This window comes from Streptomyces sp. NPDC093225 (assembly GCF_044753805.1).
Taxonomy (GTDB): Bacteria; Actinomycetota; Actinomycetes; order Streptomycetales; family Streptomycetaceae; genus Streptomyces.
In genome coordinates this window covers 57,672-114,774 of the sequence record NZ_JBIVNX010000018.1, presented here as the reverse complement: position 1 = coordinate 114,774, position 57,103 = coordinate 57,672, and the positions used below count along the sequence as shown (strand labels likewise).

Sequence of the window (57,103 nt, the reverse complement as noted above, 5' to 3'; positions counted from 1 at the left end):
CGTGGGGGAGCCTCTTGGGGCGCCAGGGCTGCAGGAGGCGAGGGACCCGCACACCGCAGGACGGCCCCCCGTCCCTCCCCCGCCCGTCGGGCCTCAGCTGCCCAGGAGGGCCCGTATCGGGTGCCAGAGCTCCTGGGCGCCGCCGTGCGGGGCCGTGGCCGGGGCGGTGCGCCACAGCAGTCCGTCGGGGTGGTGCAGGACGGCGGTGATCTCGTCCGGGGTGGGCGGTTCGGCGTTGCCCCGCAGGTAGACGGCGCGCATGCCGAGGTTGCGCAGCCTGGTCAGGGCGCGGGCCCGGTTCGCGGCGTGCACGAGCACGCGCACGCTGCCGCCGTCCCCGGGGCCGCCGGCCGCGGCCGCGTGGCCGCCGCCTGGGGGTCTGGGGAGGGTCAGCGCCACCACGACGCTGCCTCCCGGAAGCTTGACGAAACCTCCGCCGGGCATGCCTTTCATCTCCCCCGTCGAGCTGTGGTCAACCCCGGCGGTCATACCGGGGTCAACATCGCGGTCAACCGAGGTGTCAATAAGCACCTCGCGAGAGGCATCTAAACGCGAACGGCCGCCGCCCGCTAGAGGGCGACGGCCGAACGCTGTGTGACCTGCGGTTTTACCCGAGATTACTTCGCGGGAGCCACGTTCACCGTGATGTACGAGCCGTCAACCGGCTGGCTGACGATCGAGATCTTGGTGTTGGTGTCAGCGGTCTTGACGCTGCCCGTGGGGTTCGAGGCGTACCAGTAGGTGCCCGTGTGGTCGTTGAAGACCGGGACACCGGCGTGGGCGCCGATGCGGGTGGCGACGTCGTTCTTGTGCAGCGTGAACGGCGCGGTCGCGTACTTGCTGAACGCGGCGTCGAAGGGCTGGATCTTGTTGCGCATGAGGGTGCCGTCCGACCACTTCATCGGCTTGGCGTGCGCGTCGATCGGGAGGATCAGACCCTGGCCCGGGTGAACGCTGGTGTTGTTGTCCTTCTGGGAGGTGTCCCAGAGCCACATGACCAGACCGTTCTGGTACTTGTAGTGCTCGACCCAGCTCGGACGGGTGGTGCCGAAGCCGAAGTTGTACGGGCCGACCTTGAGGGTCTTGTCGTACGAGACGTACTGGCGGTTCTCGGCGAGGTAGTACTGCTTGTACGACTTCGTGAAGCTGCCGCCGATGGCGGAGAAGTTCTTCGACGTCCAGCCGTTCAGGCCGTTCTCGGCACCGTCCGAGAACAGGGTCGCGCCGTCGGCGACGACCTTGATCGAGTCAGCGGTGAAGCCCTTGCCGCCCGCGCCGCCGTCGGTGGCGTAGCGGAAGCGGATCTGGATCTTCTTGCCGGCGTAGGCGTTCAGGGAGAACTTGAGGTCCTTCCAGCCGCCGGAGACGTCGGTCAGGGCCGGCTTGTTCGCCGCGTCGCGCGGGAGGGCCTTGCCGCCGACGGTGCCGTCGATGGCGGTCCAGTTCGAGCCGTCCGTCGACACCTCGGTGTAGAGGTAGTCGTAGTCCTTCTCGATGTCGTACCAGCCCTTGAGGGACAGGTCCGCCTTCGCCTTGCCGGTCAGGTCGACCGAGCGGGTCAGGGTGTTCTGCAGGTTGTCGCCCATGCCGCTCCACCACTGCTTCGAGCCCGCGGCGGGCGCGACGACCGTGGTGGTGACCTTCTTCTTCGGCAGGTTGACGACGAGCGCCTGCTTGTTCTTGGTGTTGTACTCCGACACACCCAGCTTGTGGGTGGACTTCGTCGCGGCCTTGGCCACGTCGTAGTTCAGCCAGCCGAGCTGCAGCTTGTCCCAGGCGGTCATGTCGCCGGGCATGTTGCCTATGGAGTCCTTGCCCGTGCCCAGCCAGGAGCCGGCGGACATCAGGGACCAGAAGCCGACCGAGTTGTCGCCGCCACCGGTGGTGTCGTACAGGTCCGGCAGACCGAGGTCGTGGCCGTACTCGTGGGCGTAGACGCCGAGGCCGCCGTTCTCGGGCTGCATCGTGTAGTCGCCGACCCAGATGCCGGTCTTGCCGATCTGGGTGCCGCCGGCCTTGTTGTTGGACGGGCCGGTGGAGCCGGCGTCCGTGCCGTAGGCGTACCAGCGGTGGGCCCACAGGGCGTTCTCGCCCTGCACGCCGCCGCCGGCCGACTCGTCCTCGCCCGCGTGGACGATCTGGAAGTGGTCGATGTAGCCGTCGGGCTCGTTGAAGTTGCCGTCGCCGTCGAAGTCGTACCGGTCCCACTTGTCGTACTGGGACATGGTCGTCTTGATCTGGGCGTCGGTCTTGCCGGCGGCCTTCTGCTGCTTGTAGTACGCGGTGACGCCGTCGCGGACGGTGTCCCACACGTTGGCGCAGTTGGTCTGGCCGCAGTAGTTCGAGCCGTAGCGGGCCTCGTTGTACGGGACCTTGACCCAGTCGGCGACCGCGCCCGAGACCGAGTAACGGCCGGACGAGGTCTTCTCGTAGTAGGTCTTCAGGGAGTCCTTGCCCGAGGAAGCCGGGGCGAAGTACATGTCCTGGAAGTGCTTGCGGTCGTAGTCCGCGCGCCACTCCGTGCTGTTGTCCTGCGCACGGTCCGGCTTGGCGATCTGGTTGTGCAGCGGGCCGGGCTCGCCGCCGTACTTCTTGACGGGCGGCAGCGGGCCGTCGCCGTCGGGGTCGACCATGGTCGTGTTGTCGACCTTGTTGCCGAACTCGACGAGGATCGTGAAGATCTTGTCGGTGCGCTTGCGGTCGAGCTCGACGTACTTCTTGTCGTCGAGCTTGACGACCTTGGAGCCGTTGCGGGTCTCCACCGGCTTCTCGCCGGACAGCACGCCTTCCAGCGCAGCCTGACGGGCCTGCGCCTGCTGCTTGCTGAACGGGCCCTGGAGGTCGTGGTCCACGCGGGCGGCGGCAGCGGACTTGGCGTCCTGCTGGGCGACGGCGGCGCGAGCCTCCTTGGCGCCCTCGGTCCGGCCGTTGTCCGCCGAAGCGAACGTGTAGGCCGAGGCGGTGGCGGCACACGCGGCAACGGTCACGGCGACCGCGGCAGCGCGAATGACTCGTCCCTTGGACGAGGTGTTCATGCTCACTTGATGTGTTCCCCTCCCGCGGCCGCAGGCACGGAGCGAAAGTGAGGGGTCGTTCCGGCGCAGCACGCGTCTCAAGTGACGACATTCGACCGGAGTCGCGCCAGAAAAGACAGACCTTGACTTGCTCCGGTCAAGTGCACTATGCGGTCAGCGAGTTCCGCATTTCGGACGTACGCCTCGCTTCCGGATGAACCGGCGGAACGGATTCCGCTCCGGGGCGACGAGCGGGTGGCCATCGGGCGGCCGGCAGGCGACCTCCCGGACCCGGAGGGCGCGTCCGCTCCCGGTCGCGGCGTGCGCAGTGACCCCGTGCGCCCCCTGTGCTCCGGCACCGTGGGTAAGGTCACGCTTACCTGCGGTTCCCTCCGGGCATGCCCCGTCGTAGAGTCGCTCGACAGTGCGCCCCAGTTGAGCAGACTCCCCCTCCGATGCCTTGAGGACGGATACCGCCATGCCGCGTCCGACTGCCGCACAGCTCGCCTACGGGTCCGCCACCGTCATCGCCTCCACCCTCGCCATGCTGCTGCTGTCGCAGACGAGTACGGGCCTCGGGGTCGCCATCATCTCCGCCGCCGCGCTCCTCCTGGGGCTGCTGGTGGCGCTCACCGTACCGCTGCCCAGGCGCGCGGCGCACCGCGTCTCCCACATCGGAACACCCGAGCCGGCACCGACGCCGGCGGCCGCGAACACGCCGCCGCGATCGACCCCCGCGCCACAGGTCCCGGATACGGCCGAAACCGTCGCCCCGCACTAGCCCCCGGCGATGCGCCGACGCGGCCACCTCGAGGTGTAGGCCCGGATGGAGCCGGCAGGCATCACCGAACGCGACCTCACGCCGCACCGGAATGCCGGACGAGCAAGCCACCCACCACGGAAGTCTCTAAAGATCAAGTAAAGTCGCTTGCGCCCCACACCTCAAGTCATCCTCAAAACGCCACGGCTAGAGGCGTGGAAAATGGAGCGAACGGGGCAACCTTCTTGGGAAATCGGAATGCATAATTCCATATCTCGATCTACCAGCACCGAGCGCTTTGTGTTCTCATCGTCCGCACCAGGTCGGGAGCCCTGGTCCCGGTAATTGATGAGGACATTGCGTGGGCACCACCCGTAGATCTTTTATTCACCTGCCGACCGCGGTCGCACTCCTGGTCGGCTTCATGACCGCCCCGGCAATCGGCTCCGCCGCACCTTTCGCCGGTGTCATGTATGCGTACTAGGTGCGTGGCGGCCGGAGTTATGACGGCCATCGCCCTGCTGGCCGCCTGCTCGCCGGCGACGCCACCCGCGAACAACGTCGCAGAGGGGCATGCCCTGCGAACGGGCGATCTGGCGGGGGAGGTGTTCTACGAGCACGCGAAGGTTGGTGACTCGTTCTGGCTGGGGATCCCGTTCGTCGAGAACGGCAGCAGCGATCCGCTGGACTTGACGGGTGCGTATGTCGAGGACCTTCCTCCCGGGATGCAGTTCACCGGCAAGTCCGCGGCGTACAACGTTTACCACACGGATGCGTTCGTCTCCCTGGTTCGCGAAAAGGACGGCACGTTCGACCTGCAGGGGTTCAAGGACTACTCCAAAACTCCCGTCGCAGTGAAGCCCCATGGGCAGACGGACGTCTTTTACATGGTCCAACTCAAGGTCAAGGACGCGTCGGCCGGCATCGTCGAGGGGTGCCGGCTGACGTACCGGCAGGGTGGCAAGGACTATTGGCAGAAGGTCCCTTGCCGCTTGCGCCTCAAAGTAGGCGACTGAGCACATGGTGAAGGGCCGGGGCCGAGCGCTTGCGCGCGGCCCCGGCCCTCGGCCTTTCTGCCCGAACCGCCCTCCGCTAGGTCACGGTGACCACCACTGTCTTGCCGACCTTGTCGTGCAGGCCCTGCTTGTAGGGCTTGTCGGTGAGGATCGTGATCAGCAGCACCAGCGGCCAGATGCAGAAGCAGCAGACGAGGGTGGGGACCCACAGCAGCGCGGCGCGGGAGAGGGCCGCGTTGCTGTGGGGAACGCTGCCGTCGTTCAGCATCGCGACGCGCAGCCCCAACAGCTTCTTGCCCAGCGTCTGTCCGTTCCGCTTCGTCATGTACCAGTCGTAGAGGATGTACGCCGCCAGCTCGATCAGCAGCCACAGCAGGCCGCCGCCGCTGTACGACTTCGTGAAGATCTCGGTGGCGTCCTCGCCCTTGTCCGTCTTCACGACCCAGCGGTCGCCGAAGAACGGCCACTGGATGAGCGCCAGCGGGATGGCGATGATCAGGAAGTCGACGATCCGCGCCACGATGCGCTTGCCGGTGTCGGCGAGCGGCGGCATCCCGGCGAGCGGATCGGGCATGCCGCCCCCGTACGGGCCGCCGGGGCCTCCCCCGTACGGACCGCCCGGCCCGCCTCCCCCGTACGGGCCGCCGGGACCGCCCCCGTAGGGACCCCCGGGGCCGCCCGGAGGGGGTGGTGGATAGCCGCCCCCGCCGGGCGGCGGGGGGTAACCGCCACCGCCGCCCGGAGGGGGCGGCTGGGCGCCGCCGTCACCGCCGGCGGGCGGGGGCGTTCCGTACGGGGAGCCCTCCGAGGGGGGCTGCTTCTTGAACGGGTCGTCCTCGGGCGGCTGGCCGGACGGCGGCTGATCGGTGCTCATGGCCCGAGCACAACCCGGGCCCGGGGCCCCCGCAACGGGACGGCGGCCGTCCGGGGGATCGGCCGCCGTCAAACGCGCCGGGCGTGGGTGAGGGGCGCCGGGCGACCCCGTCAGCGGGCGACGAAGGTGCCCGCCGCCTTGTCGTGCCAGCCCTGCCGCCACGGCCGGTCCAGGAGGGCCCACAGGGTGCCCAGGGCCCCGATGCCGAGCAGGCCCAGTCCCCCGTACACCAGCCAACGGCCCAGCGCCGCCCCGAAGGACGGCTTGCGGCGGGACTCCACGCCGAGCACGCGCACGCCGAACAGCGTCTTGCCGAGGGTGCGGCCCCAGAGGGCGACGGGCAGGGCCTCGTACAGGACGCCGAAGACGAGGAAGGCGCCGAGGACGACGGCGAGGTAGCCGCCCGTGGTGCCGTCGAGCAGCCAGACGGTCACGGTCTCGCCGCTGAGCTTCGCCTCGTCGATCTTGTCCTGGATGTGGTCGGCCGCCCTCCCGGTGAACGGGACGGCGACGGCCGCCGTGACGGTGGCCATGACGAGGGAGTCGAGCAGGCGCGCGAGGAGGCGCCGGACGAACCCGGCGGGCCGGTGCGCGTCCGCGGCCATGCGGCGGAAGAGCTCGTCGGAGGGCGGCTGCCAGGGGGCGGCGGGCTGCTGCGGCAGCGCGTCGTCGGCGGCCGGGGCCCGGCCGGCCTGGTGCCGTCCGCGACCGTCGGCCCGGTCCTGGGAGGGCCGGTCGGTCCGGTCGGCCCCGTCGGTCCGGTCGGTCCGGTCGGACGGCTTGATGTGCTCGGACCCGTTGCGGCTCTGGCCGGGCACCGGGGCGGGCGTCCCGGTCCGGGCCCCGTCGGCGTCCCGCCCCGGGGCGTCGCCTCCCGCCGGCTCGTCGGTCGCGGGTGCGGTCGTCGGCCCGGCCGGGGCGGCCGTCGCCGGTGCGTCGGACCGGGTGGGCGTACGGGCGGCGGCCGCCGCGGTGGGCGACTTGACGGACAGGATCCCCTCGACCGGGCCCGACCCCTGCCCGGGCACCCGCGGGTCCTTGGCCAGGGCGGTGGCGGCGGGCGCTCCCTCGGTTCCGGTTCCGGTTCCGGCACCGGTTCCGGTTCCGCTTCGGTCCTCCGCGGCGGTGCCGGCCTGGCCCCAGGAGACCTTGCGGTCGCGGTCGCCGCCGAAGCCCGACTGCTGGGCGGCGTCGGCCTTCCACTCCGGGCGGGCGTCCGCCGGCCCGGCTCCGCCGGCCACCGGCTCCGGCCGATGTTCCGGTCGCGCTTCCGGTTCACCGCCGGACGCGGGTTCCCGGGCCGGTGCCGGGGTGGGCTCGGAGGCCGCTGCGGGAGCCGGTGCGGACGTGGTCGGCGCTGCCGGGTCCGGCTCCACCGCGGGATCCGTTCCGGCTTCCCGTTCCGGTGCCGGGGCGGTCGGGGCGTGCAGCACGTACGAGTCGTCCAGCTCGTCCAGTTCGTCGAAGAAGACCGGGCCCGTCTCGTCGGCGCGGGCCGCCGGCGGCTCCCGGCGCGGGTCCGGCACGGCCGCCGCGGCGCCCGTGCGGCCGGCCGCCGACGCACCCCTGCCCACCGCAGCGGCGGCGCCGGACCGGGCGCGGGCCACCGCCTCGCTCTCCACCCCCGGTGCGGCCGGCCGGCTCGTGCCGGGCACCCATGCGGCGCCGTTCCAGTACCGCACGTACCCCGGGATCGAGGGGTCCGGGTAGTAGCCCTCGAGGGCCGCGTGCTCGCCGTCACCAGGGGAGGCCGCCATGTCCCCAACTCCGATCGTCCGCGCATGAGGGCCGCGGGCCGTGCCCGCGCCGCCCGTGGAACCTGTGGAACCTGTGGATTCTGTGGAACTCGTGGAACCCGTGGAACCCGTGGAAGAGGACCTTAGCCAAGAAGGCGGCCCCTCCAGGAGCCGTCGTCGCAGAAAGACCGCGTTCGAGCGATGCCGACCCCTTGCGTCGACTTCCGGTCACGGGACAGATTTCAGCCATCCTCGAATTTCCTCGCCGTAGTCGCGTCATACCCGGGCACACGCGCGCTCTCTACCGGGCGCGGGGCCGCCTCCGCGGACCGCGGCACACAAGAGAGGAACGTCCCATGCAGCACACCGTCGTCGAGCGCGAACTCGAGTTGAAGCTGGTCCTGTCCCCGGAGCGCAGCATCCCCGTCCCGGCCCGCCTGGAGTACCGCGCGGACGACCCGTACGCCGTCCACGTCACGTTCCACATCGGCTCGAACTCGCCGGTCGACTGGACGTTCGCGCGCGAGCTGCTGGTGGAGGGGGTGTTCCGGCCGTGCGGGCACGGGGACGTCCGGGTGTGGCCCACCAAGGTGGACGGGCGCGCCGTGATCTGCATGGCGCTGAGCTCACCCGACGGCGACGCGCTGCTGGAGGCCCCCGCGTCCTCGGTGTCGGCGTGGCTGGAACGCACGCTGCACGCGGTTCCGCCCGGCACCGAGACCGACCGGCTGGGGCTGGACTCGGCGCTGGCGGAGCTGCTGGCGCCGACCCCGGCCGACGACCTCTGGCTGCGGGACCCCTGGCCCTCGGACGAGACGGCGGAGGACGACGTGTGAGCGGGGACGCGCCGCCGGGGGCGTCAGAAGACCTTGCCCGGGTTGAGCAGACCCAGCGGGTCGAAGGCCTGCTTCACGGACCGCTGCACCTCGATCCCCACCGGCCCCAGCTCGCGCGCCAGCCACTCCTTCTTCAGTACGCCGACCCCGTGCTCGCCCGTGATCGTCCCGCCCAGCCGCAGTCCGAGCGCCATGATCTCGTCGAAGGACTCCCGTGCCCGCCGGGCCTCGTCGGCGTCGGCCGGGTCGAAGCAGACCACGGGGTGGGTGTTGCCGTCGCCCGCGTGCGCGCACACGCCGATCGTCAGGTCGTAGGTCCGGCCGATCGCGGCCGTGCCGTCGAGCATCTCGGCCAGCCTCGACCGCGGGACGCACACGTCGTCGATCATCGTGGCCGGCCGCAGGGTCTCCAGCGCGGTCAGGGCGAGCCGGCGGGCCTGGAGGAGCAGTTCGGACTCGGCCTCGTCGGCCGCCGGCACCATCTGGGTGGCGCCCGCCTTGACGCACAGCTCCCCCACGGCGGCGAGGTCGGCGGCCGGATCGGGGGTGTCGAAGGCGGCCAGCAGCAGGGCCTCGGTGGACTCGGGCAGGCCCATCCGGCCGACCCGGTTGACGGCCCGGACGGTCGTACGGTCCATCAGCTCCAGCAGTGAGGGGGTGTGACCGCGTTCCATGACCTCGCACACGGCGGCGCAGGCGGCGGCCGCGGAGGGGAACTCGGCGGCCAGCACGAGCTGCCGGGGCGGCGCGGGCCGCAGCGCGAGGACGGCTCCGACGACGATGCCGAGGGTGCCCTCGGAGCCGACGAAGAGCCGGGTGAGGTCGTAGCCGGCCACGCCCTTGGCGGTGCGGCGGCCGGTGCGCAGCAGCCGTCCGTCGGCGAGGACGACGTCGAGGCCGAGGACGTATTCGGCGGTGACCCCGTACTTGACGCAGCACAGGCCGCCGGAGGCGGTGCCGATGTTGCCGCCGATGGTGCACTGCTCCCAGCTGGAGGGGTCGGGCGGGTAGTACAGGCCCTGGGCGGCGACGGCGCGGGAGAGAGCGGCGTTGACGACGCCGGGTTCGACGACGGCGATGCGGTCGACGGCGCTGATCTCCAGGATGCGGTCCATCTTGACGAGGGAGAGCACGATGCAGCCGTCGGTGGCGTTGGCGGCCCCGGACAGCCCGGTGCGGGCTCCCTGGGGGACCACGGGCACGCGCAGGGCGGTGGCGGTGCGCATGACGTGCTGGACCTGTTCGACCGTGCGCGGCAGGACGACGGCGGCGGGCCGGCCGGCGGGGCAGAAGCTCGCCATGTCGCCGGCGTAGGCGGCGGTGACGTCGGGGTCGGTGAGCACGGCCCCGGCGGGGAGGCCGTCGAGGAGGAGGCGCAGCAGGTCCGCGTCGGCGGGGCGCGGCGCGGCGTCGGGGTGGGCCGTCCGGCCGGGGAGGTCCGCGTGGGGGTCACCCGTGTGATCGTCCATGGGCCCAGCCTGGCACTCGCCGCCATGCGTGTGAACCCGGCGGCGAACCAGTTCGGACAGCCCCGGAAAGCTCTTCATATTGACGCACAGTGAGGCCATGCACCAGGAACCCCAGCAGGCCCGGCCGGACCGCGCAGCCCTCCGCACGGACGAGGAGTCCCCGCATCCGCCCGTGACGTTCAGCGGGCGGCGGACCGCACTGACCACGGCCGTGGCGCTCTTCCTGATCGCGGGTGCGCTCGTCCTGCGGCCGGCGCGGCCGCCCGCCGAGCCGCCGCGGCCGGCGGCCGCGCCCGAACAGCGGGCCATGGCCTCGGTGGCGATGGGCGCTCCGGCGGCGGCCGCGGACCTGGGGACACTGATCGCGGACCGCGAGGCGTGGCTGCGCACGCACCCGCGGGACGACGCGGCCTGGACGGTGCTGGCGTCGGCGTACGTGGAGAACGCGCGCCGGACCGGGGACACCGGCGAGTACCCGAAGGCCGAGCAGGCGCTGCGGCGCTCGCTGGAGGTCCGGCCGGCGGCGAAGGGCAACCTGGAGGCCGTGGTGGCCATGGGGGTGCTGGCGAACGCCCGGCACGACTACGTGGCCGCGAAGAGGTGGGGCGAGCAGGCGCGGGCGAAGGAGGCCGGGCGCTGGACGGCGTACCCGGTGCTGGTGGACGCGTACTCGGGGACGGGCGAGTACAAGCTGGCCGAGCAGGCGATGGAGAAGCTGGTCGAGCTGCGGCCGGGGCTGCCGGCGTACCTGCGGGCCGCGCAGGTGTACTGGGACCGGGGCTACCGGGAGGACTCGGCGGCGGCGATGGCGCGGGCCACGGGGGCGGCGAAGTCCCCGGCGGAGAAGGCGTTCTGCCTGGCGCGGGCGGGCGACCTGCAGTGGGAGCGGGGCGAGGTGGACGAGGCGCTGAAGTCGTACGAGGCGGCGCTCCACACCGATCCCGCGCAGGGCCGCGCGCTGGCCGGGCGCGCCCGGGCGCTGGCGGCGCTGGGGCGCTCGGACGAGGCGGTGGCGGGGTACCGGGCGGCGCTGGAGAAGGTGCCGGATCCGCGGTACGCGCTGGAGCTGGGCGAGCTGCTGGAGTCGCTGGGCCGGGCGGAGGAGGCGAAGGAGCCGTACGGGCTGCTGCGGGCGCTGGTGGCCCGCGAGGCGGAGCACGGGGTGGACGAGTCCGTGACGCTGGGCCTGTTCGAGGCGGACCACGGGGATCCGGCGGTGGCGGTGCGGGTGCTGCGGGCGCAGTGGGCGAAGGTGAAGAACGTGCAGGTGGCTGACGCCCTGGGGTGGGCGCTGCACCGGTCGGGGGACGAGGCCGCGGCACTGGAGTACGCGAAGAAGGCGACGGACCTGGGGCTGCGGAGCGCGGAGTTCTCGTACCACCGCGCGGAGATCGAGCGGGCGGTGGGTGACGAGGCGTCGGCCCGCCGGTACCTGCAAGAGGCGCTGCGGACGAACCCGTCGTTCTCGCCGGTACGGGCGCCGCGGGCACGGTCGGCGCTGGACGTGATCGGGCAGCCGGTGGGTGGCGGGCCGGAGCACATGCAGCCGGCGACGCCCTGGGAGCCGCCGGTGATGCCGACGCCGTCGCCGGCGCCGGGTGACCGGGCGTCGGGCTCGGGGGCGTCGGACGCGTCCGACTCCTCCGACGCGTCGGGCTCGTCGGGGTCCGGGGGCTCGGGGGCCGACTCCGGGTCCGCGTCGAGCCGCAGCGGCTCCTCGGGCTCCGATGGCTCGGGCTCGGGCTCGGCGGGCAGCCGGTCCTCCGACGCGGCGGACTCGGACGGCACCGGCTCCTCCGGCTCCTCCGGGTCTTCCAGGTCTTCGGGCTCCCGCCGCGCGGGCACGTCGGGGATGCGGGGGACGGGGTCGGACTCCTCGTCCGACGGTGCTGCCGCGTCGTCCCGGCGCGGGGGCGCGTCGCCCTCGCCGACCTCGGGACGTACGTCGACCGGTACGCGCACCGGGTCGGCGGACTAGCCGCTCGCCGCCGGCGCGGGGTGGGTCGCCCCGCGCCACGGGGTCGGGGCCGGGCACCCCCCTCACGTGCCCGGCCCCGTGTCCGCCGGCCCGCCGCCGCTCGGCTGCGGGCCGTTGCCCTGCGGGGCTCTCCCCCACCCCGCCCTTTCACCGTTTCCCGAGGCTCCGCCCCGGACCCCGTTGCCCTCAAACGCCGGGCGGGCTGGAAGCACGGCCCCGCCCCGACCCGTTCGCCCTCACAACGCCGGGCGGACCGGAAGCCCGGCACGCCCCGGACCCCGTTGCCCTCAAACGCCGGGCGGGCTGGAAGCACGGCCCCGCCCCGGACCCGTTCGCCTCACAACGCCCGGCGGACCGGAAGCCCGGCCCCACCCCGCACCCCGTTCGCCCACAACACCGGGCGGACCGGAAGCACGGCCCCGCCCCGGACCCTGTTGCCCTCAAACGCCGGGCGGGCTGGGATGCCCCCCGCAGCCCCCGTCAGGCCGCCCCGTGGTGTGTGGGGGAGCCTCTTGAGGCGTCATGGCAGGCTGGTCCGGAGGCAGGCCCGGGCCTGGGGTGGCCGCAGGCCAGGGCCGAAGGCCCCGAAGCCCCAGGGGTGGGCCTGCCGCAGGGCCTGCAGGCCATGGCGGGTCAAGAGGCGAGGGGACCCACACACCACGGGACGGCCCCACGAAGCCAGCCTCAGGGGTAGGCCCCCTACAGGACCCGCATGCCAACGGGGCTCCCCCGAAGCCAGCCCCCTCGAAGGCGCGCACACGGTTCCGACCCGGGGCGGGCCCAGGGAAGTGGCCCGACCCGGGTCGGAAGACAGGGAGCGGTTGCAGCGACGAACCGCATCCAGCAGTTACAGCGGCCGCAACCAGCGGTTACAGCCGCGAGCCACAACCAACGGCTACAGCAACGAACCGCAACCAGCGGCTACAGCAACGAACCGCAAACCAGCAGCTACAGCGACCGACCGCCGCTACAGGTTGCCGCGCTTCTCCTGCTCGCGCTCGATGGCCTCGAAGAGGGCCTTGAAGTTGCCCTTGCCGAAGCCCATGGAGCCGTGGCGCTCGATGAGCTCGAAGAAGACCGTCGGGCGGTCCTGCACCGGCTTGGTGAAGATCTGCAGCAGGTAGCCGTCCTCGTCGCGGTCGGCCAGGATCTTCAGCTCGCGCAGCTCGTCGATCGGCACGCGGGTGTCGCCGACCCACTCGCCGAGCGTGTCGTAGTACGTGTCCGGCACGGACAGGAACTGCACGCCCGCGGCGCGCATGGCGCGCACGGTGGCGACGATGTCGTTCGTGGCGAGGGCGATGTGCTGCACGCCCGGGCCGTTGTAGAACTCGAGGTACTCGTCGATCTGCGACTTCTTCTTCGCGATCGCCGGCTCGTTGATCGGGAACTTCACCTTCTTGGTGCCGTCCGCGACCACCTTCGACATCAGCGCCGAGTACTCGGTCGCGATGTCGTCGCCCACGAACTCCTTCATGTTCGTGAAGCCCATGACCTTGTTGTAGAACGAGACCCACTCGTCCATGCGGCCGAGCTCGACGTTGCCGACGCAGTGGTCGATCGCCTGGAAGGTGCGCTTGGCCGCGGGCTCGACCAGCGGTGCGGCGGTGGCGTAGCCGGGCAGGTACGGGCCGGTGTAGTCGACGCGCTCGACCAGGGTGTGGCGGGTCTGGCCGTACGTGGCGATGGCGGCGAGGACGACGGTGCCGTGCTCGTCCTTGAGCTCGTACGGCTCCTCGAGGCCACGGGCGCCCTGCTCGACGGCGTACGCGTACGCGGCACGCACGTCCGGAACCTCGATGGCGAGGTCGATGACGCCGTCGCCGTGCTCGGCGACGTGCTCGGCGATGAAGCGGCCGTGGTCGGTCGTCGGCTTGATGACCGAGGTCAGGACGAAGCGGGCGGAGCCGTTGGTGAGCACGTAACTCGCCGTCTCGCGGCTGCCGTTCTCCGGTCCGGAGTACGCGACCAGCTTCATGCCGAAGGCGGTCGAGTAGTAGTGCGCGGCCTGCTTGGCGTTGCCGACGGCGAAGACGACCGCGTCCATCCCCTTCACCGGGAAGGGGTCGGCCTCACGCGCGGTGTGCGGGGTCTGATCCAGGGTCTCAGTCATATGCGCAGATTCCCGCTGTTCCACAAGCTGCGCAATAGTTTGTTGTTTCGCTGGTCAATCTGTACAGCAGAATGCCAGCATCTAAGGGCGCCCTGTACAGGATGACTAGCCTTGGAGGCCACCATGGGGATCGACAGGCTGGACGGCAGGCTCATCGTCCTGCTCGCCCGGGAGCCGCGCATCGGCGTCCTGGAGGCCTCGCGCCGGCTCGGGGTCGCGCGCGGCACGGTGCAGGCCCGTCTCGACCGGCTTCAGTCGAACGGAGTCATTCGCGGATTCGGCCCGCAGGTGGATCCGACGGCCCTCGGGTACCCGGTGACGGCGTTCGCCACGCTGGAGATCAAACAGGGTCAAGGGGCCGACGTACGGGCCCACTTGGCGACCGTGCCGGAGGTGCTGGAGCTGCACACGACCACCGGACACGGGGACATGCTGTGCCGCCTGGTGGCCCGCTCCAACGCCGATCTCCAGCGCGTAATCGACCGAGTTGTGGGCTTTGATGGCATTGTGCGGGCCTCCACGGCGATCGTCATGGAAAATCCCGTACCCCTGCGGATCATCCCGCTCGTCGAGCAGGCCGCGGAGGACCACGACGAGCAGTGACGTGCGGTGATTTCGGTGTTGTTGGTGCGGCGCGGAGCGTTGCCGGTGCAGTACGGCAGAGCGCGGTGCGGAGAACGGTCGGCACGATGCGGGACGGGTGACCCCGCGTGAGCCTCTGGACCTACCTGAACGACCAGCACCCCCGACTCCTCACCGGCGCACTGGAGCACGCGACCACCGTGCTGGAGTGCCTGGCCGCCGCGACCGCGCTGGGCGTCGCGATCGCCCTCGCCACCCACCGCAGCCGGTGGGCGGGCGACCTCGCGAGCGCCTCCGCCGCGACCGTCCTCACCGTCCCCGCCCTGGCCCTGATCGGCCTGCTGGTCGCGCTCACCGGGGCGGGGCCCGTCCCGGCCCTGATCGCGCTGACGCTGTACGGGCTGCTGCCCGTGGCCCGCAGCGCCATCGCGGGCCTGCGCGGGGTGGACCCGACGCTGGTCGAGGCGGCCCGGGGCATCGGGATGTCCCGTACGTCCCGGCTGCTGCGGGTCGAACTCCCGCTGGCCTGGCCCCGGATCCTGGGCGGGATCCGGGTGGCCACCCGGCTGCTGATGGGCATCGCGGCCATCGCCGCGTACGCCTCCGGGCCGGGACTCGGCGGCGAGATCTTCCACGGACTCGCCGCGCCCGAGGACCCCGGCGCCCTCGACCGGGTGCTCGCCGGGACCCTCGGCATCGCCCTGCTCTCCCTGCTGTTCGAGGCCGGGTACGTCCTGCTCGGCCGCTTCACCATCGCAAGAGGAACACGTGTCTGACTCCGACCATCCGGGCGGCCGCCCCACCGGCCACCCGGCCGCCACTCCCCTCCCCACCCCCGACACCTCCTCCCTCCCCCACTCCCCCGGCACCGGTGCCGCCCCTCAGTCCCCCGGCACCACCCCCCACCCCCATCCCGACCCCCACTCCCACGCCCCCTCCCCCTCCACCACCCCCGAAGCCGACGCCGGCACCGCCCCCCGGGCCTCCGTCCACCGGCCGCTCCCCTCGGTCTTCGACCCGGAGCCCGAGCCACCGCGGCCACCCGGCGGACCCGACCCCAGGGCCGGAAGAAACGATCCGGCACCGCGTCTCCCCCTCTCCGCCCACACCTCCACCCACACCTCCACCCACACCTCCGTCCAGGCCGCCGCCCCCGCCGCCGCCCCCGCCCCCGGGAGCCGCCCGGGCCTGCCGATCCGGCTGGAGGGGCTGACCAAGCGGTTCCCCGGCGCCGACGCGCCCGCCGTCGAGGACGTCACCATGGACATCCGGCCCGGCGAGACCGTGGCACTGGTGGGACCGTCCGGCTGCGGGAAGTCCACCACCCTCCGGATGATCAACCGCCTGGTGGAGCCCAGCGCCGGCCGCGTCCGGATCGGCGAGCGGGACGTGCTCGGCATGTCGCCGGTCAAGCTGCGCCGCCGCATCGGGTACGTGGACGCCGCCGTGGGCCTGTTCCCGCACATGACGGTCGGCGAGAACGTCGCCCTGGTGCCGCGCATGTCCGGCTGGTCCGGCGCGCGGGTGCGCGACCGGGTCGAGGAGGTGCTCGACCTGGTCGGCCTGGACCCGCACGCGTTCCACGACCGCCGGCCCGACCGGCTCACGGCCGGGCAGCGGCACCGGGCCGGCCTGGCCCGGGCGCTGGCCGCCGATCCCCCGGTCCTGCTGCTGGACGAACCGTTCCGCGGGGTGGACCCGATCACCAGGGACCACCTCCAGGACGAGCTGATCCGCATCCAGCGGGAGCTGCGCAAGACGATCGTCCTGGTCACCCACGACTTCGACGAGGCGGTCAAGCTGGGCGACCGGATCGCGGTGCTGCGCGAGCGCTCGCAGATCGCCCAGTTCGACACCCCCGAGGCGCTGCTGACCGATCCGGCCGACGACTTCGTCTCCGGGTTCGCGGGTGCGGGTGCGGCGCTGAAACGGCTGGGGCTGACGCGCGTACGGGACGTGGAGGTGGCCGCCTTCCCGACGGCGACCGTGGACGACCCGCTGCAGGAGATCTTCAACAAGCTGCGGCTGGGCCCGCACAACGAGCTGCTCATGCTCGACGGACGGGGCCGTCCGTACAAGTGGCTCCGGCGCGCGGACCTGATGCGGGCCAAGGGCTCGCTGGCCCGGGCCGGCCAGCTGGTGCACGACACCGTGACGCGCGACGCGACCCTGCACGACGCGCTGGAGGCCGCGCTGACCGACAGCGGCGGCCGGGTGGCGGTGACCGGGCGGCGCGGCGAGTACGTCGGCGTCGTCGACCTGGAGACCCTGCTGGACTCGGTGCGGGAGCTGCTCGCCGCCGACCGGGCGGCCGCGCGCCGGCAGGCCGCGGACGAGCGGGCCGCGGGTGGGCAGGCGGCGGCCGAGACGGCCGCCGCCCTGGCGGCCGCCGAGGGGGTGGGTGCCGCATGACCACGCCCGCGCACGGGGCCGGTCCCCGGCCGCCCGAACGGCCGCCCGGCGAGCACGAGGTGAAGGGCCTGGCGTTCCTCGACGCGGACCGGCCCGAGCTGGCCGCACCCGCCGGCGCCGGCGCCCCCGCCGAGCCGGAGGCCGCGCCCGCACCCCCGCCGCCGGCCGCGGCCGGCGGCGGGTCGGTGCGGCGGACCGTACTGCCGTCGCTGCTGCTGGCCGGTGCGGTCGTGGCGGCGTACCTGTGGAGCACGTGGACCGGGCCGGACCCGGTCGCCGGGCCCGCGCTGGCCGACCCGGCCCTCGTCGGGCCGGCGCTGACCGACCCGGGCCTGACCGACCCGGGCCTGACCGCCCCCGGCCCGGCCGATCCGGGCTCGGCCGACCCGGGCTCCGTCGACCCCGCGGCGACCGGTCCGGCCGGCGCGGCCGGCGCCGCGCTCGGCGATCCCGCGCTGACCGGCGGGGCCGTGCGGCTGCTGCTGTGGGACCACCTGCGGCTGACCGCGGCCGCCGCCTGCTGGGCGCTGTTGCTCGGCGTCCCCCTCGGCATCGCGCTCTCCCGCAGGGCGCTGCGGCCGGCCGTGCCGGTGGTGGCGCGGCTGGCCGTGATCGGGCGGGCGGTTCCGGCCATCGGGCTGCTGGCGCTGCTGGTGGTCGCGGCCGGGCCCGGTCCGGCGACCGCGGTCGCCGCGATGGCCGCGTACGGGGCCCTGCCGGTGGTCGCGCGGACCGCGCGCGGGCTGCGCGCGGTGGATCCCGCCCTGGTACGGGCCGCCCGTGCGCTCGGGATGTCGGGGCCCGCGACGCTGCGGCGGGTGGAACTGCCGCTGGCGGCCCCCGCGGTGCTCTCAGGAGTGCGCCAGACCCTGGTGATGTGCGCGGGCGCGGCGGCGCTGGCGGTCTTCGCCGGGGGCGGCGGGCTCGGCGCGCTGATCGTCGCGGGGCTGCGGACCGGGCGGGCTCCGGTGCTGGTGCTCGGGGCCGTGCTCGCGGTGGCGGTGGCGCTGCTGGCGGACTGGCTGGGCGTACTGGTGGCCGCGGTACTCACACCGCGGGGTGCCGCGGGCCGGGCCGCCGCGGGTCGCCCGGATCCGGGCCGCGGGGTCCCGGACCGCACCACCGAGGCCCGCACGGAGGCCCTGACCAGGGCGGACGCCGCGGTCCCGGCCGTGGCCGGCGGGCTCGTGGCACCCGGGGGAGGCGATGCAAAGAAGTAGTTGCAAAGAAACCCTTGCACAGGAGTCTTTGCAACACCTAGGGTGAGGCCATGCCCGAGAACACCGAAGGCCCGCAGCCCGAGGCCGACGAGACCGCCCAGCCCGAGCGGAGCATCCAGGACCTCGACGCCCGGACCCTTCGCGGGCTGGCCCACCCCTTGCGCATGCACCTGCTGAAGGAACTGCGCCTGCACGGCCCCGCCACGGCCTCCCAACTGGCCGAGCGGCTCGGCGAGTCCAGCGGCGCCACCAGTTACCACCTGCGCCAGCTCGCCACGTACGGGTTCGTCGAGGACGCCCCCGGGCACGGCAAGGGGCGCGAGCGCTGGTGGCGTCCGAGCCACGACGGGATCCGGCTGCCCGACGACGTGGCCACCGACCCCAACCCCGAAGTGCGCGGTGCGGTCGACCTGTTCCGACACGAGGTCGCCACCAACCACGCCCAGGAGACCAGCACCTGGATCGGCAACCTGCACCGCGAGCCGGCCGAATGGCAACTCGCCTCGGACCTCAGCGACTTCAAGCTGAACCTGACGGCCGAGAAGACCGCGCGGCTGGTGCGCGAACTGCACGACCTGATCGAGTCCTACCACGCACACGAGGGCGGGGACGGCAGCCGCAACGTGCGCTTCCACGTCCACGCCCTGCCGCGCACCGGCGACTGACGGCGGCGGGGGAACGCGGGCCGCCACCCACCGAGCGGCCCGCGGCCCCCGCCCCACCCCACCCCCACCCAGCCTCCTCTTCCTCCACCGGCTCACGGGCGCAGCCGAGTCCGCCGGGCCGCCTTCGGCCCGCCGGCCTCCGGCCCTCCGCCCGGCACGGCGCGGCACCGCGCGCCGCCGGCACGCACGCGACACCCGCACACGCACGCGACACCCGCCACGCACACGCGACGCCCCCCTGTGCCCCGCGGCCCCCGCGTCACCCCGATACCCCTGCGCGCCCCGACGCCTCGACGTCCCCGCGCGCCCCCACAGAAGGAATCTTGTCATGCACACCTTCACCGAGGCCCACCTCCACACCCACCTGACCCGTTCCGCCGAGCTCCGCTCCGCCGCCCGCGACTGGCACCTGGCCCGCGAGGCCCGCACCGCGTGCGCCGGCCTCCCCCGCGCCGCGGCCGCGGCCGACGCCTCCCCCGCGCACCGCCTGCGCCACCGCCTGGGCATGGCACTGGTCCACGCCGGCAGCCGCCTCGTCGACCCGGCCGCCGCGTGAGCGCCCGGCTGCCGGGCACCCGCCGCACGAGTGCCCGTGACTCCCCCGCCGCAGCCCGCGCCCGGGCCGCCCGCCGCCCCCTCACCGCCGTTCTGGTCGCCAACACCGTCTCCATCGCGGGAAGTTCGCTCACGCTGATCGGCGTGCCCTGGTTCGTGCTGCAGACGACCGGAAGCGCCGGCCGGGCCGGGGTCGTCGCCTTCTGCGCGACCCTGCCCGTGGTCGTCGCCGCCCTCGTCGGCGGCCCGGTCATCGACCGGATCGGCCGCCGCCGCGTCTCCGTCGCCTCCGACCTGGTCTGCGGCCTCGCCGTCGGCGCGATCCCGCTGCTGCACTACGCGGGCGTACTGGAGTTCTGGATGCTGTGCGCCCTGATGGCACTCGGCGGACTGGTCCACACCCCGGGCCTGACCGCCCGCGGCGTCCTCCTGCCCAGCCTCGCGCAGCACGCCGGCACCACCGTCACCCGGGCCGCGAGCCTGTACGACGGGGTCTCGCGCGGCGCCCGGATGCTCGGCGCCGCCCTGGCGGGCGTCCTCATCGCGCTGGTCGGGGCGGAGTCCGTGCTGCTGCTCGACGGCGCCTCCTTCCTCGTCTCCGCGGCCCTGGTCTGGGCCGGGGTCCGCGGAGTCGCGGCGGCCGAGCCGGTCCGCGACGGCGCCCCCGTCTCCCTGGCCTCGTACCGCACGGACCTGCGCGAGGGCTACGCCTTCCTGCTGCGCACCCGGTTGCTGCTGGCCGTCACCGTCATGGTGATGATCACCAACGGGCTGGACCAGGCCTGGAGTTCGGTGCTCCTGCCCGTGCACGCCCGCGACGAGCTGGGCGGATCCGCCCAGCTGGGCCTGCTGGTCTCGCTCTTCGGCGGCTTCGCGCTGCTCGGTGCGCTCCTGTACGGCGCGTACGGCGAGCGGCTGCCGCGCCGGGCGGTGTTCGCGACCGCGTTCCTGATCAGCGGCCCGACCCGGTGGCTGGTCGCGGCGACCACCGGTACGACGCTGCCGCTGGCCGTGACGATGGCCCTGGGCGGACTCGCGGCCGGGGTGCTCAACCCCGTCCTGACCACGGTGCTCTTCGAGCGGGTCCCGGAGGAGCTGCGCAGCCGGGTCGCGGGGGTCACCACCGCGGGCTGCGAGCTGACCATGCCGCTGGGCGGACTCGCGGCGGGCCTGCTGGTCGACCGCGTCGGCGTCACGGGGGCGCTGCTCGCCCTCGGCTCCGTCTACCTGCTGGCGACGCTGGCGCCGCTGGTCTTCCCGGCGTGGCGGACGATGGGCCCGGAGCACGCGACGGTACCGGCCGCGGCCCGTGCGGGCGGCCCGGGGACCGGCCCGGAGGCCGACGTCAGCACGCCGGTACCTGCCCGCCCTTCTTGAGCTGCCGCAGCGAGTCCACGGCGTCCGAGAGCTTCGTGACCGGGACCAGCCGGAGCCCGGCCGGCAGGTCGGACTTCGCGTCCGAGCACTCGGCCTTCGGCACGAGGAACACCGTGGCCCCGTCGCGGCGCGCGGCCTGGGTCTTCAGCGCCACCCCGCCCACCGCGCCGACCTCGCCGGTGTCGGAGATGGTCCCGGTGCCCGCGATCTTCCGGCCGCCGGTGAGGTCGCCGCCGGCCCCGTCGCCGTCGAGCTTGTCGACGATGCCGAGGGAGAACAGGAGGCCGGCGCTCGGGCCGCCGACGTCGGCGAGCTCGAGGTCGACCTTCACCTTCTTCGGGTCCTCGTGCAGGTAGCCGAGGGCGGCGGTGGCCGCGCTGGACTGGGACTGCCGCATCTGCTCCAGGTTGTGCTGCTCGATCTGCTCGTCGTTCTTGCCCGACGGGTAGACCGCCTCCTTGGGCAGCACGGCCCGGTCCGTGCGGAACCAGCTGTCGACCACGTCGCCGAGGCCCACCTCCGCCGACGGCCCGGTGGCCACGATGGTGGTCATCCGCAGCTGCCCGGAGGTGTCGCGGGTGGGGGCGCCGGTGATCGTGATGACCGGCTTGCCCTTCTGGGAGCCGAGGACGTCCGCCGTCATGCCGGGGCGCGCGAGCGCGAAGGGCAGGGGGGCGAGGGCCACGACGGCGAACAGCGCGACCACGGGGGCGGCGCAGATCGCGAGCGCGGCGGGACGGGGCAGACGTGTGAGGCGAGAGAGCACCCGGCCAATCTACTGGCCGGGTGCCCGGAGCGCGGCAGTCGCCTCGTACGGTCGGGCTCAGCGCAGGGCGTCGGCGACCTCGCGGGCCGCGTCGACCACGCGGGGCCCCACCCGCTCGGGGATGGTGTCGGCGAGCATCACGACCCCGACGCTGCCCTCCAGGCCGGTGATGCCGACCAGCGGCGCCGCGGCCCCGGACGCCCCGGCTTCGAGCTCGCCGTGGGTGAGGGTGTACCCGGGGTCGGCCAGGCCGCTCTGGCGGGCGGAGAGGATGGCCCGGCCGGCGGCCCCGCGGTCGAGCGCGTGGCGGAAGCCGGCCCGGTAGGCCACGTGGTAGTCGGTCCAGGTCGGTTCGACGACGGCGACCGCGAGGGCCTCCGTGCCGTCGACGAGGGTCAGGTGCGCGGTGGCGCCTATGTCCTCGGCGAGCGAGCGCAGGGCGGGCAGGGCCGCCTCGCGGACGAGCGGGTGGACCTGGCGGCCCAGCCGCAGGACCCCCAGGCCGACGCGGGCCCGGCCGCCGATGTCCCGGCGGACGAGGGCGTGCTGTTCCAGCGTGGCGAGGAGTCGGTAGACGACCGTGCGGTTGACGCCGAGCCGGTTGGAGAGCTCGGTGACCGTCAGACCGTGGTCGGTGTCGGCAAGCAGCTTGAGGACGCGCAGCCCTCGGTCGAGCGTCTGGGAGGTTTCCGCGGTCACGACGCCTCTCCCTCTGTGGTGAGCGGCGGTGATCTCTCATCGGGCGGTAGCGCTGCCGGTCCCATCGGCGACGCACGGAGAGGCCGCCGGTAAAGGCTTTGAGCACCGGCTGCGCTCCGCGGCGGCGCTGCCACGGGGCGTTTCGTTGCGGGGAATGTAGCGACCGGGTCCCGCTGAGCGGAAGCCCTCGTCCAGAATCCGGGCGGTAGCAAGCAATTTGCGCCGTTTCAGGACCGAGGCCGGCAACACCGAGGACTTTATACGGCGCCGATCGGGCTAATGGATTAATTACCGTCAAGTACGACACCGACCACCCATGGGAAAAGGGGCGGGGCCCGTGCGTTCCTCCGCACGGGCCCCGCCCCTTCTTCGTACGAATATCTACGACATATGGGCACACGCCCTCAGCGCATTCGCGTGGCCCATTCCTGGACCTTCTTGATGCGCTCGCGCAGCTGCCCGGCCGTCGCCTCCGCGCTCGGCGGGCCGCCGCACACCCGGCGCAGCTCGGTGTGGATCACCCCGTGCGGCTTGCCGCTCTGGTGGACGTACGCGCCGACCATGGTGTTGAGGGACTTGCGCAGCTCCAGCAGCTCCTTGTGCGAGACCACGGGGCGGCGCTCGGCCGGCAGCTCGAGCAGGTCGGCCTCGGTGTCGGGCTTGCGGCGGCTGTGCGCGATCTGGCGGGCCTGCCGCTTCTGGAGCAGCAGCTGCACCTGGTCGGGCTCGAGCAGGCCGGGGATGCCGAGGTAGTCCTGCTCCTCCTCGCTGCCCGGGTGGGCCTGCATGCCGAACTCGGCGCCGTCGTAGAGCACGCGGTCGAAGACGGCGTCGGACTCCAGCGCCTCGAAGGGCAGCATGTCCTGCTCGCCGGTGTCCTCGTCCTGCTGCTTGTTCGCCTCGTCCATCTCCTTCTCGGACTCGGCGTACGGGTCCTCGTCCTCGCCCTGCTTCTTGGGCTTGTCGAGGACGTGGTCGCGCTCGACCTCCATCTCGTTGGCGAATCCGAGGAGGTAGGGAATCGTCGGAAGGAACACGGACGCGGTCTCGCCGCGGCGCCTCGAACGTACGAAACGCCCGACCGCCTGCGCGAAGAACAACGGGGTGGAGATGGTGGTCGCGTACACCCCGACCGCGAGGCGGGGGACGTCGACGCCCTCGGACACCATGCGGACGGCGACCATCCACCGGTCGTCGTTTCCGCTGAATTCGTCAATGCGCTTCGACGCACCGACGTCGTCGGACAGCACGAGGGTGGCCTTGCTGCCGGTGATCTCGCGGATGAGCTTGGCGTACGCCCGGGCCGAGTCCTGGTCGGAGGCGATGACCAGGGCGCCGGCGTCCGGAATGCCCTTGCGGACCTCGGTGAGCCGCTGGTCGGCGGCGCGCAGCACGTTCGGCATCCAGTCGCCGCGCGGGTCGAGCGCGGTGCGCCAGGCCTGCGAGATCGCGTCCTTGGTCATCGGCTCGCCGAGTTTCGCGGCGATCTCGTCACCGGCCTTCGTGCGCCAGCGCATATTTCCGCTGTACGACAGAAAGATGACCGGACGAACCACCCCGTCGCCGAGAGCATTTCCGTAGCCGTAGGTGTAATCGGCGGAGGACCGCCGGATTCCGTCGTTCCCCTCCTCGTACGTCACGAAGGGAATGGGATTCGTGTCGGACCGGAAGGGCGTGCCGGTGAGCGCGAGGCGACGGGTCGCCGGGTCGAAGGCCTCCAGGCACGCCTCGCCCCAGGACTTCGAGTCACCGGCGTGGTGGATCTCGTCGAGGATGACGAGGGTCTTGCGCTGCTCGCAGCGGTTGCGGTGGAGCATCGGGCGCACGCCGACGCCGGCGTAGGTGACGGCGACCCCGTGGTACTCCTTGCTCAGCGGGCCGGCGGAGTACTCCGGGTCGAGCCGGATGCCTATCCGGGCGGCGGCCTCGGCCCACTGCTTCTTGAGGTGTTCGGTCGGGGCGACGACGGTCACCTGCTGCACGACGTGGTGGTGCAGCAGCCACGACGCGAGGGTCAGGGCGAAGGTGGTCTTGCCGGCGCCGGGCGTGGCGACCGCGAGGAAGTCGCGGGGCTGCGTCTGGATGTACCGGTCCAGCGCTCCCTGCTGCCAGGCGCGCAGCTTGCTGGCGGTGCCCCAGGGGGCACGGCCGGGGAAGGCGGGTGAGAGGTGGTGGGAGGCGGTAGTAGTCACGGTCTCCGGTTCGGGTCTCTCGGCTGTGGGCGTACGGCCGCCCCGGCGGGCCCGCGTCTGCGGGCGGTCGGACCCGGGTCGCGCGCGGTCGGCCGTACGGTCGGGCGGTCGGTCTCGGTCCGGGCGGTCGTACGTAGGACAACCGGGCCACCTTACCGGTGCCGCCCGCCCCGCCGGAGGCCGACGAGGCCGTGACCTCGCGCGGTGCGGCGAGCCTCACATTCCGACCCCGGGGTCGGATTCCGGTACCGGGCGGTTCCGACGGAGCGGGCACGGCGGTGCCCCGCACCGGGGGTGCGGGGCACCGGGTCAGGGCAGGCACGGCGGCTCACACGGCCTCGTGCAGCCCCCTGAGCCGACTGGCGATGATCACCACGTCCTCAAGATCGCCTGCCGCGACCTCGATGACCAGCTTGTACGCCTCGTCCTGATCCACCTCGACCATCTCGGTCCCGTTGAAGTCGAGGAAGACGACCGTGCACATCCACGCCATCCGCTTGTTGCCGTCCACCAGCGGGTGGTTCACGGCGAGCGACTGGAGCAGCGCCGCGGCCTTCTCGAACAGGTCCGTATAGGCCTCGACGCCGAACATCTGCGACTGCGGTCGGTGGACCGCCGAGCTGAGCAGCCCGAGATCGCGGACCTCGACGCGCTGTCCCCCCATGGCGAGGTCCGCCAGGTCCAGGGCCTCCTGGACCGTCAGGTACTTCATTCACTCCCCCAGGCGGCGCAGCAGGTCGGCGTGGCTCTTCGCGTACTTGGCCCCCAGGCGGCGGACCGTCTCGCGGTCGGCCTCCTGCTCCAGGTAGCGGTCGACGGCTGCGAGCACTATGGCGTGCATGCTTCTGCCCTCCTCCTCGGCGCGGTTCTTGAGAGCCTCGGTCTGGTCGTCGCGGAGACGCAGGTTCATCGCCATACCAAAACGGTACCAGCGGCGGTACCAAACTGGTACCGATGAGGCCCCGCTACGCCTGTACGGGTGACTCTGCCGGCGGGGTGATCCGGGCCGACACCCACACGCCCACGGCCGCGACCACCGCGATCGGGAGGAAGACCGCGGCGAAGGCCGCCGGGTGCGAGGCGCCGTCCGCGGAGGCCGCGTGGGCCGCGCCGACGGCGCCGCCGCCCAGCGCGGCGAAGGCCACGCCGCCGCCGGCGAGCAGCACGACGTTCGAGAGCGCGTCGGAGATCTGGAGGGCGGCCGAGTTGGTGCCCGCCTCCTCCGGCGCCGACAGCTTCAGCAGCAGCACGCTGCCCGCGGCGATGACCAGCCCCATCCCGAAGCAGCCCACGCTCCAGTACACCGGCAGCAGCCACACCGGCACCGCCTCGACCAACACGGTCGGCACGGCCGCGATCGACAGCGCCACCATCACCATCCCGCCGACCACGAGCCGCTCCCGGTACGGCTCGGCCCACGGCCGGGCCTGCACCCAGGAGCCCACCGCCCAGGTGAGGCCGGCGGGCGCGAGCGCGAAGCCGGCCATCGTGGGGCTCAGTCCGCGCTGCGTGACGAGCATGAGCGGGATGAAGCTCTCCGCCGCGATGAACGCCCCGCCCGCGACCCCGCGCAGCAGCACGACGGCGGGCAGGCCGCGGGCCGCCCGGTAGGTGCCGCGCGGCAGCAGCCCGTGCACGGACGGCACGAGCAGCGCGAGGCCGGCCAGCCCGGGCGCCAGCGACAGCCAGCGCAGGTCCTGGGCGGCGTACTGCAGCAGGCCGGCGCCCACCGAGATCCCGCAGGCGAGCCGGATCCGGCGCCGGTCGAAGGCGGCCGGCGGGGCCCCGGGGTCGGCGGGGCCGGAGGCGGTGCGGCGTATCGCGGGGAGCGCGATCAGCAGCGGGAAGACGACGAGGACGGGTATACCGACGAACACCCACCGCCAGCCGAGGTGCTCGGTGATGGTGCCGGCCGCCAGCGGGCCGATGATCGAGGGCACGACCCAGCTCGCGGCGAAGGCGGCCATCATCGCGGGGCGCAGCCGTTCGTCGTAGGCGCGGCTGACGACCACGTACAGCGCGACGATCACGAGCCCGCCGCCCAGGCCCTGGACGGCCCGGCCGAGCACGAACAGCCACATCGCCCCGGCGGTGCCGGAGAGCGCCAGGCCGGCGGCGAAGCCGGCGATGCCGACCGTGAGCGCGCGCAGCGGGCCCTGGCGGTCGCACCACTGGCCGGCCAGGACCATGCCGAAGAGGCTGGTGGTGAAGTAGGAGGAGAAGGCGAAGGCGTACAGCCCGACGCCGTCGAGGTCGCGGGCGGCGACCGGCATGGCGGTGCCGACGGCGGTGGCCTCGAAGGCGATGAGCAGGACGACGGTGACCATGCCGAGGGTGAGCAGCCGGTGGGCGGGCCCGAGCACACCGCCGGTGCCGGTGCCGGTGCCGGTGCCCGCGCCCGTGCCGCCGCTGCCGTGCCGCTCGCCGCGGGTGGTGGCGGCGGGGGCCGTCCCCTCGGCGGGGGCGGTGGCAGGGGCGGGCTGTGGTGGTGCGGCGGTGTCGGACACGGCCTTCGGCTCCAGGGCGGTCATCGCCCCAGAGTAAGGGGCGTGGCGGATTTTCGCCCCTGTCATTTCGCCCCGGCTTTCGGCGGATCCGCACTGGTCCTCGCGCCCTAGGCCGAAGGTCGGCGCGCGCCGCGACGCGTCGTCCGTGAACGCACGATGGCAGTCGCATTGCAGGCGGCCCGATTCCCTTCCGACCCCTTCCCCGGCCCCCGTACGGTCTTCCCATCGAGGAACCCCGAGGCCCGCACCGGACTCCCGGAGGGGCGAGGACCGACGCGAACCGTGGCGCCGGTCGCGGGCCGAGGGGCTCCCCGTTACCCCCGCCGTGTGCCCGAGTGGTTGAGGGAACCGCCTGCAAAGCGGTTTACGCCGGTTCGATTCCGGTCACGGCGTCTGCGCCGCTGGGGTCTGTCTGATCGGCGTGCGAGTCGGACGGCGTCCGGAACCCCGAGGATCCGGACGCCGCCCGCATGCCCCGCCTCACCCCACCGGCGCCGGCAACCCCGCCGCCGTCCCCGGCAGCCCCCCGTTCCCGGCACACCCGAGCTCCTTGGCCACGGCTACGGCGGCGGAGTGGGCGAGGGTGAGGTTGTCCTTGCGCGTGGCGGCCGGCTCGCCTCGCTCCCGCACCGAGTTCTGCACCTCGGAGCGCAGCCTCAGCGGATGCTCCACGGACGTTCCCAGGCGGCGGCTCTCGCAGTCGAAGTAGACCTTCGCGCCGTCTTCGGAGGCGCGGGCGACGACGCCGGGCGTGTACATCTCGTTGGGCTCGTCGGCGGGTGTCCCCGCAGGGGCCTTCCCGAGCGCGATGAAGGCGACCACGATGGTCGGAAACGCGGAGGAGGAACCGACGGGGCTGATCTCGCACCGGTCACCCGGAGCGTTCACCACGCCTTCCCCGGACCGGAATGCCGCCTCCATGGTGCGGGCGATCTCGCGCGCACCGTGGTCCTTCTTCACGGCCTCGGGGTCGAAGGCGGAGCTGTGCGTGAGGCGTTCCAAGGCCGAGGCGGCAGCCGTGTCGAGCAGGGTGCCGCCGCACACCCGGGCCGCCGGGATCTCCTGGACCCGACGTGTCGGGAGGTTCTGCGGTGTACCCGGCGAGGTACATCCGGCGGTCAGGACGCCGAGGACCAGCAACCCGGCCGTGATCGTCCGTATGCGCACCCGCGTTCCCTCCACGACGTCTCAGCTGGGCTCGGCCACCGGCGCATGCCCCTGTTGCGCGGCACGGTCGTTGCCGACCCCGTAACCGCCGCTCACAGCCTGCCGCAGCTCCACGCCCTGCACGCTGTCCCACCCGATGTGGTGGCGTTCGATGAAGTGCCTCATGGGCGCTTCGGCACTGTGCTCGCCCGCCCTGTAGATGACGCGGTGCTCGTCCTTGATCTGCGCCTCGATCTTCTCCTCGCTTTCGTCGACCGCGTGGTCCGACCAGTCCCCCACCACGTCTCCGAAGACCTGCTCCAGCGCCCCGCTCCCCGTCTCGACCGCGAGGGGTACCAGAACCGCGCCGGCCGCCGCCTCGGGAAGGAGGGCCGCACCGCCCGCTACCACTGCGGCGCCCCCGAACTCGACCCAGGCCGCGCGCTGCTCGTGCGCCCGCTCGAACTCCTTCTGCTTCTCGGCTCCGTCCTTCGCGACCTGGTCGGCACGCGACTGATCGAGCACGCCCTGCGCCTCCGAGCTGGTCATGAGGGCGGACCGGGCACGCCCGTGGTCGATGTGGCCGTCCGGGCCCACCTGCGCCTCGAGGACGCTGGTCGCGTACACGCGCTCGGCCGTGGAGACGGTGGCATAGGCGTCGGGGTGCTGGCCCAGCGCGCTCAGCAGGGCCCGCGTCTCCTCGCGGCTGAGCTCGACGTGGCCCGGCGTGCCCCGGGGGGCGTAAAGGCTGTCACCGCGGTGGTTGTTGAGGCCCCAGTTGACGTCGTCGATGTAGCCGGCCGTCATGTTGCCGAGGCTGTCGGCCAGAGCCTCGTGGTGCTTGAGGAGCTCGGCGTCGGCGCCGTACTTGAGGACCACCTGCTGCATCACCGCCGCCGAGTCGGCGTCGCGGACGAGCTTCGGGTGGGGGTCGTCCCAGGCGTGGCCGAGTGTGGCGGCCTCCAGGGCGTGGCCCAGGGCGTCGGTCGGGTAGCCGGCCGCCTTCTTGGCCTCGCCGATGAACTCCGTATCGGGGAACGCCTCGTACTTGGCGTTCCCGAAGAAGTCGATGTAGTTCGTCAGGCCCCTGCCCAGGTCGGCCCTGCCCGGGACCGGCGTGCCGTCGGGCGCGTAGGCGTGCGGCACGTCGGCGAAGAAGTGCTTGGCCGCGTCGGGGCTGTGGCCCAGGGCCTCCAGGAAGGAGGTCATCGGGTCGAAGCCGGAGCCGTTGACGCCGGAGGGGTTGAAGGGGTTGCGGGGGAAGGTCCCGAGGGGCTTGGTCTCGGCGAAGAGGTACGGGTTCTTCGCGTGCAGCTGCGCCGCGTGCTCCGCGATCGGGGTGAGGAAGCGCGCGTCGTAGTTCCCGTACCGCATGATCCCGCCCAGCAACTGGTAGCCGAACGCCCCGGTGCGGTCGTACGGTCCGAGCGTGATCCGCTCGGTGCCGAGCCGCCGCAGCTCCGTGCCGAAGCGCTCGGGCAGGTGGGGCCGGTGGTCCGGATCGGTGGCGGTCGCGAGGTTCAGGCCCAGGTTGCGCTGGAGCTCCTGTACGTCCCCCAGCCGCTCCTCGTCCAGGTCGGTGTAGTCGTACGTGTCCGTCGCCAGCTGCCCGAAGAGCTCCAGCGCCCGCCGCGGCCCGAGCGACTCGTAGAAGCGGGTGGCGAAGACGGCGGAGCCGCTGTTGTCGGCGAGCAGCTCGTTGAGCTGCTCGAGCTCGTCGTGGCTGAGCTCCCGCCCCTTCGACGCGAGGGCGGTGGCGCGGGCCGCCTCCTCGGCGTCCAGGCTGTCGTAGACGGGCCGGTGGAAGTCGTGCGCGTCGTCCCCGACGTTCGCGCGCAGGGCGCGGTCCATGGAACGGTCCGCGTCGTCGCAGGCGTCCAGGACCGCCGCGATGCGCGTGCTGAGGGCGGTGGCCGCCTTGTCCCGGGCCTTGACCAGCTCCCCGTCGTCGGGCCGCGTTCCCAGGGGGTCGGCGGTCCGGACCGCCCCGGTGGTGGTGTCGACGGTGAGGTGGTCGGCGGGCGCGTCCGTGGTGACGATGCGCTTCAGCTCGTCCTGGGCGTGCTTGAAGGCCTCGTAGCCGTCGGCCAGGACCGCCCCGATGCCCTTCGCCTCGGCCGCCGCGTCCTGTAACTCCTTCGCCGTCTTGGCGATGAAGGGCTTGGTCACGTCGGCGTTCACGCCGCGCCAGTCGGCCCGGTCCGCCTTCGCCAGCATGCCCGTCGCGGCCGCGTGGGCCAGCTCGTCGAGCCGGGCGGCCATGGTGTGCCAGTCCGTGACGGCGTCGTGGAGCGGGCCGAGGCGGAGGGCGTAGACGTCCGCGAAGGTCACCATGTCTCGTCCCCGGTCACGTCAGACATTCGTTGATCTTGGAGGTGGAGAAGGTGGCGGCGATGTCCGCCTCCTCCTTGGCATGGGTGGCGGCCGAGTAGTCCAGGTGGTTGGAGATCTGCGCGCACGCGTCGAGGAGGGTGCGCAGCTGCGTGTTCCACCGGTCGTGGACGGTGAGCAGGGCCGCTCCGCTGGAGAAGTCCGCGCCGGTGAGGGCGACGGACGCGTCGAAGGTGGCGGGGCGGGCGTGGTCGCCGTCCCGGGAGAGCCGCTGGTGCAGCCCGTAGGCCTCGCTGCCGATCGCCCCGAGTTCGTCGCCGTCGACCCTCAGGTCGGCGCGGGCGGCGACGCCCGGGCTGCCGCTTCCGGTCGCTGCCGCGGTTCTGCGCGCGGAGGACCATTCCTCTTCGAAGGACACCGTGCCGCTTCTCCTTCCCGTGACGGTCGGTTCTTCGGTTCCTCGGTTGGCCGGTTGGTCGACTGGTCGGCCGTGCGGGCTGGCGCGACGTCAGCGCCGGCGGCGCGCTCGGACGGTGAGTACGGTCACGCCTCCTGCGATGAGCACGGCGGCACCGATGCCGAGCGCCACGTACGGCTCGTTACCGCCCGACCCGTCGTCGATGACCCCCGGCCCGGCGACCGCCGGCGGCGCCCCCGAGGCGGCCGGGTCCGGCGAGGCGGACGCGGGCTTCTGCGCCGCCGCGAGGTCGGGGAGCGGGTACTCGTCGGCCGGCCCCGGGTCCCCGGGGTCGGTCAGCGCCACTCGGGGTCGTACGACGCCGTAGCCGATGTAGTCGTTGCGCTTCACGCCGTCGCGCGGCTTGCCGGCGGTGTTGAGCATGACGCGCAGGACCTGGTTGTTGGTCCAGGTGGGGTGAGCGGCCCAGATCAGCGCCGCGGAGGCGGAGGCGAGGGCCGTTGCGTCGCTCGTTCCCTTACGCTCGCAGATCTGGGATCCCCGGTCGCACCCCGAGACGATGCCATCGCCGGGTGCGGCGAGGTCAACCTGGGGGCCGTGCTGTGACCACTTGGGCGCATTGGCGTTGCGGTCGATCGCCGCCACTCCGACGACGCCAGGCGTGCCCGCCGGGTACTCGATCCAGTTCTCCTTGTCGCCCTCGTTCCCGACAGCAGCAAAGATGAGCTTCCCCTTGCCCAGGGCATAGCGCACGGCGTCGTCCAGCACGGGTGCGTGGTCGACGCCCGACATGGAGATGTTGAGGACCTTCGCCGAGGAATCAGCAGCGAACCGAATCGCTTCGGCGAACGGCTGGCCCGCCCCCTTGCCTCCGCCTCCCTGCGAAACCCTGAGGGGCAGGATCTTGGCACCCGGGGCCAGCCCGTGGACGCCGTCACTGCCATGGCCCCTTCCGGTGCCGGCGATCGTCGAGGCCATTCCGGTGCCGTGGTGGAGATAGTCGACGCGCTCGTCTCCCTTGGCCCTGGAGAAGTCCTTGCCCGGGAGCACCTGTCCCTCCAGCTCGGGCACGTACCCGACACCGCTGTCGATCACCGCGACGGTGATGCCTTCGCCCGTGCTGGTCTTCCAGATCTGCTCGGCCTGCATGGCATCGAGGTGCCACTGTTCAGAGCGAACCGACGCTGCGTGGGCAGGAGCCGCGGCGACTCCTGCGAGCAGCAGGCCTACCAGGGCAGAGGTACCTCTCCACATGCGCATCTCGTGCAGTCCGTTCCGCTCAGTCGATCACCGGCGGGACAACACGGCGGTTGCCCGGGAGCCAGGTCTCTTCGTCCTCGGCAAGGTAGTCGGGTCGGTTGCCTCGCCGCTCCTGCTGTGCCCCGGCCTGGGCATGTGAGGAGACCGGCCGCATGCCCTGCATGCCGCTCTGAGGGCCGCCGTTCTGGCCGCGCAAGAGACCCGACCCACCTTGCGTGAACGGGCGGCCGGTGGCCGAAGATCGACCCTGCTGACCGGGCCCGGTAGGAGAGTTGGGCACGCCTGACTGAGCCGCGCCACCAGCTCGGGAGTAGCCCGCCGGGGTGCGACCCACCTGGCCGGGTTCGCCGCCGATCACGGTGCCGCGCGGGATGCTCGCGGCCGGGCCCTTGCCCGCCGGGACCTGACGCCCACCGACGATCCCGGAATCCCGGCCCACCGGGGACGGCCCGCCGCCGACGCGCCCAGGCGCACCGGTCACGGGCGGGGCGGACGGCCGCACGCCGTTGGCCGGCGGGAAATGGCCACCGCCGGGACCCGGCCGGGTGTTGCTGGGAGGCATGAAAACGGGCGGGGTGGCAGGTGCAGGATGGTTCCCTCCGCTGCCCGGCCCGGATCCACCCGGAGGAGTGGCGTGAAGCGTGGGCGGATCGGCCCTCCCCGGAAGGGTGGCTGCCCTGTCGATGCCGACGTCGACACGATCATCAGGGACGGTAGAGCCGGGATGGGTGGGCGGGGGTGCGGGGTGGGTGGGCCCAGGCGCAGTCCCCGGGCCGGGGCTTACGGGCGCCACAGCACCGGGGGCGCCAGGTGAACTCCCGCTCCCGCCCGGACCGGGCGGGCCGTCGTGGACAGAGCCCGGCGCGGAGAGGCCACCACCACCGACGCCGCCCGGCCGCTGAATCTCCTGGAAGTCGCGACTATCGCGCGGCACGAACACCCCCGGCGGCGGCGGAAACGTAGGTGCCTCCGCCCGGTTCATCGCGAGGGACGAGGCCTCGTACGACTGCGCCAGCTTGTTCATCTGCTGGACCGCCTGCGCGTGGTCGCCGTCGAGCTTCGCGCGCGCGTCACGGGCGATCTGGGCCGAGTCCGGGTCGCGCGGGGCCGCGTGGGCGGCGTCGAGGTTGGCCTTCGCCCTGGCGTCGCGGCCGGGCATGTTGGCCTTGACCTCGACGATGGTCTGCGCGGCGTTGGTCATCCAGGTGCCGCCGGTCGCGCTGTACTCGCCGAGGCGGAGCGTCGCGTTGCCGGTGGCGTTGACCCACTCGCGGAACGCGTCGCCGCCCTCGCCCTCCCAGACCACCTTGGGGGCGTGGGCCTTGAGGTCCTCGCCGATCTCCTTGATGGTGCTGGCCGCCTCGGTGAGCTGCGCGCCCAGGTCCTTCGCGGTCGTCGCGTTCGCCGACTCCAGCATGTCCAGCAGGGCCTGGTGGGAGTAGCCCTCGAAGTTGGTCGCCATCAGAACGAGCCTCCCGCAGTGCTGCCGTTGTCGCCCGAACCGCCGTCGCCGACACCGCCGTTACCCGTGCCGCCGTTGCCGGTGCCGCCGGCACCGCCACCGCCGCCGCCCCGGGCCGTCGCCGGGTGGTCGACCGCCGGGTCGCGCGTGGGGTCGTAGTGCTTCTCGGCGTCCGCGTGCAGGCGCCGCATGCGCTGCTTGACGTCGTCGTCGACGTTCTCGTACCCGACCCGCGAGGACTCGACGGCGATGCTCAGCGCCTCGATCTGGCCCGCGAGTCCCTTGGAGAGCATGGCCAGTTGGGCGTGCACCGTGTGGTACGCCCCGTACAGCCCGTCCGCCTCGCCGAAGCCGGTGCCCAGGTGGCCGCTGGGCAGGCTGCCGTCGGCCATGCGCTTCGGCGCGGCCTGCGAGCCCTCCAGCTTGGTCAGCAACTCGTCGACGCGCGACTTGAACTTCTGCATCGACTCGACTTCGACCGTCAGCGCCTTGGCCTGCCCGGCCACCGCGCCCGCCATGCCGGCGGTGCCCGCGGCCAGCCCCGCGAACAGGCCGAAGCCCCCCGCCCCGTCGTCCAGTGCCACCCCTCGGCCCTCCCCGTGGTCCCCGTACCCGCCGGCCGGACGGGGCCTCACGGATCCGGTCCGGCTCGTTCCGGATTCGCATCCGTACGAGATCAAAGCGGGATCACTCTATCGAGCGCCTACGACAGGGCAAACTCCGGGTTGCACGTGCAACGGCACGCACCCCCGGTCAACCCTCCCCGTCCGCTCAGGAGTTGGGGGCCGCCACCGCCGCCTGCGGCCGGATCGGCAGCCGGTTCACCGGCCGCCCGGTCGCCGAGCGCACCGCCGCCGCCACCGCCGCCGGGGAGGTCACCACCGGCACCGCGCTGGCCGCCTTGGCGCCGAAGGGGGCGACCACGTCGCGCTCCTCCACCAGCTTGACGATCCGGATGTCCGGCGCGTCCAGGGCCGTCGGCAGCGCGTACCCCGTCAGGTCGGGGTGGCGCAGCAGCCCGCCCGCCGTGCGCAGGTTCTCGGTGAGGGCCGCGCCCAGGCCCTGCGTGACGCCGGCCTCGATGCGGGCCGCCAGCTGGCGCGGGTTGAGGATCCGGCCGACGTCCTGCGCGACGGCGAGCTCGACCACCCGCACCGCGCCCAGTTCGATGTCGACGTCCACCACCGCGCGGATCGCGCAGAAGGCGAGCCCGACGAACGCGTCGCCCTGACCCGCCTCGTCCAGCGGTTCGGTCGGGTGCGGCCGGCACTGGGCGGTGGCCCACAGCTCCTTGCCCGCCATCGCCTCGGCGACGGTGGTCGAGAAGGCCCCGTCGTAAGACGTGATCTTCCCGTCGGCGACCTGCAGGAGCTCCGTCGACATGCCCAGCTTGTGGGCCATGGGCTGGAGCAGTTGCGTCCGGACCATCTTCGCGGCCCGCTCCACCGCCCCGGCGGACACCCAGGTGTGCCGGCCGTGCGTGGTCGGCCCGGCGGGCGGCTGGTCGGTGTCGACCGGCGCCACCCGAACGTCCTCGATGCCCAGGACCTCCTGGACGACCTGGCGGGCGAGGGTGGTGAAGCCCTGGCCGGTCTCGACGGCCGCGCAGATCACGGTCGCGGCGCCGTCGTGGACCTTCACCGTGGCGGTGGAGACCTCGTCGGTGCCCTCCGCGCCGAGCATGTGCACCATGCCGAGGGCGTAGCCGACCCCGCGCCGGATGGCGCCGGGCTCGCCCGCGCCCTCCAGGCCGCCGGGCAGCAGCCATTCGTCCTCGGGCGTGTCCTTGGGCAGCCCGGGCAGCTCGAAGTCGCGCACCGCGCGCAGCAGTTCGGCCACCGGTGCCGGGCAGGTCACGGTCTGGCCGGTGGGCAGGAGGTCGCCGGTGGCCAGGACGTTGCGCATGCGCAGCTCGGCCGGGTCCAGGCCCAGCTTGGCGGCGAGCTTGTCCATCTGGCCCTCGTACGCCGCGCACACCTGCATCGCGCCTTCGCCGCGCACGTGGCCGGAGGGCGGGTTGTTGGTGCGGACCGCCCAGCCCTCGACGAAGGCGTGCGGCACGACGTACGGGCCGCAGGCGAAGGCGACGGCCGCGGCCAGGGACTCGGACGAGGCGTCCGCGTACGCACCCGTGTCCATCAGGATCTGCGCCTCGACCTTGACCAGCCGGCCCTCGGCGTCCGCGTGGTGGCGGTAGCGCAGCAGGGTGGGGTGGCGGTGGGAGTGGCCGAGGAAGGACTCCTCGCGGGTGGCGGCGAGTTTGACGGGGCAGCCGGTCCGCAGGGCCAGCAGGCCCAGCGGCAGGTGGAAGCCCGCGTCCTCGCGGTCGCCGGTGGCGCCGGGCACGCCGGTGACGACGATCCGGACCCGCTCGGGCTCCAGGCCGAAGCAGGCGGCGGCCTGGTCGCGGTCGGAGTGCGGGTCGGTGGAGGCGGTGTAGATCTCGACGCCGCCGTCGGGGCGGGGCACGGCGAGGCCGGCCTCGGCTCCGATGGGGGCGGGGTCCTGGCGGCCGATCCGGTAGAGGCCCTCGACGACGACCTCACCGGTCACGTCGGGGTCGCCGTACCGCAGCGGGATGTGGCGGACGAGGTTGCCGTCGGGGTGCAGCGGGGCGGCGCCGAACGCCTTCTCGGGGTCGGTGACGGGCTCCAGCAGCTCGTACTCGACGGCGATCGCGGCGGCGGCCAGGCGCGCGGTGTCGGGGTGGTCGGCCGCGATGGCGGCGATGGGCTCGCCGTGGTGGCGCACGACGTCGTGGGCGAAGACGGGCCGGTCGGTGATGCGGCGGCCGTGCGTGGCGCAGCCGGGTACGTCGGCGTGGGTGACGACCGCGCGGACGCCGGGCATCTCGACCGCGGCGGAGGTGTCGATCGACTTGATGCGGGCGTGCGCGTGCGGGGAGCGCAGCACGGCGGCCCACAGCAGGCCCTCGGCCCACAGGTCGGCGGCGTACGGGAAGGTGCCCTCGGTCTTGGCGCGGGTGTCGGCGGGCGCGAGGCTGGCGCCGATCCCGTACGCGGGCTCCGGCTCGGCGGGGCCGTCCGGACCGGCGGGGTGGCCGCCGGGGGTGGTGACGGTGGCGGTGGCCGCGTCGTTGCTCACGCCGTGCCTCCCGTGGACGTGCCGGTGCCCATGCCGGTGCCTCCGTTGCCGCCGTCGTGGTCGTACTGGCCGTCGTGGTCGTACCGGGCCTCGTGCCCGTACTGGCCCTCGTGCCCGTACTGGCCGTCCTGCCCGTACTGGCCGTCCTGCCCGTAGGGGCCGCCGTCGTGGCCGAGGTGGCGGTCGGGACGGACGCCGCCCGCGCCGGGGGGCGCCTGGTGCGGGACCCGGGCGTCGGGAGCGGGGTCGAAGACGCTCTCGGCGTACGGCGCCTCGTCGCCGTCGGCGGACTCGGCCCGCTCGGCGACGACCTCGCGGACCGCCTGGAGCACGCCCTGGTAGCCGGAGCACCGGCAGAGGTTGCCGCACAGCGCCTGGCGGGTCTCCAGCTCGGTGGGGGCGTGGTTGCCCTCCAGCAGGTCATGAATGGTCATGGCCATGCCGGGGATGCAGAAGCCGCACTGGACGCCCCCGGACCGGCACAGCGCCTGCTGCACGTCGGACTGCTGCCCGTCGCGGGCCAGGCCCTCGACGGTACGGACCTCGCTGCCGGCGGCGGTCGCGGCGGGCACGAGGCAGCTGGCGACGAGCCGGCCGTCGACCTGAACGGCGCAGGCGCCGCACTCGCCCTGCGAGCAGCCGTCCTTGGCACCGGCCAGGCCGAGCCGCTCGCGCAGCACGTAGAGCAGGGACTCGCCGATCCAGGCGCCGGTCACGGGGCGGTCGGCGCCGTTGACGCGCAGCACGTACGAGGTGTGCGGGCGCTCCTCGGCGAGCGTGGCCGGGACGGGTCCGGGGACCGGCTCGGAACCGTGCTCACCGGACGCCTCGGTCGCCTCCGGGCCCTGCGGGGGCTCCGCGGACCCGTCACCGGCCGACTCCTCGGCCGGCGCGTCGGGGGCGGGCTCGTGCCCGGGAACGGCGTCCCCGGGCCCGTCGGCGGGTGCGGTCGGCTCGGCGGTGTCGTGCCGTACGTCCTCGTGCGGGGCGGGTACGGGCCCGTCGCCGACGGGATCGGGCTCCGTGGCACCCGGACCTGCGCCCGGGCCGCGGCGCGCGGCGTGCCCGGTCGGGGGAACGTCCGCACCGTCGGGGCCCGCGGCGGCGAACCCTCCGGGACCGGGGTGGACTTCGGCGGCGGCGTGCTCGCGGCCGGAGGGGGCCTCGGCACCCTCGACGCCTTCACTGGGCACGTGCGCGTGCGGCGCCGCGCCCCCGTGGCCGTCGGCGGCGCCGGCGGCGGCCCGAAGGCCCCCGAGGGCCGCACCCGCGAGGGCGGCGCCCTCACCGAGGGTGTGCTCGGCGACCGCGGCCGCGAGCGGCAGGCCCTGGCCGAGGGAGTGCCCGAGCGCGTGGGCGTCGGCGAGACCCTCACCGATACCGATACCGGCACCGGCCGCGAGCGGCAGCCCCTGGCCCGGCGAATGATCCGCGGCCGCAGCCGCGAGGGGCAGTCCGTGGCCCGTCGAGTGGTCCGCGGCCGGAGCCGCGAGCGGCAGCCCCTGGCCCGACGAGTGGTCGACGGGTGCGCCCTGGCCCGTGGCGAAGCCGGAGGTGTCGAAGCCGGGCGAGGTGTCGCCCGGGGGAAGGGCCCACGAGGGAACGGGGATCCCGGCCCCGTCGGTGTGTCCGGAAGCCTCGGCGGGGACGCCGTGGCCGTGTCCGTACGCGTGCGCGTCGGCACCGCCCTCGCCCGCGAAACCGGACCCCGGCAGGTGCCCGTGGCCCGCGTCGGCACCCGCACCGGCCACGTACCCGTGGCCGTGGCCCGGCCCGTCACCGAAACCCGCACCCGACCCGGTCCCGTCACCAGGGGTGCCCGGCAGGTCTCCCGAAGCGGCCGGCGGGACCGTGCCCGGCTCCGCCGCGTCCGGATAGGGCAGTCGCACCGACGAGCCCGTGTAGTCGGCGGGCGGGGCGACGTATCCGCGGACGCCGTCGAAGGCCTTGCCCGCGCCCTCGGTCGGCTCCACGGCCGCCTCCGCCATCGCCTCCGGCGACGGGGTGGGCCACTGCTGGAGCTGCTCCGCCCAGGGAGCGGCGGCGCCGCCCGGCAGGGTGGCCGGGGCCTGCTGGGCCCACTCGGGGGCCAGCGTGGAGCGGGCGTACTCCCCCGACTCCTCGGGCAGGTCCCCCTGCGCGACCGGGATCGACCACTCGCCGGTCAGCGGGTGGGCCTGCGCACCCGCGTCCGGGACCTCGTGCCCGCCCGGGCCCGTGCCCGCGGCAACGCCCGGGCCTGCGGCAACGCCCGCGTGCGCACCCGCGTCGGCGGCCGGCACCTCCGGGAAGTGCCACTGCGCCGTGCCGCCGTGCGTACCGGGAGCCGCCTCCGGCCAGCCTCCGGAGAGGTCGGCGGCCGGGTCCGCGGCCGGGGGGTGGCCGACGGGGGCGGCGGCCACCGGGGCCTCCGTCGCGGCCTGCCAGTCCACCGGCACCGACCAGGTGCCCGTCGCCGTCGGGTCCGCGCTCACGCCGGACGGGCCCACCACCACGGGCGGGATCACCGGCGGCACGTACCCGTGGCCGGGCGCCTCCAGGGGCTCCCCGAACATCTCGTCGGGCAGCTTCACGAAGGCCGTCGCGTCCGCGTCGTAGTCGCCGCCCTGCGGCACGGGCTGCCAGCCCCAAGCCCCGGCGCCCTCGGACGTCGTGGTCACGTTGTCGTTCTCGCTCATGAGGTCAGCGCCCTCCCCAGTGCCCTTCGGGCCAGCACGGCCACCGTCCGCCGCAGGTGCAGCACCGCCGGTGAAGCGGGTTCCGGTGCGGGGTCCGGTACGCAGGCCATGGCGACGTACTCGCCGAAGGCCTCCAGCGCCTCGGGGGCGAGCCCCCGGTCCGCGTCCCAGTCGATCAGGCCCGCGACCCACCGCTCGGCCTCCAGCGGTCGCAGCGGCATCGGCGCCACCGCGCCGATCGCGCACCGCACCCCGCGCCGCGCCGGGTCCAGCACCAGCCCCACGGAGGCCACCGCGCGGCCCGGGCCGGTCCGGCCGGTGGCCTTCAGGAACACCTGGGGGGCGTGCAGCAGCGGCACCCGCACGAAGCCGATCAGCTCGCCGGCGCCGAGCATCTCGCGCCCCGCGAGCAGGTGCGAGACCGGGATCTCGCGCCGCGCGCCACCGGGCCCGGCGATGACCAGTACGGCCTCCAGCGCGGCCAGCACAGGCAGCGCGTCGCCCGTCGGGGCGGCGCTGGCGACGTTGCCGCCGAGAGTGCCGGCGTTGCGGATCTGCGGCGGGCCCGCGGCCCGGGCGGCGGCGGCCAGCGCCGGGATGAGCGCGGCGAAGTCGGGACGGCCCATGCGGGCGTGCGTGAGGCCGGCGCCGAGCAGTGCGTGGCCGTCCTGGTACTGCCAGCCGCGGATCTCGCTGATGCGGCCGAGGCCGACGAGCCCGGCGGGACGCAGCAGCCCGGAGTTGACGGCGGCCATCAGGTCGGTGCCGCCGGCGACCGGCACGGCGGCGGGCATGGCGGAGAGCGCCGCCACGGCCTCGTCGAGCGAGGTCGGCAGCGTCACGGACTGCGCGGCCTGCGGTGCGTGCGTGGTCAACCCAGCTGCCCCTTCCCGATGTCCCGGCGCTCACAGCTGTCCGCCGTACGGTACGTCTTCACAGCCGGGACGTGGCAACTCTGGCACATCTTCCGGACCGCGCGACGCGAGGGTGCGGCCGGGGGCCTTCGCCCGCGACCAGGCCCGACGTCCGGTTTGACCGGCCTTGGGTACAAGCTTCCGATAGCATCACGCAAGGGGTAGTTCGAGAACTCTCATATGACTTGCCGGTCTCAGACCCGACGGCCCGGAAGTGCGTCCGCGGACCGCCCCCGAGGGCTCACGCCCCCGGCGGCGCCCCCTCGATCGGCCTCCCCAGGACGCCCGGCCGCCGCTGCCACGGCAGCGGCCCGGACGGCGGCCGGTAGCCGACGCCCAGCGCGTCCAGCCGCCCGTAGTGCCCGGCCAACCGCGCCTCGAAACCGGCCAGATCGCGCTCGGCCGGCTCGGGCAGCTGCGACCACACCACCTCCGCGAACGCGGCCAGCCTCGGGAACACCTGGTAGTCGACGCGGCCCTGGCTCTCCATCACCTCGGTCCAGACGTTGGCCTGGGCGCCCAGGACGTGCGCGGCGGCGGCCGGGTCCAGCTCCGGCGGCACGGGCTCGAAGCGGTACACGTCGGCGAGCGTGCGCACGTACCCGATCGGCACGGGCTCTTCGGGGCCGCCGTCCTGACGGTAGTCCAGGTACACCTGCTGCTCCGGGCACATCACCACGTCGTGTCCGGCCTCGGCGGCCGCGACCCCGCCCGCGTACCCGCGCCAGGAGGAGACCGCGGCGCCGGGCGCCAGTCCGCCCTCCAGGATCTCGTCCCAGCCGATCAGCCGCCGCCCGCGGGCGGCCAGCCAGCGGTCGAAGTGCCGGACGAACCAGGACTGCAGCTCCTCCTCGTCCGCCAGCCCGAGTGCGCGGATCCGGGCCTGGGCGGCCGGCGAGCTGCGCCACTGGTCCTTGGGGCACTCGTCGCCGCCGATGTGCACGAACGGCGAGACCTCGGCCGGGAAGAGCTCCAGCACCTCCTCCAGGACGCCCTCGTAGAAGCGCAGCACCTCGTCCGTGGGGGCCAGGACGTTCCGGCTGACGCCCCAGTCGTCCCAGACACCCAGCGCCCCGGTGTCGACGACGTCGGTGTTGCCGAGGTGCGGGTAGGCGGCGATGGCCGCCTGCGAGTGGCCGGGCACGTCGATCTCGGGGACGAGGCGGACGTGCCGGGCGGCCGCGTAGGCGACGATCTCGCGGATGTCGTCCCGGGTGTAGAAGCCGCCGTGCGGGGTCTCGTTCCACAACGGGGAGGCGCGGTGGCCCCAGCGGGTGCGCGGGCGCCAGGAGCCGACCTCGGTGAGCCTCGGGTGGCGGCGGATCTCGACGCGCCAGCCCTGGTCGTCGGTCAGGTGGAGGTGCAGGACGTTCAGCTTGTGCGCGGCGAGCAGGTCGACGTACCGCAGGACGGTGTCCTTGGGCATGAAGTGGCGGGCCGTGTCGAGGAGCATGCCGCGCCAGCCGAACCGCGGCCGGTCCGCGATCCGCACCGCCGGCACCCGCCAGGTGCGGCCGGGCAGCGGGGCGCGCCGGTAGGCGTCCGGGCCGAGTAGTTGGCGCAGGGTCTGGGCGCCCCAGAACACGCCGGCGGGCCCGCCGCCGAGGATCTCGACCCCGTCGGGGCCGGCCGTGAGGCGGTGACCCTCGGGGCCGAGCTCGGCCCCGACCGACCGGTCGACCGCGAGGCGGATCCCGGTGCGGGCACCGGCTCCACCGGAGCGGCTCAGGCCGCGCTCCTCGTCGTACGCGCCCGGCGCGGGGGCGGGCAGCGGGAGTCCGGTGGCGGCGCCGAGCTCGCGGCGCAGCCAGGCGGTGGCGCCCTCGGCGCCGGGGCCGGCGGCGAGGGTGGTGGCGTGGGTGAGCTCGTACGGCGGGACGTCCGCGGGCGCCTCGACGCTCGACGGCGCCGGGATGAGGGACAGGTCGTCTCGCACATCGCTCATGGCGCCGCACCCTACCGGCGGCGTCCGACCCGGCACAGGCCTCCACCCGGGCACGAGCCTCCGGGCGCGGGCCTCCGGGCGCAGCGCCAGGCGTCCCGCCCCGGCACCGGCGTCGACACCGGCCCCGCGCGCCGGGCCCCGCACGCCGCACCGGGCGCCCGGACGCGACGCAGGCCCCCGGCGCGCGGGTGCGCGCGCCCGGAGGCCTGCGTCAGCGGCGGTGGGCCACCCCTTCGGGGTTACTTGCCCTTGCCGCCCTTGTCGTTGTCCCCGCCGCCGGGGCCCATGGACTCGTAGATCTCCTTGCACATGGGGCAGACCGGGTACTTCTTCGGGTCGCGGCCCGGGACCCAGACCTTGCCGCAGAGCGCGACGACGGGGGTCCCGTCGAGGGCGCTCGCCATGATCTTGTCCTTCTGGACGTAGTGGGCGAAGCGCTCGTGGTCGCCGTCGCCGTGGGAGACCTGCGGCGTCGGCTCTACGAGGGTCCCCGTGCCAGTGCCGCGCTCGGGCTCAAGAGTGCTCATGCCGCAAGGGTACTGGGCCGCGCCCGGCTCGGGCTCGCGGCGTGTCGGGTCCCGCGCCGTGCGTCGTCTCAGTTGAGGGTGGGGTCGTCCGGATAGGTGGCCACCATGGCCAGCTCGCTGCGCTGGCGCCGCAGCACCGAGCGCCACAGCCGCTCCGGATCGGGCGCGGAGACGTCCCCGGGCTCGGACTCCACGACGTACCAGGCGCCGTCGCTCAGCTCCTCCTCCAGCTGCCCGGGCCCCCAACCGGAGTACCCGGCGAAGATCCGCAGCGAGCCGAGGGCGCTGGCGAGCAGCTCCGGCGGGGTCTCCAGGTCCACCAGGCCGATCGCGCCGTGCACCCGGCGCCAGCCCAGCGGGCCCTCGTCGCCGGGGATGACCGCGACGCCGAGGGCGGAGTCGAGGGAGACCGGGCCGCCCTGGAACACGACGCCGGGCTCGCCGGCGAGGGCGGCCCAGGGCAGCAGGATGTCGCCGACGCCGACCGGGGTGGGCCGGTTCAGGACCACGCCGAGCGAGCCCTCCTCGTCGTGGTCGAGGAGCAGCACCACCGCGCGGTCGAAGTTCGGGTCCGCCAGGGCGGGTGTGGCGACGAGCAGTCGCCCCGTGAGCGAGGACACCTCGGTCATGGGCACATGATCCCGCATATTCGCCCCGGAGGGGGAGCGGGCGGCACAACTCGTCCGTGCGCACCGGGCGGGCGCACGGCAGCAGCGGGAGCGCGCACCCGACCCTCGACCGGAGGTCAACCCTCCGCTACACATCGGATACGGAGGGTGTTGTGGCGAAATGATGACATTCTCATGGGCCTCGCTGGGGCATACAAGGCAAGGCCTCCAGCCGCTTACAGTTTTCCCTGGCCCCCTGCCCACCCACTCCGGAACGCGAGATTCATGACCGGCACAGACGATGTCCTGCTTGTCCACGGCGGTACCCCGCTCGAGGGCGAGATCCGGGTCCGCGGCGCGAAGAACCTCGTGCCGAAGGCCATGGTCGCCGCGCTGCTCGGCAGCGAACCCAGCCGGCTGCGCAACGTGCCCGACATCCGCGACGTGCGGGTGGTCCGCGGGCTGCTGCAGCTGCACGGCGTGACGGTCCGCCCCGGCGACGAGCCCGGCGAACTGGTCATGGACCCCACCCACGTCGAGAGCGCGAACGTCGCCGACATCGACGCGCACGCGGGCTCCTCGCGCATCCCGATCCTGTTCTGCGGCCCGCTGCTGCACCGCCTCGGCCACGCCTTCATCCCGGGCCTGGGCGGCTGCGACATCGGCGGCCGGCCGATCGACTTCCACTTCGACGTGCTGCGCCAGTTCGGCGCCACCATCGAGAAGCGCGAGGGCGGCCAGTACCTGGAGGCCCCGCAGCGGCTGCGCGGCTGCAAGATCCGCCTGCCCTACCCCTCGGTCGGCTCGACCGAGCAGGTGCTGCTGACGGCCGTGCTGGCCGAGGGCGTCACGGAGCTGGCCAACGCGGCGGTGGAGCCGGAGATCGAGGACCTCATCTGCGTGCTGCAGAAGATGGGCGCCATCATCTCCATGGACACCGACCGGACCATCCGGATCACCGGTGTGGACCGGCTCGGCGGCTACAACCACAAGGCGCTCCCGGACCGCCTGGAGGCCGCCTCGTGGGCCTCCGCGGCCCTGGCGACCGGCGGCAACATCTACGTGCGCGGCGCCCAGCAGCGCTCGATGATGACCTTCCTCAACACGTACCGGAAGGTCGGCGGCGCCTTCGAGATCGACGACGACGGCATCCGCTTCTGGCACCCGGGCGGCCCGCTCAACGCGATCGCGCTGGAGACGGACGTGCACCCCGGCTTCCAGACCGACTGGCAGCAGCCGCTGGTCGTGGCGCTCACGCAGGCCGCGGGCCTGTCCATCGTCCACGAGACGGTGTACGAGTCCCGGCTGGGCTTCACCTCGGCGCTGAACCAGATGGGCGCGCACATCCAGCTGTACCGCGAGTGCCTGGGCGGCTCCGCCTGCCGCTTCGGCCAGCGCAACTTCCTGCACTCCGCGGTCGTCTCCGGCCCGACGAAGCTGCAGGGCGCCGACCTGGTGATCCCCGACCTGCGCGGCGGATTCTCGTACCTGATCGCGGCGCTGGCGGCCGAGGGCACCTCCCGGGTGCACGGCATCGACCTCATCAACCGCGGCTACGAGAACTTCATGGAGAAGCTCGTGGAGCTGGGCGCGAAGGTCGAACTGCCCGGCGGCTCGCTGGTCTGACGGCAGGACCGTCCCGGCGTCCGGGGCCGCCCAGGCGGCCCCGGAGGGCCCGCAGGCCCCGGAACGTCAAAGGGCGGCCACCCCGTACGGGGTGGCCGCCCTTCGTCGTCGTGGGGACGCCCAGCGGCGTCCGCGGGCCGGGCCGCGGCGGCTGCGCGCCGTCGGGCCTGGCACCGGGGCTCACGCGCCCGGGGGGCCTGAGCCCCCCTCAAGGTGTGCGGCTCCTGGGGCTACGCCCCGGGGGCTCACTTGCCCTTGGCGGCTTCCTTGAGCTTGGAGCCCGCGGAGACCTTCACGCTGTAGCCGGCCGGGATCTGGATGGGGTCGCCGGTCTGCGGGTTGCGCGCGGTACGAGCGGCACGGTGGGTGCGCTCGAAGGTCAGGAAGCCGGGGATGGTGACCTTCTCGTCGCCCTTGGCGACGATCTCACCGACGGTCTCGGCGAAGGCGGCGAGGACGGCGTCGGCGTCCTTGCGCGTCACCTCGGCGCGGTCGGCCAGCGCGGCCACCAGCTCACTGCGGTTCATGTTGTACTCCCGTGTTCAACTTGCCTATGGGGCGTGAGATCGAAGCCGATGCTGCCAGGGCCGTAGGACAGTCCCCGGACCCGGGTCTGACGTCAGACCCTCTCGCCCGGTTACGCATCCTGCCCCCACCAGCGGCGGGAAAGCCAATCCGGCACCCGCCAGGGTCACACGAAAAGCGCCACGGTCACGCCGCCGTGACGCTCCGTCCGCCGCTGGATGCGGACCGCCTCGAACGGACCGCCGAACCGCTGCGGGCATCCACGCAACCCTAGAGGGGCCGCAGGGATGCCGCATCCCGCGACGCGCCGGGGGCGGGCCGGACGTGGGGCCCGTCACAACGGCCCCGCGCGGCCCGGCCCGGCGGCGCACCCACCGGATCCGACGGGGCGTCACGCCCGCGGGCGGACCCGGCGGGCGCGACGCGGCCGGAGTGACCCGGCGTCAGGTCGAACGGGGTCGGCCGACGGCGGCTCAGATCGAGGACGGCTCCACGACGTCCCCGCCGGCGGCCTTGGCGGCGTTGCGGACCGCGCCCGCGACGGCGCCCGCGACCTTGTCGTTGAAGACCGACGGGATGATGTAGTTCGGGTTCAGCTCGCCCTCGGTGACGACGTCCGCCAGCGCCGCCGCGGCGGCCAGCATCATGTCGGTGTTCACGGTGCGGGACTGCGCGTCGAGCAGGCCGCGGAAGACGCCCGGGAAGACCAGCACGTTGTTGATCTGGTTCGGGAAGTCGGACCGGCCGGTGGCCACGACCGCCGCCGTCTCACGGGCGATCGAGGGCTCGACCTCGGGGTCCGGGTTCGCGAGCGCGAAGACGATCGCGCCCTCCGCCATGGCCGCGACGTCGTCGCCGTTCAGCACGTTCGGGGCCGAGACGCCGATGAACACGTCGGCGCCGACGACGGCCTCCTTGAGGGTGCCGGTGACGCCCTCGGGGTTGGTGTTGTCGGCGATCCAGCGCAGCGGCGAGTCGGCCGCGGCGTCGACCAGGTCGGCCCGGTCGGCGTGCACGACGCCGTGGATGTCGGCGACCACGGCGTGCTTCACACCGGCCGCGATCAGCAGCTTCAGGATGGCGGTACCGGCCGCGCCGGCGCCGGACATGACGACCTTGACGTCGCCGATGGCCTTGCCGACCACGCGCAGGGCGTTGGTGAGCGAGGCCAGCACCACGATCGCCGTGCCGTGCTGGTCGTCGTGGAAGACCGGGATGTCGAGGGCCTCGCGCAGCCGCGCCTCGATCTCGAAGCAACGCGGCGCGGAGATGTCCTCGAGGTTGATGCCGGCGAAGCCGGGGGCGATGGCCTTGACGATCGCGACGATCTCGTCGGTGTCCTGGGTGTCCAGGCAGATCGGCCAGGCGTCGATGCCGGCGAACCGCTTGAAGAGGGCCGCCTTGCCCTCCATGACGGGCAGTGCGGCCTTGGGGCCGATGTTGCCCAGGCCGAGCACGGCGGAGCCGTCGGTCACCACCGCGACGGAGTTGCGCTTGATGGTGAGGCGCCGGGCGTCCTCGGGGTTCTCGGCGATCGCCATGCACACGCGGGCCACGCCCGGGGTGTAGATCATGGACAGGTCGTCACGGTTGCGGATGGGGTGCTTCGACGCCATCTCGATCTTGCCGCCGAGGTGCATCAGGAAGGTGCGGTCGGAGACCTTGCCGAGGGTGACGCCCTCGATCCCGCGCAGCTTCTGGACGATCTCGTCGGCGTGGGCGGTGGACGTCGCGGCGATGGTGACGTCGATCCGGAGCTTCTCGTGGCCTGAGGCCGTGACGTCCAGACCGGTGACCGACCCTCCGGAGGACTCCACGGCGGTGGTGAGCTGGGAGACCGCGGTTCCGCTCGCGGGCACCTCCAGGCGGACCGTCATCGAGTACGAGACGCTGGGCGCCGTTGCCATGGCCGTGTTCCTCTGCTTTCCCTTGCTTCACTTGCGCACGTCCCCCTGACCCCGCGCACGAACGCGGCAGGACGTGTTGTCCGATCGTCCCACCTACCAGCCGGTATTCGGTAACCAGCTACAAGTTTCGGAAAGACTCTTCCACCATACGAGAGAGTTGGGGGTCGGGGAAGTGTGTGCGGACACAAAAAAGGTCCGCGCCCTCCCCGAAGGAAGGGCGCGGACCTGTATGAACGCCTATGACACCGACCCGCCATGCTCGCCTCGCGGCAAGTGGTCGCTCTAAGCGACGAAGGTTGGGCCCGGGGGCTTGGATCGAGCCGGTGCCTCACCAAGGCTAACAAACGATCCCCGGGACGGGACCTCCCTGCGCCGACTTGCCCACCAGGTGGGACCGATCGGCCCAGCCGCCGTCGACCCGGCCTCCACCGACCCGGCCCGGATCGGCCCGGCCGCCACCGACCCGGCCGCCACCGTCCCGACCCGCGAGCCGGCGTCAGTCGCGCAGGAGCTCCGGGACGTCGGCGGCGTCCGGGCGGTCCCCCGGTCCGGAGACGACGGTCAGCTGCTGCGTGGCCCGCGTCAGGGCGACGTACAGCACCCGCAGCCCCGCCGGCGACTCCTCGGCGATCTCCGCGGGCGAGACCACGACCGTCGCGTCGTACTCCAGGCCCTTCGCCTCCAGGCTGCCCAGGGCCACCGCCCGCTCGCCGAGCCCGGCGAGCCAGCCCGCGGCCTCCTCGCGGCGGTCCATGGCCACCACGACGCCCACGGTGCCGTCCACCTGCGCCAGCAGCCGGACCGTTTCCTCCCGCACGGCCTCCCCGAGGCCCGCCACGGGCACCACCCCGCCGCCGGAACGGGCCCGCGAGCCGGCCCGCGCCGCGCCGCCGGCGCCGGCCGCCGCGGCCACCGCCGTGAACCGCGGCTGCAGCCCGGTCGACCGGACCGCCGACGGCGACTCCATCCCCGGCATCGCCCGCTGCAGCACCTTCTTCGCCAGCTCCGCGATCTCCGCGGGGTTGCGGTAGTTCACGGTCAGCGTGAAGCGCCGCCGCGGCCGGGAGCCCAGCGCCTCGTCACGGGCCTCCGCGGCCTCCTCGGGGACCGTCCACGAGGACTGCGCCGGATCGCCCACGACCGTCCACGTCGCGGTGCGGCCGCGCCGGCCGACCATCCGCCACTGCATGGGCGTCAGGTCCTGCGCCTCGTCGACGATGACGTGCGCGTACTCCGTGCGCTCCGCCGCCAGCCGCTCGGCCCGCTCGCGCTGCGTCTCCTCGCGGCGGGGCATGAGCTCCTCGAGCCCGGTGAGCTGGTCCAGCGGGTCGAGCTCGCGCTTCTTCCTGGGCCGGGCGGGCGCGCCCAGCAGGCCGTGGAGCTCGTCCAGCAGGGCCACGTCGTGCACGGACAGGGGGCCGGTGCCGTCCTGGCCGACCCGACGCAGGGAGCGGGCGAGCTGCCGGGTCTCGCGCGGGTTCAGCACCCGGCGCGACCACCGGCCCAGCCGCTTCTCGTCGGCCATGGCGGCCAGCACCCGGCGCGGGGTGAGCTCGGGCCACCAGGCGTCGAGGAACTCGATGAACGGGTCCTCGGTGGAGACGTCCTCGTCGAAGCTGGACCGCAGCTCGGCGGCCAGCTCCGGGTCGGAGTGCCGGTTGGCGCCGCCGCTCTTGGACCACAGGGCGTCCAGCAGCAGCTTGCGGGCGCGCGGGCGCAGCAGGTTCACCGGCGCGGTGCCGCCGAGCACGGCCTGCCGGATCCGGTCGAGCTCGTCGGCCTCCAGCTCCTGGCGCCGGTTGAAGGCGACCACCCGCAGCCGCTCGGGCGCGGGCCCGGCCGGGCCGCCGAGCTCGAGGGCGCCGCGCACGGCCTTGCGCAGGACCCTGAGCATGCGCGAGGAGCCCTTGATGCGGGAGACCGACGGCTCGTCGTACGTCGTCGCCTCGGCGCCGTCGACCAGCGAGCCGAGCGCGCGGATGGCGACCTGGCCCTCCTCGCCGAGCGAGGGGAGGACGCCCTCGGTGTAGGCCACCAGCAGGGGCGTCGGGGAGACGATCAGGATGCCGCCCGCGTACCGGCGCCGGTCCTGGTACAGCAGGTAGGCGGCGCGGTGCAGGGCGACGGCGGTCTTGCCGGTGCCGGGGCCGCCGGAGACCTCCGCGACGGAGGCGGCGGGGGCGCGGATGACGAGGTCCTGCTCCGCCTGGATGGACGAGACGATGTCGCGCATGGTGTGCGTACGGGCCCGGCCGAGCGAGGCCATCAGGGCGCCGTCGCCGATCGCGGGCAGCTCGTCGCCGTCCAGGTGGGCGGTGACCTCGGGGCGCATGAGGTCGTCCTCGACGCCGAGCACCTTGCGGCCCTTGGAACGGATCACGCGGCGGCGCACGACGCGGCCGGGGTCCTTGGGCGTGGAGCGGTAGAAGGGCGCCGCGGCGGGCGCGCGCCAGTCGATGACCAGCGGCGAGTAGTCCGCGTCGAGGACGCCGATGCGCCCGATGTGGAGGGTCTCGGCGATGTCGGCGGTCAGGTCGTCCCGGATGGCGTCGTCGGCGGGCTCCACGGAGGTGTACGCGCCGTCGGGGCCGCGCTTGCCGTCCTTGCCGAGCACGAGGTCGATGCGTCCGAAGAGGAAGTCCTCGAACTCGTTGTTCAGCCGGTTGAGGTGGACCCCGGCGCGGAACACCTGCGCGTCGCGCTCGGCGAGCGCGCCGGGCGTGCCGACCTGGCCGCGCTTGGCCGCGTCGTTCATCAGGAACTCCGCCTCGTGGATCTTCTCCTCGAGACGGCGGTACACCTGGTCCAGGTGAGTCTGCTCAAGCGCGATCTCCCGATCACGGAGAGTCTCTTCCGTGGCTTCCTGCGCGGCCACCGAGGGCCCCCTTCTGGTCGTTCTGGGCGACCGTCCAGGGTACCCCCCACGGGTGCGGGCGGTCGTTCGGCCGCCCCCGGGCCCCGGCACGCCCACCCGGCGGGCCGCATCCGCCCGCGGACGGCGCTCGCCGCCGCGCGGTACGGGGCCCGTCGGGCCGCCGGGAGCGGTGGGGCGCCGCCTATGCCGAAGGCTCCGCCGCCAGGGCCCGGCGCCGGTGCCGGGCCACCCGTTCCCGGTTGCCGCACAGCTCCGACGAGCACCACCGCCGTCGGTGGCCGCGCGAGGTGTCGAGGTAGACCCGGGTGCAGCCGTCCCCGTCGCACGCCCGCAGCAGCGCCATCGCCTCCGGGTCGGTCAGGAGCACGAGCCCGTCCCGGGCCACGGCCGCCAGCAGCGCCGCGCAGTCGGCCCCGCGGAGCTGCCGTACGAGCCCGCCGCCGTCCCCCCGTACGGCGTACAGACCCGGCGGCGTTCCGAGCGCGAGCGTGTTGACCCGCTCCAGGGCCTCGCCGGCCGGCAGCCCGCGCAGGGCCGCGGCCACCAGCTCCGCGAGGTCGGCGCGCAGCGCGCGAAAGGGCGGCAGCCAGTCGTACGCGACCCGGTCGAGCGAGGTCCCCAGGGGGACCAGTCCGGCCCCCAGCAGCCACTGCCGCAGCCGGGGCGCCTCCGCCAGCCGTTCCTCGGGCGCGGCCGTGTTGACCAGGTCCAGGCAGACCCGCCCGGAGTCGAACCACAGCCCGTGGGAGCCCGAGCCCATGCCCGCAGCCATGCGCCTGTCACCGCCTCGAAGGTCACACCGGTGAACGTGCCGTCACGCTCCTCCAGAGTGCCCCGCCAACCCCCGGACCGAAACCCCGCGGACGCACCCGTTCCCCCCGGCGCGGCGCAGCACCCGTCGCTTCCCGTCGTTGTACCGACGAGACCCGCCCACGGGAGGTGCCCTTGTCCGTCATCCGGATCGACATCGACGACCACGCGCTCGCCGAGGCCCTGAGAACCTCCTCGATCCGCTCGGAGAGCGAGCTGGTGAACCTGGCCCTCCGGCAGTACAACGAACGACGGCGGCGCGACGAAACCCGGTCGCAGGGGGCGCCCCACGGCCACGACCGGGGCGCCGACAGCCCCTGACGTCGGGCACACGGCGAGGAGGCCGCTCGGCGAGCACCCCGGTCGACCCCTGCGTCGCGGTCGGGCGGGCGGCTACGCCTCGGCGTACTTGGCGTCCGCCGCCGGGTCGAGGGCGAGGCGGTAGCCGCGCTTGACGACGGTCTGGATGAGCTTGGCGGGGCCGAGGGCCGCGCGCAGCCGGGCCATGGCGGTCTCGACGGCGTGCTCGTCGCGGCCCGCGCCCGGCAGGGCGCGCAGCAGCTCCGCGCGGGCCACCACCCAGCCCGGCCGGCGGGCCAGGGCCCGCAGCAGCGCCATGCCGGCCGGCGGCACCGGGTGCAGCTCGGCGTCGACGAGCACCGCGTGCCCGCGGATCTCGACGCGGTGGCCGGCGACGGGCAGCGTCCGGGCCCGTGCGGGCAGTTCGCGGCACAGGACCTGGACGAGCGGCCCGAGCCGGAAGCGTTCGGGCGCGACGGTGGACACGCCGTGGGCCTGCAGCGGCAGGGCGGTCACCGGCCCCACGCAGGCGGCCAGCACGTCCCCGCCGAGGGCGGCGAGGACGTCCGGCAGCAGGCCCCGCTCCTCGGCCCGGTTCAGCAGCGAGGCGGCGGCGGGCGCGGAGGTGAAGCTGACGGCGTCGAGGGAGCGGGCCACGACCGCGTCGAGCAGCCGGTCGAGCGGGGCCGGGTCCTCCGGCGGCAGCCACCGGTAGACGGGGACGACGACCACCTCGGCGCCGCCGTCGCGCAGCGCCTCGACGAACCCGGGCAGCGGTTCGCCGTGCAGCTGGAGGGCGATGCGGCGGCCGGCCACGCCCTCGCCGAGGAGCCGGTCGAGCACCTCGGCGAGGGACTCGGAGTCGGGCGACCACTCCTCGGTGAGTCCGGCGGCGCGGATCGCGCCCTTGACCTTGGGCCCGCGAGCCAGCAGCCGGGCGTCGCGCAGCCGGGCCAGCAGGTCCTCGCCCACGCCCCAGCCGTCGGCGGCCTCGATCCAGCCGCGGAAGCCGATGGCGGTGGTGGCGACGACGGTGTCGGGGGGCGTGCCGATGAGGTCCTTGGTGGCGGCCAGCAGCTCCGCGTCGTCGGCCAGCGGCACGATGCGCAGCGCGGGGGCGTGCAGGACGGCGGCCCCGCGGCGGCGCAGCAGGGTGGCGAGCTCGTCGGCGCGCCGGGCGGCGGTGACGCCAACGGTGAACCCGGCCAGCGGCCCGGGGGCGCCGTCCCCGGCGGCGGGGGCCTGCGGGCCCTCACCCGGCGCGGGGGCGCCCCCGGGAGCGGGGGGTGCCGCCGGGGCGGCGGCCGGCCGCGGAGCCGGGGCGCTCCGGGACGGTTCGTGGTGGGGGCGGGTGGTGGTGTCCATGCGGGTCCCTGCCTTGCGCAAAGGGGGGCGGTGCGACATGTCCGAGCCTGCCAACGTGGCGTGACGGGCTCGGTTCACCGGTATTTCACCCGGGTAACACGGGGCGTCGGGCCGGGTGCCTTGCGTCACCCGGCCCGCGCTCAGACGGACGTCAGCTGGGGGGCCGTCTCCGCGTTCGAGGCCACCACGCGGCTGCCGGCGGGCCGGCGAAGGTATACCGCCCAGGTGACCGCGCAGCACAGGGCGTAGAAGCCGAGGAAGGCGGTGTACGCGGCGGTGCCGGTGCCGGAGTCCAGGAAGGCCTCCCGGAAGGCGAGGTTGACGCCGAGTCCGCCGACCGCGCCGACCGCGCCGATCAGGCCCATGGCGGCGCCCGAGAGCCGCCGCCCGTAGGCGGCCGCGTCGTCGCCGGCGAGGCCGCGGGCCAGGGCCTGGTTCATGAAGATGCCCGGGATCATCTTGTACGTCGAGCCGTTGCCGAGCCCGCTGAGGACGAACAGGGCGGTGAAGCCGACGAGGAAGACCGGCAGCGACTCCCGGACCGAGGCGAGGACCACGACCCCGGTCGCGGCGGCCATGGCGACGAACGTGCCGAGCGTGATGCGGGCCCCGCCGAACCGGTCGGCGAGCCGTCCGCCGACGGGCCGGATCAGCGAGCCGAGCAGCGGGCCGACGAAGGTCAGCGAGGCGGCCTGGAGCGGCGTACGGCCGAACTGGGTCTGGAGCACCAGCCCGAAGGCGAAGCTGTAGCCGATGAAGGAGCCGAAGGTGCCGACGTACAGGAAGGCCATGATCCAGGTGTGGCCCTGGCGCAGGGCCTCGCGCACCGCGCCGGTGTCGTTGCGGACCGCCGCGAGGTTGTCCATGCGCGCCCAGGCCAGGACCGCGGCGAGCAGCACCAGCGGGATGTAGGCGGCCAGCAGCAGCCGGGGCCGGCCGGCGCCGGCGGTGCCGATGACGAGCAGGCCGGCGAGCTGGAGGACGGGGACGCCGATGTTGCCGCCGCCCGCGTTGAGGCCGAGGGCCCAGCCCTTCTTCCGGAGCGGGAAGAAGGCGTTGATGTTGGTCATGGAGGAGGCGAAGTTGCCGCCGCCGACCCCGGTGAGGGCGGCCACCAGCACGAAGGTGCCGTACGAGGTGCCGGGTTCCATCACCGCGTACGCCGCCCCGAGCGGCGCGAGCAGCATGAGGGCGCTGACGACGGTCCAGTTGCGGCCGCCGAACAGGGCGACGGCGAAGGTGTACGGGATCCGGGCGAACGCGCCGACGAGCGTGGCGGTGCCGATGAGGAAGAACTTGCCGGCCGGGTCGATGCCGTACTGCGGCCCCATGAAGAGCACCATCACGGACCACAGGGTCCAGACGGAGAAGCCGATGTGTTCGGAGAGGACGGAGTAGACCAGGTTGCGGCGGGCCACCCGCTCGCCCGTCTCCCGCCAGAACTGCTCGTCCTCGGGGTCCCACCGCTCGATCCAGCGGCCCCCAGTGCGCCCTGCACCCATCACACGCCTCCACACGCTGCCGGTCCTTGTCCGTGGCAAGGACCGTAGGAGGGGCGGGTTTCGGCCTCCGTGCCCGTGCGGTGACCGCTGCGGAACGTTGCTCTCACCCGGCCGCGCGGGCCGCTGTGAGCGGCCCCTGCGGCCGGCCGGTGCGGGCGCCGGGCGGCTACCGGGTGCGCATCACCGCCGCGTCCCCTTCCGGCAGCCAGCTGTCGGCCGGCCGCCGCAGCCAGCCGCGGTCGGCGCCCAGGGCGGCCGCCGCCGTGCGCAGGGCGTCGAGCCCGGGGTGGTGGAAGCCCTTGCGCCAGACCATCGACAGCGGGGACAGCGGTACGGGCGCCACGAGCGGCACCTTGACCGAGCCGGGCATGTCGAGGAAGTCGACGGTGACCAGCACGGGGTTGCGGGTCTTGGCCATGACGCGGCGGAACTCCTCCTTGCCGACGGCCACCGGGGCGGGCGGGGCGAGCGCGGTGCCCCGCCCGGCGAACAGCTGCCGGGCCAGGTCGGTCCACTCCAGCGTCCGGGGGTTGCCGGCGCCGGCGTAGACGGTCTCGGCGGCGAGCGCGTCGAGCGGTACGGCGTCCGCCCCGGCGAGCGGGTGGCCGTCCGGCAGCAGCACCGCGAGGGGTTCGAAGCGTACGGGCTGGTGGTCGAGGCGGGCGCGCAGGGCGGGGTCGAGCCCGGCGACGCGGCCGAAGGAGACGTCGAGGCGGCCGGCGGCGATCTCGGCGGCGGCGTGGGTGAGTCCGCTCTCGAAGCGGGCCATCAGCTCACAGCCGGGGGCGAGTTCGCGGGCCCGTTCCAGGACGAGGCGGCCGGTGCTGGGTCCGTCGGTGTTGAGGTCGACCAGGAGGGGGCGGGCCTCCTCGCCGGCGCCGAAGGCCGCGGCGAGGTCGTCGTACGCCTCCAGCACGCGGCGCGCGTGCGGCAGCAGGCGCTCGCCCTCGGGGGTGAGGGTGACGTGGCGGGTGGTGCGGACGAACAGGTCGGCGCCCAGGGCCCGTTCGAGGCGGCGGACATCGCGGCTGAGGGCCTGCTGGGCGACGAAGAGCCGGGCGGCGGCGCGGGTGAAGTGCAGCTCCTCGGCGACGGCCGCGAAGCCGCGCAGCAGGCGGGGGTCGACGTCGGGTATCACGCGCCGACCCTAGCCGACTGACAACACAGGTGTGTGAATGGGGGCTGATCAGGTGTTGGACCGGGGCCCGGGGCCCGGGCGAGCATGATCGGCATGGCCCTTCTGACCGTCACGGGAACCACCCTCGTCGCCGCCCCCGCCCCCGCCCCCGTCGCCGCCCCGACCGCCCCCTCCCCCGCCGCGGGCTCCCGCGCCGCGGGGCCGCGCCGTCCGCGCGGGGCGGTGCGCCGGGCCGCGGCCCGGTTCGCGGCCCGGGCGCTGCGCCCCGTGGCCCCGTACCGGCGCCTGCTGGCGGTCCCCGGCGCCCGGGCCTTCACCGTCGGGAACCTGATCGCCCGCCTCCCCATGGGCATGTTCGGCGTCAGCGCCGTCATGATGATCGCCGGGCAGCGCGGCTCGTACGCCCTGGCCGGCGCGGTCACCGCCACCGGTCTGGCCGCCACCGCGCTGGTCGGCCCGTGGACGGCCCGGCTGGTGGACCGGTACGGGCAGGCCCGGGTCGCCGTACCGGCCACGGTCGTGGCGGTGCTCGGCTCGCTGGCCCTGGTGCTGTGCGTCCGTACGCACGCCCCGGACTGGACGCTGTTCGCCGCGTACGCCGCCACCGCGACCACCCCGAACATCGGCGGCATGTCGCGGGCCCGCTGGGCGCACCTGCTGCGGGCGGACGCGGCGGCCCGGCACACCGCGAACTCCTTCGAACAGGCCGCCGACGAACTGTGCTTCATGCTCGGCCCCGTCCTGGCCGCGTTCCTCTGCGGCACCCTGTTCCCCGAGGCGGGCACGCTGGTGGGCGCCGTGCTGCTGCTGACCGGCATGGCCGTCTTCTGCGCCCAGCGCGCCACCGAGCCGCCGGTCGGCGGTGCGGCGGCGCGCGGCGCGGCCCCGCTCCGGGCGCCGGGGATGCCGTCGCTGCTGGCGATGTTCCTGGCGATGGGGGCGGTGTTCGGGTCGATGGAGGTGGTCTCGATCGCCTTCCTCGACGGGCACGGCCTGACCTCCGGCGCGGGCCCGGTCCTCGCCCTGCAGGCACTGGGCTCCTGCCTGGCCGGGCTGCTGTACGGCACCCTGCGCCCGGCGGCGGCGCCGCGGCGCCGGCTCGTGGCGTGCGTCGCGGCGATGGCGGTGCTGATGGCGCTGCCGCTGGGCGCCGCCGCCACCGGGGCGGTGCCGCTGCTGGCCCTGGCCCTGCTCGCGGCGGGCATGGCGACCGCCCCGACGATGGTGACGGGCATGTCGCTGGTCCAGCGGCTGAGCCCGGCCGGCCGCCTCAACGAGGCCATGACCCTGGCCGTGACCGCCCTGCTGGCGGGCATCTCCGCGGGCGCGGCCACCGCCGGCACCGCGGTGGACCACCTGGGTGCGGTCCCGGCCTACGCCCTGCCCCCGGCCGCCGCGCTCACGGCGCTGGTCCTGGCCCTGCCCCAACTCCGGGACCGGGCCACCCACTCGGCGTGAACCGCGTCCGCCCGCCGTACGCTGCGATCATGAGCGACGACGAAACGACCGCCGAACACGACGACGTCCCCCGCTGGATGCTGGTGACCTCGGCGGTCGCGGGCCTCCTCCTGGACCTCTTCAAGTCCGGCAAGAGCTCCTCGTCCTGGGGCTCGTCCTCGGACTCCTGCGGCTCCTCCGACGGCGGCGGCGACTGACCTCCTCGTCCGTCCGGTCGCCGCCCGCGGAGTCCGCACCGGAGGATGATGGACGGAGGACCACCCGACCTCCTCGCACGCCGAACGGAGCTGCGCATGCCCAGCGCCCCGGAAGCCGACGACACGAGCCCGGATGCGCTCGTCAAGCGCGTCCACGACGACCGCGCCCCCCTGCGCATCAGCCCCGAGAACGGAGACGCCGTTCTCATGCCGGCCGACGACTACGACGCGTGGC

General features: G+C 73.9%; 47 protein-coding genes and 1 tRNA gene (1 of these 48 running past the window's edge). 17 read left to right on the top strand and 31 right to left on the bottom strand.

The features are described 5' to 3' along the window. Window positions 1-93: 93 nt before the first annotated feature. Entirely contained in the window at window positions 94-444 is a 351-nt protein-coding gene (locus ACIQCH_RS18670) for a hypothetical protein (protein ID WP_402582110.1), read from the bottom strand. 173 nt (window positions 445-617) lie between these two features. Then, on the bottom strand, window positions 618-3,035 hold the full coding sequence (locus tag ACIQCH_RS18665; protein ID WP_402582108.1) for an immune inhibitor A domain-containing protein: 2,418 nt from the start codon (window positions 3,033-3,035) through the stop codon (window positions 618-620). 457 nt (window positions 3,036-3,492) lie between these two features. Here ACIQCH_RS18665 and ACIQCH_RS18660 point away from each other — a divergent pair, with 457 nt between their 5' ends. Both ACIQCH_RS18660 and ACIQCH_RS18655 read left to right on the top strand, forming a co-directional pair. Further along, on the top strand, window positions 3,493-3,795 hold the full coding sequence (locus ACIQCH_RS18660) for a hypothetical protein (protein ID WP_402582106.1): 303 nt from the start codon (window positions 3,493-3,495) through the stop codon (window positions 3,793-3,795). 482 nt (window positions 3,796-4,277) lie between these two features. Beyond that, window positions 4,278-4,790: a hypothetical protein gene (locus ACIQCH_RS18655; protein ID WP_402582104.1), complete on the top strand. Its 513-nt coding sequence runs from the start codon at window positions 4,278-4,280 to the stop codon at window positions 4,788-4,790. Window positions 4,791-4,866: 76 nt separating this feature from the next. Here the strand turns inward: ACIQCH_RS18655 and ACIQCH_RS18650 are convergent, their stop codons facing one another. Both ACIQCH_RS18650 and ACIQCH_RS18645 read right to left on the bottom strand, forming a co-directional pair. Beyond that, the gene (locus tag ACIQCH_RS18650; protein ID WP_402582102.1) at window positions 4,867-5,664 is read right to left on the bottom strand and encodes an RDD family protein; all 798 of its coding nucleotides are present in this window, start codon (window positions 5,662-5,664) and stop codon (window positions 4,867-4,869) included. 110 nt (window positions 5,665-5,774) lie between these two features. Then, window positions 5,775-7,421 carry an RDD family protein gene (locus ACIQCH_RS18645; protein WP_402582100.1) on the bottom strand — a complete coding sequence of 549 codons (1,647 nt, stop codon included), beginning with the start codon at window positions 7,419-7,421 and terminating at the stop codon, window positions 5,775-5,777. A gap of 335 nt (window positions 7,422-7,756) precedes the next feature. Here ACIQCH_RS18645 and ACIQCH_RS18640 point away from each other — a divergent pair, with 335 nt between their 5' ends. Beyond that, window positions 7,757-8,236, top strand: coding sequence for an SsgA family sporulation/cell division regulator (locus tag ACIQCH_RS18640; protein ID WP_402582098.1), 480 nt, complete (start codon window positions 7,757-7,759; stop codon window positions 8,234-8,236). A gap of 23 nt (window positions 8,237-8,259) precedes the next feature. On the opposite strand, the gene ACIQCH_RS18635 is transcribed toward ACIQCH_RS18640, so the two are convergent. Further along, complete coding sequence (locus ACIQCH_RS18635) at window positions 8,260-9,705, bottom strand: FAD-binding oxidoreductase (RefSeq protein ID WP_402582096.1); 1,446 nt, start codon at window positions 9,703-9,705, stop codon at window positions 8,260-8,262. A 97-nt stretch (window positions 9,706-9,802) separates the two neighbouring features. Between ACIQCH_RS18635 and ACIQCH_RS18630 the strand changes: the two genes are divergently transcribed. Next, window positions 9,803-11,683, top strand: coding sequence for a tetratricopeptide repeat protein (locus tag ACIQCH_RS18630; protein WP_402582094.1), 1,881 nt, complete (start codon window positions 9,803-9,805; stop codon window positions 11,681-11,683). Window positions 11,684-12,650: 967 nt separating this feature from the next. Here the strand turns inward: ACIQCH_RS18630 and hppD are convergent. Next, window positions 12,651-13,796: a 4-hydroxyphenylpyruvate dioxygenase gene (hppD, locus tag ACIQCH_RS18625; RefSeq protein WP_402582092.1), complete on the bottom strand. Its 1,146-nt coding sequence runs from the start codon at window positions 13,794-13,796 to the stop codon at window positions 12,651-12,653. A 123-nt stretch (window positions 13,797-13,919) separates the two neighbouring features. On the opposite strand from hppD, the gene ACIQCH_RS18620 reads away from it, so the two are divergent. From ACIQCH_RS18620 to ACIQCH_RS18590, 7 genes are all read left to right on the top strand, one after another. Next, window positions 13,920-14,399: an Lrp/AsnC family transcriptional regulator gene (locus ACIQCH_RS18620; protein WP_030205893.1), complete on the top strand. Its 480-nt coding sequence runs from the start codon at window positions 13,920-13,922 to the stop codon at window positions 14,397-14,399. 107 nt (window positions 14,400-14,506) lie between these two features. Continuing rightward, the gene (locus ACIQCH_RS18615; protein ID WP_402582090.1) at window positions 14,507-15,154 is read left to right on the top strand and encodes an ABC transporter permease; all 648 of its coding nucleotides are present in this window, start codon (window positions 14,507-14,509) and stop codon (window positions 15,152-15,154) included. Between the two features lie 412 nt (window positions 15,155-15,566). Then, window positions 15,567-16,790 (top strand): ABC transporter ATP-binding protein, encoded by a 1,224-nt coding sequence (locus ACIQCH_RS18610; RefSeq protein WP_402582163.1) that lies wholly within the window; start codon window positions 15,567-15,569, stop codon window positions 16,788-16,790. Beyond that, the gene (locus tag ACIQCH_RS18605) at window positions 16,787-18,010 is read left to right on the top strand and encodes an ABC transporter permease subunit (protein WP_402582088.1); all 1,224 of its coding nucleotides are present in this window, start codon (window positions 16,787-16,789) and stop codon (window positions 18,008-18,010) included. The genes ACIQCH_RS18610 and ACIQCH_RS18605 overlap by 4 nt, the downstream gene beginning before the upstream one ends. Window positions 18,011-18,060: 50 nt before the next feature. After that, on the top strand, window positions 18,061-18,675 hold the full coding sequence (locus ACIQCH_RS18600; RefSeq protein ID WP_402582087.1) for an ArsR/SmtB family transcription factor: 615 nt from the start codon (window positions 18,061-18,063) through the stop codon (window positions 18,673-18,675). 328 nt (window positions 18,676-19,003) lie between these two features. After that, the gene (locus tag ACIQCH_RS18595) at window positions 19,004-19,231 is read left to right on the top strand and encodes a hypothetical protein (protein WP_402582085.1); all 228 of its coding nucleotides are present in this window, start codon (window positions 19,004-19,006) and stop codon (window positions 19,229-19,231) included. 92 nt (window positions 19,232-19,323) lie between these two features. Continuing rightward, entirely contained in the window at window positions 19,324-20,607 is a 1,284-nt protein-coding gene (locus ACIQCH_RS18590) for an MFS transporter (RefSeq protein WP_402582161.1), read from the top strand. On the opposite strand, the gene ACIQCH_RS18585 is transcribed toward ACIQCH_RS18590, so the two are convergent. From ACIQCH_RS18585 to ACIQCH_RS18560, 6 genes are all read right to left on the bottom strand, one after another. After that, window positions 20,576-21,373, bottom strand: coding sequence for a PDZ domain-containing protein (locus ACIQCH_RS18585; RefSeq protein ID WP_402582083.1), 798 nt, complete (start codon window positions 21,371-21,373; stop codon window positions 20,576-20,578). The two genes, ACIQCH_RS18590 and ACIQCH_RS18585, sit on opposite strands and share 32 nt — an antisense overlap. A gap of 57 nt (window positions 21,374-21,430) precedes the next feature. Then, complete coding sequence (locus tag ACIQCH_RS18580) at window positions 21,431-22,072, bottom strand: IclR family transcriptional regulator (RefSeq protein ID WP_402582081.1); 642 nt, start codon at window positions 22,070-22,072, stop codon at window positions 21,431-21,433. 404 nt (window positions 22,073-22,476) lie between these two features. After that, a complete protein-coding gene (locus ACIQCH_RS18575; RefSeq protein WP_402582079.1) occupies window positions 22,477-24,264 on the bottom strand; it encodes a DEAD/DEAH box helicase in 1,788 nt (595 codons plus the stop codon). 328 nt (window positions 24,265-24,592) lie between these two features. Next, window positions 24,593-24,976 carry a type II toxin-antitoxin system death-on-curing family toxin gene (locus ACIQCH_RS18570; RefSeq protein ID WP_402582077.1) on the bottom strand — a complete coding sequence of 128 codons (384 nt, stop codon included), beginning with the start codon at window positions 24,974-24,976 and terminating at the stop codon, window positions 24,593-24,595. Then, the gene (locus tag ACIQCH_RS18565) at window positions 24,977-25,174 is read right to left on the bottom strand and encodes an Arc family DNA-binding protein (RefSeq protein ID WP_402582076.1); all 198 of its coding nucleotides are present in this window, start codon (window positions 25,172-25,174) and stop codon (window positions 24,977-24,979) included. A gap of 55 nt (window positions 25,175-25,229) precedes the next feature. Continuing rightward, complete coding sequence (locus tag ACIQCH_RS18560; protein WP_402582074.1) at window positions 25,230-26,795, bottom strand: MFS transporter; 1,566 nt, start codon at window positions 26,793-26,795, stop codon at window positions 25,230-25,232. A 297-nt stretch (window positions 26,796-27,092) separates the two neighbouring features. On the opposite strand from ACIQCH_RS18560, the gene ACIQCH_RS18555 reads away from it, so the two are divergent. After that, window positions 27,093-27,164: transfer RNA gene (locus ACIQCH_RS18555), tRNA-Cys, on the top strand. Window positions 27,165-27,251: 87 nt separating this feature from the next. Here the strand turns inward: ACIQCH_RS18555 and ACIQCH_RS18550 are convergent. From ACIQCH_RS18550 to ACIQCH_RS18495, 12 genes are all read right to left on the bottom strand, one after another. After that, window positions 27,252-27,938 (bottom strand): hypothetical protein, encoded by a 687-nt coding sequence (locus ACIQCH_RS18550; protein WP_402582073.1) that lies wholly within the window; start codon window positions 27,936-27,938, stop codon window positions 27,252-27,254. A 21-nt stretch (window positions 27,939-27,959) separates the two neighbouring features. Continuing rightward, window positions 27,960-30,251, bottom strand: coding sequence for a hypothetical protein (locus tag ACIQCH_RS18545; protein ID WP_402582071.1), 2,292 nt, complete (start codon window positions 30,249-30,251; stop codon window positions 27,960-27,962). Between the two features lie 13 nt (window positions 30,252-30,264). Next, window positions 30,265-30,666: a hypothetical protein gene (locus ACIQCH_RS18540; RefSeq protein WP_402582069.1), complete on the bottom strand. Its 402-nt coding sequence runs from the start codon at window positions 30,664-30,666 to the stop codon at window positions 30,265-30,267. A gap of 90 nt (window positions 30,667-30,756) precedes the next feature. Continuing rightward, window positions 30,757-31,815 carry a type VII secretion-associated serine protease mycosin gene (mycP, locus tag ACIQCH_RS18535; RefSeq protein ID WP_402582067.1) on the bottom strand — a complete coding sequence of 353 codons (1,059 nt, stop codon included), beginning with the start codon at window positions 31,813-31,815 and terminating at the stop codon, window positions 30,757-30,759. A gap of 130 nt (window positions 31,816-31,945) precedes the next feature. Continuing rightward, window positions 31,946-33,388, bottom strand: coding sequence for a hypothetical protein (locus ACIQCH_RS18530; RefSeq protein ID WP_402582065.1), 1,443 nt, complete (start codon window positions 33,386-33,388; stop codon window positions 31,946-31,948). Further along, entirely contained in the window at window positions 33,388-33,972 is a 585-nt protein-coding gene (locus ACIQCH_RS18525; RefSeq protein ID WP_402582063.1) for a hypothetical protein, read from the bottom strand. The genes ACIQCH_RS18530 and ACIQCH_RS18525 overlap by 1 nt, the downstream gene beginning before the upstream one ends. A gap of 187 nt (window positions 33,973-34,159) precedes the next feature. Continuing rightward, entirely contained in the window at window positions 34,160-36,493 is a 2,334-nt protein-coding gene (locus ACIQCH_RS18520) for a xanthine dehydrogenase family protein molybdopterin-binding subunit (protein WP_402582062.1), read from the bottom strand. After that, window positions 36,490-39,171 carry a 2Fe-2S iron-sulfur cluster-binding protein gene (locus ACIQCH_RS18515; RefSeq protein WP_402582060.1) on the bottom strand — a complete coding sequence of 894 codons (2,682 nt, stop codon included), beginning with the start codon at window positions 39,169-39,171 and terminating at the stop codon, window positions 36,490-36,492. Before ACIQCH_RS18515 ends, ACIQCH_RS18520 begins: the two co-directional genes overlap by 4 nt. Then, complete coding sequence (locus tag ACIQCH_RS18510) at window positions 39,168-40,046, bottom strand: FAD binding domain-containing protein (RefSeq protein WP_402582058.1); 879 nt, start codon at window positions 40,044-40,046, stop codon at window positions 39,168-39,170. Before ACIQCH_RS18510 ends, ACIQCH_RS18515 begins: the two co-directional genes overlap by 4 nt. 280 nt (window positions 40,047-40,326) lie before the next feature. Further along, window positions 40,327-42,030 carry a beta-N-acetylhexosaminidase gene (locus ACIQCH_RS18505; RefSeq protein WP_402582056.1) on the bottom strand — a complete coding sequence of 568 codons (1,704 nt, stop codon included), beginning with the start codon at window positions 42,028-42,030 and terminating at the stop codon, window positions 40,327-40,329. Window positions 42,031-42,269: 239 nt separating this feature from the next. Beyond that, window positions 42,270-42,557, bottom strand: a complete 288-nt coding sequence (locus ACIQCH_RS18500; protein ID WP_402582054.1) for a DUF3039 domain-containing protein — start codon at window positions 42,555-42,557, stop codon at window positions 42,270-42,272. 68 nt (window positions 42,558-42,625) lie between these two features. Further along, complete coding sequence (locus ACIQCH_RS18495) at window positions 42,626-43,186, bottom strand: YqgE/AlgH family protein (RefSeq protein ID WP_402582052.1); 561 nt, start codon at window positions 43,184-43,186, stop codon at window positions 42,626-42,628. Between the two features lie 264 nt (window positions 43,187-43,450). On the opposite strand from ACIQCH_RS18495, the gene murA reads away from it, so the two are divergent. After that, complete coding sequence (gene murA, locus ACIQCH_RS18490) at window positions 43,451-44,791, top strand: UDP-N-acetylglucosamine 1-carboxyvinyltransferase (protein WP_402582050.1); 1,341 nt, start codon at window positions 43,451-43,453, stop codon at window positions 44,789-44,791. Window positions 44,792-45,036: 245 nt separating this feature from the next. Here the strand turns inward: murA and ACIQCH_RS18485 are convergent, their stop codons facing one another. From ACIQCH_RS18485 to ACIQCH_RS18470, 4 genes are all read right to left on the bottom strand, one after another. Then, window positions 45,037-45,318 carry an HU family DNA-binding protein gene (locus ACIQCH_RS18485; protein WP_007382399.1) on the bottom strand — a complete coding sequence of 94 codons (282 nt, stop codon included), beginning with the start codon at window positions 45,316-45,318 and terminating at the stop codon, window positions 45,037-45,039. Between the two features lie 471 nt (window positions 45,319-45,789). Then, entirely contained in the window at window positions 45,790-47,223 is a 1,434-nt protein-coding gene (locus ACIQCH_RS18480) for an NAD-dependent malic enzyme (RefSeq protein ID WP_402582048.1), read from the bottom strand. Window positions 47,224-47,719: 496 nt separating this feature from the next. Further along, window positions 47,720-50,098 carry a HelD family protein gene (locus ACIQCH_RS18475; RefSeq protein WP_402582047.1) on the bottom strand — a complete coding sequence of 793 codons (2,379 nt, stop codon included), beginning with the start codon at window positions 50,096-50,098 and terminating at the stop codon, window positions 47,720-47,722. A gap of 181 nt (window positions 50,099-50,279) precedes the next feature. Beyond that, window positions 50,280-50,870 carry a CGNR zinc finger domain-containing protein gene (locus ACIQCH_RS18470; RefSeq protein ID WP_402582045.1) on the bottom strand — a complete coding sequence of 197 codons (591 nt, stop codon included), beginning with the start codon at window positions 50,868-50,870 and terminating at the stop codon, window positions 50,280-50,282. 173 nt (window positions 50,871-51,043) lie between these two features. Here ACIQCH_RS18470 and ACIQCH_RS18465 point away from each other — a divergent pair, with 173 nt between their 5' ends. Then, a complete protein-coding gene (locus ACIQCH_RS18465) occupies window positions 51,044-51,229 on the top strand; it encodes a type II toxin-antitoxin system VapB family antitoxin (protein WP_402582043.1) in 186 nt (61 codons plus the stop codon). Window positions 51,230-51,301: 72 nt separating this feature from the next. Here the strand turns inward: ACIQCH_RS18465 and ACIQCH_RS18460 are convergent, their stop codons facing one another. The 3 genes from ACIQCH_RS18460 to ACIQCH_RS18450 form a co-directional block, all read right to left on the bottom strand. Then, entirely contained in the window at window positions 51,302-52,573 is a 1,272-nt protein-coding gene (locus ACIQCH_RS18460; protein WP_402582041.1) for a uroporphyrinogen-III synthase, read from the bottom strand. 140 nt (window positions 52,574-52,713) lie between these two features. Continuing rightward, complete coding sequence (locus ACIQCH_RS18455) at window positions 52,714-54,075, bottom strand: nitrate/nitrite transporter (RefSeq protein ID WP_402582039.1); 1,362 nt, start codon at window positions 54,073-54,075, stop codon at window positions 52,714-52,716. 166 nt (window positions 54,076-54,241) lie between these two features. Then, complete coding sequence (locus ACIQCH_RS18450) at window positions 54,242-55,213, bottom strand: LysR family transcriptional regulator (RefSeq protein WP_402582037.1); 972 nt, start codon at window positions 55,211-55,213, stop codon at window positions 54,242-54,244. A 93-nt stretch (window positions 55,214-55,306) separates the two neighbouring features. Between ACIQCH_RS18450 and ACIQCH_RS18445 the strand changes: the two genes are divergently transcribed. The 3 genes from ACIQCH_RS18445 to ACIQCH_RS18435 form a co-directional block, all read left to right on the top strand. Then, window positions 55,307-56,671, top strand: a complete 1,365-nt coding sequence (locus tag ACIQCH_RS18445; RefSeq protein WP_402582035.1) for an MFS transporter — start codon at window positions 55,307-55,309, stop codon at window positions 56,669-56,671. A 29-nt stretch (window positions 56,672-56,700) separates the two neighbouring features. Then, window positions 56,701-56,868: a hypothetical protein gene (locus tag ACIQCH_RS18440; protein ID WP_402582033.1), complete on the top strand. Its 168-nt coding sequence runs from the start codon at window positions 56,701-56,703 to the stop codon at window positions 56,866-56,868. 96 nt (window positions 56,869-56,964) lie between these two features. Beyond that, window positions 56,965-57,103: the 5' portion of a type II toxin-antitoxin system Phd/YefM family antitoxin gene (locus tag ACIQCH_RS18435; protein WP_402582032.1), read on the top strand. Its footprint extends 86 nt past the window's final position; only the first 139 of its 225 coding nucleotides appear in the window; its start codon is at window positions 56,965-56,967; the stop codon falls past the right edge of the window.

Bases quoted from the DNA above. Each gene is read 5' to 3' on its own strand.
- ACIQCH_RS18605 (WP_402582088.1), top strand. From the start codon at position 16,787: ATGACCACGCCCGCGCACGGGGCCGGTCCCCGGCCGCCCGAACGGCCG.
- mycP (WP_402582067.1), bottom strand. From the start codon at position 31,815: ATGCAGGCCGAGCAGATCTGGAAGACCAGCACGGGCGAAGGCATCACC.
- ACIQCH_RS18600 (WP_402582087.1), top strand. From the start codon at position 18,061: ATGCCCGAGAACACCGAAGGCCCGCAGCCCGAGGCCGACGAGACCGCC.
- ACIQCH_RS18440 (WP_402582033.1), top strand. From the start codon at position 56,701: ATGAGCGACGACGAAACGACCGCCGAACACGACGACGTCCCCCGCTGG.
- ACIQCH_RS18620 (WP_030205893.1), top strand. From the start codon at position 13,920: ATGGGGATCGACAGGCTGGACGGCAGGCTCATCGTCCTGCTCGCCCGG.
- ACIQCH_RS18635 (WP_402582096.1), bottom strand. From the start codon at position 9,705: ATGGACGATCACACGGGTGACCCCCACGCGGACCTCCCCGGCCGGACG.
- ACIQCH_RS18495 (WP_402582052.1), bottom strand. From the start codon at position 43,186: ATGACCGAGGTGTCCTCGCTCACGGGGCGACTGCTCGTCGCCACACCC.
- ACIQCH_RS18560 (WP_402582074.1), bottom strand. From the start codon at position 26,795: ATGACCGCCCTGGAGCCGAAGGCCGTGTCCGACACCGCCGCACCACCA.
- murA (WP_402582050.1), top strand. From the start codon at position 43,451: ATGACCGGCACAGACGATGTCCTGCTTGTCCACGGCGGTACCCCGCTC.
- ACIQCH_RS18480 (WP_402582048.1), bottom strand. From the start codon at position 47,223: ATGGCAACGGCGCCCAGCGTCTCGTACTCGATGACGGTCCGCCTGGAG.
- ACIQCH_RS18545 (WP_402582071.1), bottom strand. From the start codon at position 30,251: ATGGTGACCTTCGCGGACGTCTACGCCCTCCGCCTCGGCCCGCTCCAC.
- ACIQCH_RS18445 (WP_402582035.1), top strand. From the start codon at position 55,307: ATGGCCCTTCTGACCGTCACGGGAACCACCCTCGTCGCCGCCCCCGCC.
- hppD (WP_402582092.1), bottom strand. From the start codon at position 13,796: ATGACTGAGACCCTGGATCAGACCCCGCACACCGCGCGTGAGGCCGAC.
- ACIQCH_RS18570 (WP_402582077.1), bottom strand. From the start codon at position 24,976: ATGAAGTACCTGACGGTCCAGGAGGCCCTGGACCTGGCGGACCTCGCC.
- ACIQCH_RS18460 (WP_402582041.1), bottom strand. From the start codon at position 52,573: ATGGACACCACCACCCGCCCCCACCACGAACCGTCCCGGAGCGCCCCG.
- ACIQCH_RS18655 (WP_402582104.1), top strand. From the start codon at position 4,278: ATGACGGCCATCGCCCTGCTGGCCGCCTGCTCGCCGGCGACGCCACCC.
- ACIQCH_RS18470 (WP_402582045.1), bottom strand. From the start codon at position 50,870: ATGGCTGCGGGCATGGGCTCGGGCTCCCACGGGCTGTGGTTCGACTCC.
- ACIQCH_RS18630 (WP_402582094.1), top strand. From the start codon at position 9,803: ATGCACCAGGAACCCCAGCAGGCCCGGCCGGACCGCGCAGCCCTCCGC.
- ACIQCH_RS18485 (WP_007382399.1), bottom strand. From the start codon at position 45,318: ATGAACCGCAGTGAGCTGGTGGCCGCGCTGGCCGACCGCGCCGAGGTG.
- ACIQCH_RS18455 (WP_402582039.1), bottom strand. From the start codon at position 54,075: ATGGGTGCAGGGCGCACTGGGGGCCGCTGGATCGAGCGGTGGGACCCC.
- ACIQCH_RS18660 (WP_402582106.1), top strand. From the start codon at position 3,493: ATGCCGCGTCCGACTGCCGCACAGCTCGCCTACGGGTCCGCCACCGTC.
- ACIQCH_RS18505 (WP_402582056.1), bottom strand. From the start codon at position 42,030: ATGAGCGATGTGCGAGACGACCTGTCCCTCATCCCGGCGCCGTCGAGC.
- ACIQCH_RS18530 (WP_402582065.1), bottom strand. From the start codon at position 33,388: ATGGCGACCAACTTCGAGGGCTACTCCCACCAGGCCCTGCTGGACATG.
- ACIQCH_RS18640 (WP_402582098.1), top strand. From the start codon at position 7,757: ATGCAGCACACCGTCGTCGAGCGCGAACTCGAGTTGAAGCTGGTCCTG.
- ACIQCH_RS18670 (WP_402582110.1), bottom strand. From the start codon at position 444: ATGCCCGGCGGAGGTTTCGTCAAGCTTCCGGGAGGCAGCGTCGTGGTG.
- ACIQCH_RS18565 (WP_402582076.1), bottom strand. From the start codon at position 25,174: ATGAACCTGCGTCTCCGCGACGACCAGACCGAGGCTCTCAAGAACCGC.
- ACIQCH_RS18645 (WP_402582100.1), bottom strand. From the start codon at position 7,421: ATGGCGGCCTCCCCTGGTGACGGCGAGCACGCGGCCCTCGAGGGCTAC.
- ACIQCH_RS18500 (WP_402582054.1), bottom strand. From the start codon at position 42,557: ATGAGCACTCTTGAGCCCGAGCGCGGCACTGGCACGGGGACCCTCGTA.
- ACIQCH_RS18650 (WP_402582102.1), bottom strand. From the start codon at position 5,664: ATGAGCACCGATCAGCCGCCGTCCGGCCAGCCGCCCGAGGACGACCCG.
- ACIQCH_RS18515 (WP_402582060.1), bottom strand. From the start codon at position 39,171: ATGAGCGAGAACGACAACGTGACCACGACGTCCGAGGGCGCCGGGGCT.
- ACIQCH_RS18595 (WP_402582085.1), top strand. From the start codon at position 19,004: ATGCACACCTTCACCGAGGCCCACCTCCACACCCACCTGACCCGTTCC.
- ACIQCH_RS18665 (WP_402582108.1), bottom strand. From the start codon at position 3,035: ATGAACACCTCGTCCAAGGGACGAGTCATTCGCGCTGCCGCGGTCGCC.